42 protein-coding genes are annotated in these 42647 nt (G+C 70.1%); 30 read left to right on the forward strand and 12 right to left on the reverse strand.

What is annotated here, in order from left to right; all coding sequences use genetic code 11:
• On the reverse strand, positions 1-1458 hold a 1458-nt coding region (locus ACP2AH_RS09335; RefSeq protein ID WP_425105550.1), incomplete at its 3' end, for a transglycosylase domain-containing protein.
• Between the two features lie 170 nt (positions 1459-1628).
• Between ACP2AH_RS09335 and ACP2AH_RS09340 the strand changes: the two genes are divergently transcribed.
• On the forward strand, positions 1629-2138 hold the full coding sequence (locus tag ACP2AH_RS09340; protein ID WP_421696853.1) for a YcgN family cysteine cluster protein: 510 nt from the start codon (positions 1629-1631) through the stop codon (positions 2136-2138).
• 9 nt (positions 2139-2147) lie between these two features.
• Here the strand turns inward: ACP2AH_RS09340 and ACP2AH_RS09345 are convergent, their stop codons facing one another.
• The 3 genes from ACP2AH_RS09345 to ACP2AH_RS09355 all read right to left on the reverse strand — a co-directional run bounded on the left by ACP2AH_RS09345 (position 2148) and on the right by ACP2AH_RS09355 (position 5686).
• The gene (locus ACP2AH_RS09345; protein WP_425105551.1) at positions 2148-2723 is read right to left on the reverse strand and encodes a LysE family translocator; all 576 of its coding nucleotides are present in this window, start codon (positions 2721-2723) and stop codon (positions 2148-2150) included.
• A gap of 74 nt (positions 2724-2797) precedes the next feature.
• The gene (locus tag ACP2AH_RS09350) at positions 2798-3934 is read right to left on the reverse strand and encodes an alpha-hydroxy acid oxidase (RefSeq protein WP_425105552.1); all 1137 of its coding nucleotides are present in this window, start codon (positions 3932-3934) and stop codon (positions 2798-2800) included.
• 66 nt (positions 3935-4000) lie between these two features.
• Positions 4001-5686 (reverse strand): L-lactate permease, encoded by a 1686-nt coding sequence (locus ACP2AH_RS09355; protein ID WP_425105553.1) that lies wholly within the window; start codon positions 5684-5686, stop codon positions 4001-4003.
• Positions 5687-5888: 202 nt separating this feature from the next.
• Here ACP2AH_RS09355 and ACP2AH_RS09360 point away from each other — a divergent pair, with 202 nt between their 5' ends.
• From ACP2AH_RS09360 to ACP2AH_RS09370, 3 genes are all read left to right on the forward strand, one after another.
• Positions 5889-6668, forward strand: a complete 780-nt coding sequence (locus ACP2AH_RS09360; RefSeq protein ID WP_425105554.1) for an FCD domain-containing protein — start codon at positions 5889-5891, stop codon at positions 6666-6668.
• 242 nt (positions 6669-6910) lie between these two features.
• The gene (locus ACP2AH_RS09365) at positions 6911-7075 is read left to right on the forward strand and encodes a superoxide dismutase family protein (RefSeq protein ID WP_425105555.1); all 165 of its coding nucleotides are present in this window, start codon (positions 6911-6913) and stop codon (positions 7073-7075) included.
• A gap of 353 nt (positions 7076-7428) precedes the next feature.
• Positions 7429-16401 carry an autotransporter-associated beta strand repeat-containing protein gene (locus ACP2AH_RS09370; RefSeq protein WP_425105556.1) on the forward strand — a complete coding sequence of 2991 codons (8973 nt, stop codon included), beginning with the start codon at positions 7429-7431 and terminating at the stop codon, positions 16399-16401.
• Positions 16402-16425: 24 nt separating this feature from the next.
• Here the strand turns inward: ACP2AH_RS09370 and ACP2AH_RS09375 are convergent, their stop codons facing one another.
• Entirely contained in the window at positions 16426-17325 is a 900-nt protein-coding gene (locus ACP2AH_RS09375) for a DMT family transporter (protein WP_425105557.1), read from the reverse strand.
• 112 nt (positions 17326-17437) lie between these two features.
• Here ACP2AH_RS09375 and ACP2AH_RS09380 point away from each other — a divergent pair, with 112 nt between their 5' ends.
• The gene (locus ACP2AH_RS09380; RefSeq protein ID WP_425105558.1) at positions 17438-17818 is read left to right on the forward strand and encodes a DUF6481 family protein; all 381 of its coding nucleotides are present in this window, start codon (positions 17438-17440) and stop codon (positions 17816-17818) included.
• A gap of 6 nt (positions 17819-17824) precedes the next feature.
• Here the strand turns inward: ACP2AH_RS09380 and dcd are convergent, their stop codons facing one another.
• Positions 17825-18382, reverse strand: coding sequence for a dCTP deaminase (gene dcd / locus ACP2AH_RS09385; RefSeq protein ID WP_425105559.1), 558 nt, complete (start codon positions 18380-18382; stop codon positions 17825-17827).
• Between the two features lie 255 nt (positions 18383-18637).
• Here dcd and ACP2AH_RS09390 point away from each other — a divergent pair, with 255 nt between their 5' ends.
• A complete protein-coding gene (locus tag ACP2AH_RS09390; RefSeq protein ID WP_371345264.1) occupies positions 18638-19207 on the forward strand; it encodes an NADPH-dependent FMN reductase in 570 nt (189 codons plus the stop codon).
• Positions 19208-19637: 430 nt separating this feature from the next.
• On the opposite strand, the gene ACP2AH_RS09395 is transcribed toward ACP2AH_RS09390, so the two are convergent.
• Both ACP2AH_RS09395 and ACP2AH_RS09400 read right to left on the reverse strand, forming a co-directional pair.
• Entirely contained in the window at positions 19638-19847 is a 210-nt protein-coding gene (locus tag ACP2AH_RS09395) for a TOBE domain-containing protein (protein WP_244377882.1), read from the reverse strand.
• On the reverse strand, positions 19844-20374 hold the full coding sequence (locus ACP2AH_RS09400) for a hypothetical protein (protein ID WP_425105560.1): 531 nt from the start codon (positions 20372-20374) through the stop codon (positions 19844-19846). The genes ACP2AH_RS09395 and ACP2AH_RS09400 overlap by 4 nt, the downstream gene beginning before the upstream one ends.
• A gap of 648 nt (positions 20375-21022) precedes the next feature.
• Here ACP2AH_RS09400 and ACP2AH_RS09405 point away from each other — a divergent pair.
• The 7 genes from ACP2AH_RS09405 (at position 21023) to ACP2AH_RS09435 (ending at position 27264) form a co-directional block, all read left to right on the forward strand.
• Entirely contained in the window at positions 21023-21652 is a 630-nt protein-coding gene (locus ACP2AH_RS09405) for a hypothetical protein (RefSeq protein WP_425105561.1), read from the forward strand.
• The gene (locus tag ACP2AH_RS09410; RefSeq protein ID WP_425105562.1) at positions 21618-22940 is read left to right on the forward strand and encodes a DNA-packaging protein; all 1323 of its coding nucleotides are present in this window, start codon (positions 21618-21620) and stop codon (positions 22938-22940) included. The genes ACP2AH_RS09405 and ACP2AH_RS09410 overlap by 35 nt, the downstream gene beginning before the upstream one ends.
• A 52-nt stretch (positions 22941-22992) precedes the next feature.
• Positions 22993-24153, forward strand: a complete 1161-nt coding sequence (locus ACP2AH_RS09415) for a phage portal protein (protein WP_425105563.1) — start codon at positions 22993-22995, stop codon at positions 24151-24153.
• Positions 24154-24478: 325 nt separating this feature from the next.
• On the forward strand, positions 24479-24667 hold the full coding sequence (locus ACP2AH_RS09420) for a hypothetical protein (RefSeq protein ID WP_425105564.1): 189 nt from the start codon (positions 24479-24481) through the stop codon (positions 24665-24667).
• The gene (locus ACP2AH_RS09425; RefSeq protein WP_425105565.1) at positions 24664-24846 is read left to right on the forward strand and encodes a hypothetical protein; all 183 of its coding nucleotides are present in this window, start codon (positions 24664-24666) and stop codon (positions 24844-24846) included. Before ACP2AH_RS09420 ends, ACP2AH_RS09425 begins: the two co-directional genes overlap by 4 nt.
• A complete protein-coding gene (locus ACP2AH_RS09430; RefSeq protein ID WP_425105566.1) occupies positions 24843-25436 on the forward strand; it encodes an HK97 family phage prohead protease in 594 nt (197 codons plus the stop codon). The genes ACP2AH_RS09425 and ACP2AH_RS09430 overlap by 4 nt, the downstream gene beginning before the upstream one ends.
• A 583-nt stretch (positions 25437-26019) precedes the next feature.
• Positions 26020-27264: a phage major capsid protein gene (locus ACP2AH_RS09435; RefSeq protein WP_425105567.1), complete on the forward strand. Its 1245-nt coding sequence runs from the start codon at positions 26020-26022 to the stop codon at positions 27262-27264.
• A 117-nt stretch (positions 27265-27381) separates the two neighbouring features.
• Here the strand turns inward: ACP2AH_RS09435 and ACP2AH_RS09440 are convergent, their stop codons facing one another.
• Both ACP2AH_RS09440 and ACP2AH_RS09445 read right to left on the reverse strand, forming a co-directional pair.
• Positions 27382-27609 (reverse strand): hypothetical protein, encoded by a 228-nt coding sequence (locus tag ACP2AH_RS09440; RefSeq protein WP_425105568.1) that lies wholly within the window; start codon positions 27607-27609, stop codon positions 27382-27384.
• A gap of 71 nt (positions 27610-27680) precedes the next feature.
• A complete protein-coding gene (locus ACP2AH_RS09445) occupies positions 27681-27905 on the reverse strand; it encodes a hypothetical protein (RefSeq protein ID WP_421696963.1) in 225 nt (74 codons plus the stop codon).
• Between the two features lie 297 nt (positions 27906-28202).
• Here ACP2AH_RS09445 and ACP2AH_RS09450 point away from each other — a divergent pair, with 297 nt between their 5' ends.
• Positions 28203-28526: a low molecular weight protein tyrosine phosphatase family protein gene (locus ACP2AH_RS09450; RefSeq protein ID WP_425105569.1), complete on the forward strand. Its 324-nt coding sequence runs from the start codon at positions 28203-28205 to the stop codon at positions 28524-28526.
• 12 nt (positions 28527-28538) lie between these two features.
• Here the strand turns inward: ACP2AH_RS09450 and ACP2AH_RS09455 are convergent, their stop codons facing one another.
• The gene (locus ACP2AH_RS09455; protein WP_425105570.1) at positions 28539-29258 is read right to left on the reverse strand and encodes a S1 family peptidase; all 720 of its coding nucleotides are present in this window, start codon (positions 29256-29258) and stop codon (positions 28539-28541) included.
• Positions 29259-29342: 84 nt separating this feature from the next.
• On the opposite strand from ACP2AH_RS09455, the gene ACP2AH_RS09460 reads away from it, so the two are divergent.
• The 15 genes from ACP2AH_RS09460 to ACP2AH_RS09530 all read left to right on the forward strand — a co-directional run bounded on the left by ACP2AH_RS09460 (position 29343) and on the right by ACP2AH_RS09530 (position 41629).
• Positions 29343-29909 (forward strand): head-tail connector protein, encoded by a 567-nt coding sequence (locus tag ACP2AH_RS09460; protein WP_425105571.1) that lies wholly within the window; start codon positions 29343-29345, stop codon positions 29907-29909.
• On the forward strand, positions 29906-30226 hold the full coding sequence (locus ACP2AH_RS09465; RefSeq protein ID WP_425105572.1) for a head-tail adaptor protein: 321 nt from the start codon (positions 29906-29908) through the stop codon (positions 30224-30226). The genes ACP2AH_RS09460 and ACP2AH_RS09465 overlap by 4 nt, the downstream gene beginning before the upstream one ends.
• 85 nt (positions 30227-30311) lie before the next feature.
• Positions 30312-30728, forward strand: a complete 417-nt coding sequence (locus ACP2AH_RS09470; protein WP_425105573.1) for a DUF3168 domain-containing protein — start codon at positions 30312-30314, stop codon at positions 30726-30728.
• Positions 30729-31087: 359 nt separating this feature from the next.
• Positions 31088-31495 carry a phage major tail protein, TP901-1 family gene (locus ACP2AH_RS09475; protein WP_421696969.1) on the forward strand — a complete coding sequence of 136 codons (408 nt, stop codon included), beginning with the start codon at positions 31088-31090 and terminating at the stop codon, positions 31493-31495.
• Between the two features lie 500 nt (positions 31496-31995).
• Positions 31996-32361: a gene transfer agent family protein gene (locus ACP2AH_RS09480; protein ID WP_425105574.1), complete on the forward strand. Its 366-nt coding sequence runs from the start codon at positions 31996-31998 to the stop codon at positions 32359-32361.
• Positions 32358-32600: a rcc01693 family protein gene (locus ACP2AH_RS09485; protein WP_425105586.1), complete on the forward strand. Its 243-nt coding sequence runs from the start codon at positions 32358-32360 to the stop codon at positions 32598-32600. Before ACP2AH_RS09480 ends, ACP2AH_RS09485 begins: the two co-directional genes overlap by 4 nt.
• Positions 32601-32715: 115 nt before the next feature.
• Positions 32716-33327 carry a phage tail tape measure protein gene (locus ACP2AH_RS09490; protein WP_425105575.1) on the forward strand — a complete coding sequence of 204 codons (612 nt, stop codon included), beginning with the start codon at positions 32716-32718 and terminating at the stop codon, positions 33325-33327.
• Complete coding sequence (locus tag ACP2AH_RS09495; protein ID WP_425105576.1) at positions 33328-33969, forward strand: phage distal tail protein, Rcc01695 family; 642 nt, start codon at positions 33328-33330, stop codon at positions 33967-33969.
• The gene (locus ACP2AH_RS09500) at positions 33966-34832 is read left to right on the forward strand and encodes a DUF2163 domain-containing protein (RefSeq protein ID WP_425105577.1); all 867 of its coding nucleotides are present in this window, start codon (positions 33966-33968) and stop codon (positions 34830-34832) included. Before ACP2AH_RS09495 ends, ACP2AH_RS09500 begins: the two co-directional genes overlap by 4 nt.
• On the forward strand, positions 34832-35269 hold the full coding sequence (locus ACP2AH_RS09505; protein ID WP_425105578.1) for an NlpC/P60 family protein: 438 nt from the start codon (positions 34832-34834) through the stop codon (positions 35267-35269). Before ACP2AH_RS09500 ends, ACP2AH_RS09505 begins: the two co-directional genes overlap by 1 nt.
• A 263-nt stretch (positions 35270-35532) precedes the next feature.
• Positions 35533-39432, forward strand: a complete 3900-nt coding sequence (locus ACP2AH_RS09510) for a baseplate multidomain protein megatron (RefSeq protein ID WP_425105579.1) — start codon at positions 35533-35535, stop codon at positions 39430-39432.
• Positions 39433-39458: 26 nt separating this feature from the next.
• Positions 39459-40148 (forward strand): DUF2793 domain-containing protein, encoded by a 690-nt coding sequence (locus tag ACP2AH_RS09515; protein ID WP_425105580.1) that lies wholly within the window; start codon positions 39459-39461, stop codon positions 40146-40148.
• Between the two features lie 17 nt (positions 40149-40165).
• Positions 40166-40471, forward strand: a complete 306-nt coding sequence (locus tag ACP2AH_RS09520) for a spike base protein, RCAP_Rcc01079 family (RefSeq protein ID WP_425105581.1) — start codon at positions 40166-40168, stop codon at positions 40469-40471.
• Between the two features lies 1 nt (position 40472).
• Entirely contained in the window at positions 40473-41357 is an 885-nt protein-coding gene (locus ACP2AH_RS09525; protein WP_425105582.1) for an arabinofuranosidase catalytic domain-containing protein, read from the forward strand.
• The gene (locus tag ACP2AH_RS09530; RefSeq protein WP_425105583.1) at positions 41354-41629 is read left to right on the forward strand and encodes a hypothetical protein; all 276 of its coding nucleotides are present in this window, start codon (positions 41354-41356) and stop codon (positions 41627-41629) included. Before ACP2AH_RS09525 ends, ACP2AH_RS09530 begins: the two co-directional genes overlap by 4 nt.
• A gap of 3 nt (positions 41630-41632) precedes the next feature.
• On the opposite strand, the gene ACP2AH_RS09535 is transcribed toward ACP2AH_RS09530, so the two are convergent.
• Positions 41633-42106, reverse strand: coding sequence for a hypothetical protein (locus ACP2AH_RS09535; RefSeq protein ID WP_425105584.1), 474 nt, complete (start codon positions 42104-42106; stop codon positions 41633-41635).
• A gap of 149 nt (positions 42107-42255) precedes the next feature.
• Here ACP2AH_RS09535 and ACP2AH_RS09540 point away from each other — a divergent pair.
• Positions 42256-42647: glycoside hydrolase family 108 protein (locus ACP2AH_RS09540; protein ID WP_425105585.1), on the forward strand; the 392-nt coding region annotated here is incomplete at its 3' end.

Raw genomic sequence — 42647 nt, forward strand, 5'->3', positions numbered from 1 at the left:
CACCGCCACCGTGTTCAGCGAGCGGGTGAGGGCGTTGATGAGGGTAATGGAGCCGGCATAGGAGCGGCCGTAATTCTGCGGGCACCAATTACCGATGCAGATCGGCCCGTCGACGACGATGGTGCTGGGCTTGTACTTGCCCGTCATCAGCGCCGCCGTGTAGACGAAGGGCTTGAAGGACGAGCCGGGCTGGCGCAGCGCGTCGGTGGCGCGGTTGAACTGGCTTTCGCCATAATCCCGCCCGCCGACCATCGCCCGCACCGCCCCGTTCGGCTCCATCACCACCATGGCCGACTGCTTCGCACCATAGTCCTTGCCGAACTGGCGCAGGCTGTCGCGGATGGCGGTGTCGGCGGCCTTCTGGATGTTGGGATCGAGCGCCGTGCGGACGATGAAGGACCGCTCGGCATAGGTCTTGGGCAGCGTCTCGACGATCTGCTTCACCTGGTCGAAGGCGTAGTCGAGGTAATATTCCGGCAGGTCGTCCTGCTTGCGGTCGACGGGCGTCGCCGGGTTGCGGCGGGCGCCGAACACCTGGCCCTCGGTCATGAAGCCGGCATCGACGAGATTGTCGAGCACCACGCTGGCGCGCCCGCGCGCCGCCGGCAGATTGATGTGGGGGGCGAATTTGGACGGCGCCTTGAACAGGCCGGCGAGCATCGCCGCCTCCGCCATGTTCACGTCGCGCGCCGACTTGCCGAAGTAATACTGCGCTGCCGCGTCCACGCCGAAGGCGCCGCCGCCCATATAGGCGCGGTCGAGATAGAGCTTGAGGATCTGGTTCTTGGTGAGGTGGAACTCCAGCCACAGCGCCAGGAAGGCTTCCTTGATCTTGCGCTCCAGCGTGCGCTCATTCGACAGGAACAGGTTCTTGGCCAGTTGCTGGGTCAGCGAGGAGCCGCCCTGCACCACGCCGCCGGCGCGCGCATTGGAGAGCACGGCGCGGAAGGTGCCGGGAATGTCGATGCCGAAATGCTCGTAGAAGCGTCGGTCCTCGGTGGCGAGCACCGCCTTGATGAGGTGATCGGGGAACTCTTCCAGCGGCACGGTGTCGTTGTGGCGGATGCCGCGTTCGCCGATCGTGTTGCCGTAGCGGTCGAGGAAGGTGACGGACAGCTCGGCGCGCTTCAGCCAGTCGTCCGAGGTTTCCTGGAAGGCCGGCACCGCCAGCGCCAGCATCAGCACCGCGCCCACCGCGCCCCAGGTCATCGCCTCGGAGCCGAGCGAGATGGCGTAGCGGGCGGGGCCCTGCACATTGAAGCGTTCGGTGAAGGCGACGAAGCTGTCCCAGCCCGAGCGCAGATTCACGCCGCCGGAATAGATCGACGAATCGATCCACGAATCGATGGCCAGCAGCACATGGCGCAGCCGCCGGCGGAACGCCGAGGGCGGGCGCTGGCCGGAGGCGGGCTCCCGGGGCGTTTCCGGCGGGGAATGGTCGGACGGCGTGTCGTTCAAGCCCATGCTCCAGGGGGCTTGCGAGCCCCGCCTGCTCTTATAACCGACCCCTTGCCGCGCGACGAGGGCAGCATCAAGGCTCGCCACGGCGCGGCCGCGAGGATATCTAAGGAGTGATTGCCGGTTCGTGAAGTGTGCCGGCGCCCGAGGCTGCGGGACTTTTCCGACCGATGCACGACGATCCGACCACCCTCGCGGCGGCCCCGTTCTGGCGCCGCAAGACGCTTGAGGAAATGACCGCCGAGGAGTGGGAAAGCCTGTGCGACGGCTGCGGCCGCTGCTGCCTCGTCAAGCTGCAGGACGAGGATACCGAGGCGATCGCCTATACCGATATTGGCTGCCAGCTGCTCGACGACTTCAACTGCCGCTGCCGCAATTATCCCGAACGTCAGAAGCATGTGCCGGACTGCGTGCGGCTGACGCCGGAAACGGTGCGCGCGCTCGACTGGCTGCCGCCTTCCTGCGGCTATCGGCTGGTGGAGGAGGGGCGCGATCTCTACTGGTGGCACCATCTCGTCTCCGGCGACCGCGAGACGGTTCATGCGGCCGGCGTTTCCGTGCGCGGCAAGGTGGCGGCGCTGGAGGACGAATTACCGCTGGAAGACTATGTCGACCACATGGTGCGCTGGCCGCTGCGCCTGCCGCGCGGCGCGGTGCGGCGCAAGGCGAAGGACGCGTAGGCCGCTGCGTCAGCGCAGCAGCGGCGCGCTCACCAGCAGCACGGCGAAGGCGCTGACAATGGCCGCGCCGAGGCGGGGCACCAGCGCGCCGCGCCCCTTGGCCTGTGCCGCGCGGCCGAGCAGCGCGCCGACGCTGATCCAGCCGAGGGCGACGCTGGCGCAGAGCATGGCGAAGGCCGCGAGATAGAGCGGCGCCTCCTCGCTCTGTAGCGGCACGATGCCGAGGGCGAAGACGATGGCCTTGGGGTTGAGCAGCGTGGTGACGAAGACGCGCGCGGGCGTGATCGCCCCGCCGGTCGCCGGGCGATCCGCCCCGCGCCAGAGCTTCCACGCGACCTGCAGCAGATAGGCGCCGACGATGAGCCGCAGTACCAGCGCAAAGGCGGGCGCCCCGGCCACGACCGGGCCCAGCACGGTGCCGATGAGCAGGATGGCGAGGAGATAGCCGGCGGTTTCCGCCGGCAGCAGCGGCAGCGCACGCCGCAGCCCGACCGACGCGCCGGCCGTGGCCAGCAGCGTGTTGGTCGGCCCGGGGGTGGCAAGCAAAGCGAGCACCGCCAGCGCAAACAGAAGCGGATCGGTCATGCGACCTGTCTAGCCGAGCCGCGCCAGGCGCGGCATCGGGGGCAGTGCTTACGCGCCCTGCAGCGGCGCGCCGCTCACAGCGCCAGCACGCTCCGGTCGACCTGCTCGATGTCCTTGACGCCGGTCAGCGCCATCGACACGTCGAGTTCCTTGCGGATGATCTCGATCGCCTTGGCCACGCCCGCCTGGCCGCCGGCCGCCAGCGACCACAAGAACGCCTTGCCCATCATGCAGCCCTGCGCGCCGAGCGCCCGGGCCTTGAGAACGTCCTGGCCGGACTGCACGCCGCCGTCGAACCAGATTTCGCTCCGGCCGCCGCCAATGGCGTCGACGATCTTCGGCAGCGCCTTGATCGAGGAGACCGCGCCGTCGAGCTGGCGCCCGCCATGGTTCGACACCACGATGGCGTCGGCCCCCGTGGCGGCGGCGATCTTGGCGTCCTCGACATCGAGCACGCCCTTGAGGATGAGCTTGCCCGGCCAGATGGAGCGCACCCATTCGACATCCTTCCACGACAGGGAGGGGTCGAACTGACCGGCGATCCACTGCGAGAGGGTGGAAAGGCTGTCGCTTTCCTGCCGCACAGCCAGATTGCCGAAGGAGTGGCGCTTGCCCATCAGCACGCTGGCGATCCAGCGCGGCTTGGTGGCGATGTCGAGTGCATTGGCCAGCGTCAGCTTCGGAGGAACGGCGAGGCCGTTCTTGATGTCCATGTGGCGCTGGCCCTGAATCTGCAAATCGAGCGTCAGCACCAGCGCCGAGCATTTCGCCGCCTTGGCGCGCTCGATCAGCGATTCCGAAAATTTGCGGTCGCGCATCACATAGAGCTGGAACCAGAACGGCTTGTCGACCGCGCCGGCCACATCCTCGATCGAGCAGATCGACATGGTGGAGAGGGTGAAGGGAATGCCCGCCGCCTGCGCCGCGCGGCAGCCATGGATTTCGCCATCGCCATGGAACAGGCCGGTGAGGCCGGTGGGAGCGATGGCGAGCGGCAGCGCCACCTTCTCGCCGATCATGGTGGTGGCGGTGGAGCGGTCGGACACGTCGATCATCACCCGCTGCCGCAGCGGGATGGCGGCGAGGTCCGCCTTGTTGGCGCGCAGCGTCGTCTCGTCATAGGAGCCGCGGTCGGCATAGTGGAAGATGGCGCGGGGCACCTTGCGCATCGCGATGGCGCGCAGGTCCTGGATGTTGGTCACGGTCGCCATGCGCGCGCTCCTTCTGCCCTTAGGTCATGATGTGAGGGGAGGCTGATACGCCTCCCCCCGCCGGCGTCAATGGTGAATGACGAGGTTGCTGAACGGCCAGACATAGGCCTGCAACGTCACCAGCATGCCCACCAGCACCGCCAGCGCGATGGAATGGAAGAACACATAGCGCAGGATCACGCCTTCCTTGTTCACCCAGCCGGTGGCGGTGGAGGCGACGACGATGGACTGCGCGTCGATCATCTTGCCCATGACGCCGCCCGAGGAATTCGCCGCCGCCATCAGGGTCGGCGACAGGCCGAGCTGCTCGGAGGTGATCTTCTGCAGGCCGCCGAACAGCACGTTCGAGGCGGTGTCCGATCCCGTCAGCGCGACGCCCAGCCAGCCGAGCAGCGTGCCGAACAGCGGGTAGAACGGCCCTGTCGTGGCGAAGGCGAGGCCGAGCGTGGCGTCGAGGCCGGAGTAGCGGGTGAGGAAGCCCAGCGCCAGCATGATGGCGATGGTGGCGAGCGAGAAGCGCACCTTCCACAGCGTGCGGCCATAGATGCGCACCAGCCCCAGCGGCGAGAAGCCCATCAGCAGGCCGGCGATCACCGCAGACACGAAGATGCCGGAGCCCGTCATCGACAGGATGTTGAAGGTGAACACCGCCGCTTCGGGATGCGCGGTCGCCACTACCGGCGGCACCTTGAAGACGAGGTTGTGCAGGCCCTCGAACGGAATCTTCTGGATGAAGAACCCGTCGAGCCAGCCCTTCATCTGCGGGACACCCCAGGCGAAGACGAACACGGTGAGGATGGCCCAGGGCAGCCAGGCCTTCACGAGATCGCCGGTCGAGGGGCGTTGGTTGAGGGACGGGTCGATCTTGGCTTTGGCCGCCACATCTTCCGAGCCGTCATTGCCCTGCCGGCCCTTCAGCGCCGTCGAGGTCCAGATCGTCTTCGGCCGCCAGACGCGCAGGAACAGCACCAGGCTGACCATGGAGACGATGGCGGCGACCACATCCACCAGCCACGGCCCGTGGAAGTTGGAGACCAGGAACTGCGGCACGGCGAAGGTGATGCCGCAGACCAGGATCGCCGGCCAGATTTCCAGCATGCCGCGCCAGCCCGCGAACGCCCAGATCAGCCAGAACGGCACGATGAGCGAGAAGAAGGGCAGCTGGCGACCGATCATCGCCGAGAGGTCGAGCAGGTCGAGCCCCGTCACCGCCGCCAGCGCGATGACCGGCGTTCCGAGCGCGCCATAGGCGACCGGCGCGGTGTTGGCGATGAGCGAGAGGCCGGAAGCGGCGAGCGGCGAGAAGCCGAGCCCGATCAGCAGCGCCGCCGTCACCGCCACCGGCGTGCCGAAGCCTGCCGCGCCCTCGAAAAAGGCGCCGAAGGAAAAGGCGATGAGCAACAGCTGGAGGCGACGGTCGCCGGTGATGCCGGCAATGGAATGCTGCAGCGTGGTGAAGGAGCCGTTGGCTTCGGTCAGCTGGTGCAGGAAGATGATGTTGAGCACGATCCAGCCGATCGGCATCAGCCCATAGGCTGCGCCGTAACCGGCGGCGAGACCCGCCTTCTCCGCGGGCATGCCGAAGAAGAACACGGCGATGACGAAGGCGGCGACCAGCCCTGCAAAGGCAGCGACATGCGCCTTCATATGCAGGAAGCCGAGGCCGACGAGCATGACGACGATCGGGACAGCGGCGAACAGCGTCGACAGCGCCATGCTGCCGAACGGATCATAGACTTGATTCCAGGTCACGGGCGTTTCTCCGGGGATGGATGTGTGCGGTTGGGTCCGCTTTTTCCGGATTGGGCCCGGTCTTTGCCGCGCCAGCCTCCTTTGGTAAGGAGATCGTTATGAAGTGTTGTTTGGTAAGTTTTATTTACCGAGCAAGTCAATTGGACAACGATTCGACTTTCGTGGCATTTACCGAAGGTCAAGCCGAAGGATCTTCGGCGACATGAGGGGAGACGCGCGCGTGGAGCGCCTGCACACACCGAAGCTGGCGGAGGCGATCGCCGAGCATATCGAGCGGCTGATCCTCGAAGGCGTGCTGCGCCCCGGCGAGAAGCTGGCCAGCGAGCGCGACCTCGCCGAGCGGCTGGAAGTCTCCCGTCCGTCCTTGCGTGATGCGCTCGCGCTGCTGGAACAGCGCGGCCTGCTGGCGACCAGCCGTGAGGGCACCCGCGTGACCGAGTTTCTTTCCGGCCTGACCGATCCGCTGGCGGGGTTGCTGCAATCCAACGAGCAGGTGACGGCGGATTACTTTGAATACCGCACGGCGGTGGAGCGCATGGCGGCCGGATTGGCGGCGGTGCGTGCCACCGCGCCCGAGCGGCAGGCGATCCGCGAGTGTCTTGCCGAAATGCAGGCCGCGCACGCCGCCGGCGATCCCGACCGCGAGGCGGAGGCGGACATCGTGCTGCACCGGCTGATCTATGCGGCCTCGCACAACCTCGTGATCCTGCACGTCATGCGCGCCTTCTCGGAGATGCTGCGCCGGGACATTTTCTTCAACCGCACGAGCCTGTTCGCCGAGGCAACCTTCCGCGAGGCGCTGCTCGCCCAGCACAAGGCGATCGGCGAGGCGGTGGTGGCCGCCGACCCGGAGGCGGCAGAGAAGGCGATCCACCACCATCTCACCTTCACCGGCGATGCCGTCGCCCGCACACGGCGCGACGCGGCGCGGGTCGACCTCGCCGTGCGCCGGCTCAATCGGTCGACGCTGCTGTCCGGCTGAGCGCGGGGGAAAGCGCGGGTGGGGAGGAACGGCTCTGTTTCCGTAACGTCAGCCTCCGACAAGAGGCGACGGCGCGCGGGCCCTCCAGCGCCGGCCGCCGGCGGGATGCGCCAAGTGGGGGCATACTCGCTGGCGCGCCCCGCAACTTCGGTTCTCGCGCAGACGGCGGGCTCGGATGCCGCGCGGGGAAACACGGCGTCCGCCAGTCTCATCGATGCCAAAGGCGAACAACTCGGCGTAGCGTGCAGGTGCTCAACACCTTCGTAACGCTGGAGCCCGGCCCGGACTCGCGGTTCGACGCCGATGGCTCGGCGCTCATGATCCATTCCGGCCCGGACGACTACACGAGCCAGCCCGGCGGAAAGGCCGGCGACCGCATCGCCTGCGGGGTGATCGAACGTCCCTGACGTGGTCGTGTGAGCCGTCGCCGCGACGGTGCCGTGGCCGGCCGGTCACGCCCGAGGACAACATAACGTCGAGTGGTATGTCCGTGTTGAAGCGTTTCCGCACGTGTCTATGGTGTGTCTAAACTGCGACGAAGTTGCGTTCCGAATGTCGGGGCGCGGCCCGTCGCAGGATGTTCTTCCCGAGCGCAACGGCGTGCGCGCCATGTCCGGGAGGGCGCGGCATTATCTGACCCGGCGGGCGCGTTTCCATGAATTTTCGGCCTTTGCGATCTTCGCATTCGGTGGCGTCGCTGCGCACCGCGCTCCTCGCCTCCGCGGCCCTCCTCGTCGCCTCGCCGGCACTGGGTCAATCCATGAACGGCGCGACCAACCCCACCGGGCCGGGCGGCAACGGCACGCCTTATCTTGAAGTGCCGCCCGGCGGTGGCGGTGGCGGCGGTGGCGGCGGCGTGACTGGCGGATTCGGCGCGCCGGGCAATATGCCGGAGTTCGTTACGATCAATGGCGATGGCGGGGTCGGCGGGTTCGTGCCGGGCATGCCGGGCCTCGATGGCGGGGATGGCGATCTCGGCGGCAGCGGTGGCGGTGGCGGTGGCGGGGCGCACGGCTATTTCGGTACCGAGGCGCCGAGCGGGGACGCGATCGGCGGCCAAGGCGGCGATGGCGGCGATGGCGGCGAGTTCAACGCCAAAGATATTCAAGGTATCGCCGGCGGTGGCGGCGGCCCGGGTGCTGGCGGTTATGGCGCCTCAATTCAAATCCAAGGGACCGGAACGACGCTGAACCTGCCGAACGCGATGATGGGCGGCGATGGCGGCGACGGTGGCAGTGGCGCTTCCATCATTTGGGAAAATGACGGCTTTTTCTATCCGCTCCAGGGTGGCGCCGGCAATGGCGGCGACGGCGGCACGGGCCTTTACCTCTATGGCTCCGGCGGCGGCGCCAGCATTCTGGGTGAAGCCAAGGGCGGCGACGGCGGCATTGGCGGGCATGGATATCTCCCGACCTTCGGGGGCATCGGCGGCAGCGGTCTCGAAGTCGCCGGCACGGCCGCCAATGTGATCATCGAGGCCGGTGCGCAGGTCACCGGTGGTGATGGCGGCATATCGCTGTCTGGCACCGGCGGAGCCGGCGGGGCCGGTATCCTCATTTCCGGCGATAACAACGTCGTCACACTCGCCGGCAGCGCCACCGGCGGCACGCAGGGCGGCAATCCTTCGGGCCAGGCGCTGGCGGTCTACATCACCGGGCAGGGCAACTGGCTCGTCCTGACCTCGACCTACAACCAGAGCGGCGGTATTTACGCACAGGGTGGCGGCGCGCTTGCGCTTGGCGGCTCCTCGCCGGGAATCTTCGACGTCAGCGCGATCGGCTCTGCGATCACCAATTTCTCCTTCTACACCGTCATCGATGGGGGCTCCTGGACGCTGATCAATGAGCCAGAAAGCTTGGTCAGCTGGGACATCCAGGACGGCGCCCTGTCGATCGCCGACCCGCTGTCGCTCGGCGGCTATGGCACGCTGACCATCAGCAATTCCGGCCAGCTGACCACGACCGCCAGCATGTCGATCAACCAGCCGATCGCGTTGAGCGGCGGCGCCGGTCCGGGCGCGACCTTCGACGTCGCAAGTGGCACGGTGCTGATCCTTGGGGAGGAGATTCAGGGTCCCGGGAACCTAATCGTCACGGGTGGCGGGATGCTCGCCCTCGGCGCCAACAACCAGTACACCGGCACGACAACCGTCCAGCAGGGCACGCTCGCTGTCGGTGGCACCTCCCCGTTGGGCGAGGCACCGGCCACGCTGAGCCTCGAAGATGGCACCACGCTCGAATTCGCCGTTGACGGGGATGGGCCGGCAACCAATCTCACGGGCGCTGTCACCCTCGCGGGCAATGTGACCCTTTTGTCCCCTTATGGGGTTACCGGGACGATCAGCGGCAACATTAGCGATGGCAGCAGCAGTGGCGGCCTCACCCTTAGCGGGCAGGGCAGCGTGCTGCTGAGCGGAACCAACAGCTTCACCGGCCCGGTGACGGTGGCGGCCGGTACGCTTGTCGCCGGCTCCGCCACGGCGCTGGGCTCGAACGGCACCGTGACGGTGGACGAGGGCGCGACCCTTCAGCTCAACACCTCCATCGCCACAGGCGGGCTAGCGGGTGCGGGCGCGATCATCATCGGCACCAATACGCTTACCATCGGCGCCAACAACGCCTCCTCCAGCTTCGCCGGTAGCTTCTCCGGCACGGGCAACCTCACCAAGACCGGCTCGGGCACCTTGACCCTGCAAGGTGTCAATGCCGATGTGAGCGCGCTGACCATTGAGGGCGGCACCTTGGCCCTCGATTCCCAGTCGGTTCTCGGTTCCGGCACCATCGTCGCCGTCTCCGGCGGTGCGGGCTCCACTTTGCAACTCGGTGCGAACCAGACCGTGGCGGGCCTCAGCGGCGATGGCACTCTGGTCCTCGGCAGTGCGTCCTTTACGCTCAATTCGGCCAGTGACTTCACCTTTTCCGGCGGTATCTCCGGCGTCGGCGGCAGCCTGGTGAAGGCGGGAGCCGGCACGCTAACGCTCTCCGGTAGCAACAGCTTCACCGGGCCGACTCTGATCAGCGGTGGGACGCTGGTTCTGGCTGGCGGCGCGGCGCTCGGCGATCAGACGACGGTGACGGTGGCCGGCGGCGCGCAGGTGCAGCTGCAGGCCAGCGAGACCGTTGGCGGGCTTGCCGGCAGCGGCGCTGTCTTGCTCGGCGGCAACACGCTCAGCTTCGGTGGCAATGGCGCCAATACAGGATTTCGCGGTTCGATCAGCAATGGCAGCCTCGTCAAGCAGGGCGCGGGCACGACCGTGCTCACCGGCAGCTACAACCTCTCGGCCCTCACCATCGCTGCCGGGACGCTGCAGATCGGCGACGGCGCCTCCGCCACCACCTTCCAGGCCGCGCCCATCGAGAACAACGGCACGCTGGTTCTGAAGCCGGCGCAGAATCTGCTGATGTCGGAGGTGATCTCCGGCGCGGGCGGGGTGACGGTGAATGCCGGCAACGCGCCGGTCACCTTCACCGCCGCCAACACCTATACCGGCGCCACCACCATCACGGCGGGCACGCTGAACCTCGGCAGCGGGGTTCTCGTGGGCTCGGTGGCCGGCAATGTGGTCACTAACGGCACGCTCGCCTTCAATTCCAGCACGTCGCAGAGCTTCGGCGGAGCGATCTCGGGCACGGGCGGCGTGAGCGCCGTGGGCGGCGCCACAGTCACGCTGACCGGCGCCAACGCCTATGCCGGGGGCACCGCGATCAGCAATGGCTCGACGGTGTTGGTCGGTAGCGACGGCAATCTCGGCGCGGGGAGTGGCGGCATCAGCCTAGCGAATGGCACGCTGGCCGTCACGGGCTCCTTCAGCAGTGGGCGCCAGGTCATGCTCGGCGGCACCGGCGGCATTGCGGTCGCGACCGGCCAGACGCTGACTTTGACGGGCGCGATCAGCGAGAGTTCGCCCTCGCAACTGGTGAAGTCCGGCGATGGTGTGCTCGTTCTCAGCGGCTCGAACAGCTACACCGGCGGCACGCTGGTGGCCGCCGGCACGCTGGTGGTGTCGAACGACGACAATCTCGGCGCGATCTTTGGCGGATTGACCCTTGATGGCGGCACACTGGTGGCCAGTAGCAGCTTGTGGTCCTCGCGCTCGGTAACCCTGGGCGCGGGCAACGGCACCATTGATATCGCCGCCGGAAACATGTGGCTCCTGCAAGGCGCTATTGGCGGCAGCGGCAACCTGACGAAAACCGGCGACGGCGAACTTACATTGATGGTCGACAGCAGCTTTACTGGCAGCACGACCATCGAGGGCGGCAAGCTGGCGATCTATGGCGCCACATTGGCGACCGGTTCGGTCAGTGTCGCCAGTGGCGCGACGCTGAAAGGCTTCGGAACTATTGCTGGCACCGTAACGGTGCTGGACGGCGGCAAGCTGGCCGGCGGGGATGCGGGTACGCCCAACCCGGAGAATGTCGCGCTCGTCACCGGCTCGCTCACCTTGGCCAATACGGCCAATGTGGCTCTGCTGCTGGGCGCCGGCGGCAATACCGGCGCTGCCGAGGTGACCGGCGATCTCGTGCTTGGCGGCACGCTGAGCGTTTCCGGCGAGGCGGTGCACGGCGCCGGCATCTACCGCGTCTTCACCTATACCGGCAGCAATAGCGGCAGCTTCGCTTCGGTCGATCTCTCGGGCCTTGTCGATTCTGGCTCCTATACCGGCACGATCGAGACCGGCAATCCCGGCCATGTGAACCTGCTGCTGCGCGATACCAGCCCGCTGCAGCTCTGGACCACGGACAGTGGGACGAGCTTCGGCGGCTCCGGCACCTGGTCCTCGACCGGGGACACCTGGTATCTCGCTTCCTCCGGCCAGACCATTCCGTGGGGTGGAGAGACCGGCGTCTTCACCGGCACCGCCGGCACCGTCACCATTCGTGGCGAGCAGACCTTCCAGAAGCTCGAATTCGTCACCGACGGCTATGTTCTGAAGGCCGATGGCACCGAGCCGACGTCGAGCCTGCACGTGAATGGCGGCGGCGTGCTGTGGGTGGAGGGGCATGATGTCACCGCGACGATCAGCGCGCCCATCACCGGCACGGGCGGGATCGAGAAAGTCGGCACCGGCACGCTCATCCTCTCCGGCGCCAACAGCTATGTCGGCGGCACCAAGATTTCCGGCGGCTTCCTCAGCGTCGCCAGCGCGGCGTCCCTCGGCGATGCCGGCAATGTTCTGACCCTCTCCAGCGGCGGGCTGGAAACCACCGGCTCCTTCACCCTTGCCAGCGCGGTGGTGCTGGAGGGCTTCGGCAGCCTGAAGCCGGGCGCGGGCGAAACGCTCGGCCTTTCCGGCACCATCAGCGGCACGGGTGGCCTGCGCAAGGAAGGGCTCGGCACGGTGGTGCTGAGCGGCACCAACACCTATGCCGGGGAGACGGTGATCGCCGAGGGTACGCTGCAAGTGCAGGGCGGCGCCGCGATTTCCAACGCCTCCGCCGTGCGGATCGAGGCGGCGGGCACGCTGCAGCTGGGCGCCAATGAGGGCGTCGGCTCGCTCGCCGGCAGCGGTACGGTCGACCTGCAGAGCTACACGCTGCAACTGAACTACAGCGGCGCCGACACCGTGTTTTCCGGAAGCATCAGCGGAACCGGTGGCGTGGTGATGCAGGGGCTGGGCACGCTGGTCCTCACCGGCGCCAACAGCTATTCCGGTGGCACCACTCTTTCCGGTGGCGGGCTCATCCTCGGCAATGGTGGCACCTCGGGCAGCCTTGCCGGCAATGTCGTCAATAACGGCTTGCTCGCCTTCCATCGCTCGGACGCCATCACCTTTGCGGGCACCATCAGCGGCACGGGCGGGGTCACGCAGATCGGCAGCGGCACGCTCATTCTCACCGGCACCAACAGCTATGCCGGCGGCACGCTGGTCTCGGCCGGCACGGTGCAGGTGAGCGCCGATGCCAATCTGGGCCAGGTTGGCGGGGCGCTGACCCTGGAGGCGGGCACGCTGTCCACCACGGGCAGCATCACCACCGCGCGCAGCCTCGTTCTGATCGGCGGCGGCACGCTGAATGTGGCCACCGGCACCACGCTCGGGCTCACCTCGGCGGTCGCCGGCACCGGCGGACTGACGAAGCAAGGCGACGGCACGCTCATCCTCGCCACCGACAACGGCTTCACCGGCACGACGACCATCCGCGCCGGCGTGCTGCAACTGGGCAATGGCGGCACCACGGGCTCGGTTACCGGCGCTATCGTCAATGACGCGACGCTGGTTCTCAACCGCAGCGACAGCTTCATCTTCGCCAACAACGTCTCCGGCCAGGGAACCGTGGTGCAGGCCGGCACCGGCGCGCTAATCGTCACCGGCGACATTGACAGCCTGGGCGGCCTGCAAATCCAGCAGGGTGCGGTGCAGATCGGCAATGGCGGGACCATGGGGCAGGTGGCCGGCCCCATCGTCAATAACGGCATCCTCGCCTTTGCGCGCTCGGATCAGACGGTGGTCGGAAACACCATTTCCGGCAGCGGCACCGTCGTACAAATCGGCGCCGGGGACCTGTTCCTGACAGGAAGCAACAGCTATTCCGGCGGCACCGGCATCGGTCCCGGCAGCACGCTGCATGTGACGGCCGACGCCGCTCTCGGCGCGTCGACCGGGGGGCTCATCTTCGGCGGCGGCACGCTCTCCGCCGATCTCGGCTTCGCCAGCGCGCGCACGGTGACATTGATCGGCGGCGGCACGATCAGCGTCGCCAATGCGGCGGTGCTCACCTTGTCCGGTGCGATCAGCGGGGCGGGGAGCTTCACCAAGAGCGGCCTTGGCACGCTGGTGCTGACGGGCAGCAACAGCTACACCGGCAACACCGTGGTGGCAGCCGGCACGTTGCAGATCGGCGATGGCGGCACCTCGGGAACGCTCGCCGGCAATGTCGCGACCTCTGGGACGCTGGTCTTCAACCGCTCCGACAACATCCTCTATGCCGGTGCCATTTCCGGCACGGGTTCGCTGGTGCAGGCGGGGGCGGGCGCGCTGGTGCTGACCGGGACGAGCAGCTACAGCGGCGGCACGCGCATCACCGCCGGCACGCTGGTGCTTGGCAATGGCGGCACCTCGGGCGCCATCACGGGCAATGTCGCCAATGACGGAACGCTTGTCTTCAATCGCAGCGACGCCGTGACCTTTGCCGGCGTCATCTCCGGCAGCGGCGCGGTGGCGCAGATTGGTACAGGCACGCTGACCCTCAGCGGCGCCAATAGCTATGCCGGCGGCACGACCATCGGGGCCGGCGGCAGCTTGCAGGTGGCCTCCGATGGCAATCTCGGCGCCGCTACCGGTTCGCTGACGCTGAGCGGCGGCATTCTGGCGCCGACCGCCTCCTTCACGAGCGCGCGCGCGGTGACGCTCAACACCAGCGGCGGGTTTAGCGTCGGCACGGGCGTCACGCTGACGCTCACGGGCACGGTCGGGGGCAATGGCGCCCTATACGTCGCCGGTGGTGGAGCGCTCGAACTGGCCGGGATCAACAGCTATGCCGGCGGCACCTCCGTCTCCGGCGCGACGCTGGCGGTGCACGCGGATCAGAGCCTGGGCAAGGCGGGCACCGCGCTGGCGCTGAATGGTGCCACGCTTCAGGTGCTGCACAGTTTTTCTTCCACACGCAATGTGGTCGTGAGCAGCGCCGGTGCGTCGATCGACGTGGGCACGGACCGCTTCCTCACTCTTTCCGGCACCGTTTCGGGACCGGGCGTGCTGGCCAAGACCGGCGCGGGGCGCCTGACCCTGACCGGCGACAACAGCTATGGCGCACTGGCCATCCTCGGCGGGACGGTGGTGGGCAATACCGTTTCGCTCGAGGGCAACATCCTCAACAATGGCGCCCTCGTCTTCGACCAGGCGTCCACGGGGACCTTCACCAATATCATCGGCGGCACGGGCACTCTCACGGTCAAGGGGGAGGGAGCGCTGATTCTGACCGGCACCGCCGCGCCGGGGGGCGGGACCACCATCGATGGTGGGACGCTGAGGATTGGCGATGGCGGCACGGCTGGCTGGCTGACCGGCTCGATCGTCAACAAGGGCACGCTGATCTACGATCTTGCCGGGCGCTACACCTTCCCGGTCGCGCTCAGCGGCACCGGCCGGGTCAAACTGGAAGGCGGCGGCACGGTCGATTTCACCGGCTCGGATTACAAGGGCGTCGTCGAGACCGACGATGCGCGTGTGCTGGTGCAGCGCGGAACCGACTCGCAGGTGAGCTTCCGCGTCGGCGCGCACGGCGTTCTCGGTGGCGTCGGCACGATCGGCTCGGTGGATGTGCTCGACGGCGGTATCATCTCGCCTGGCTTCTCCCCGGGCACCCTCAACATCAATGGCACGCTGACGCTGGCGGCGGGGACCACCTATAGGGTGGATATCTCGCCGGGCCGGGGCAGCGATCTGCTCGCCGTCACCGGCGCCGTCGGCATCAACCTCGACAGCACCCTGGAGCTGCATGCCGAGCGCGGCACTTATGCCAACTACAAGACCTATACCGTGCTGACCGGCAGCGACGGCGTGCATGGCCTCTTCGGAACGGTGACGAGCAATTTCGCCTTCCTCGACCCGCTGGTGTCCTACACCGACACCGAGGTCATCCTGAACCTCGTGCGCCGGGACATTCCGTTCTGGCGCGAGGCGCGGACGTGGAACCAGGTTGCCACCGCCAATGGCGTCGAGTCGCTCGAGGCGGGCAACGAGATTTACGACGCGGTGGCCTCTCAGCTGAAATCCGAGGCCTACATCGCCTTCGATGCCCTCTCCGGGGAGATCTACGCCTCCACCGCATCGGTGATCCAGCAGCAATCCGTATTCACCCGCGACGCGGTGGGCGCGCGGCTGCGGCAGGCCTCTTTCGAGGGCGCCGGCGCACCGCTGGCCTATGCCGGAGACGGGCCGCAGACGGCGCGGCTCGGAGCCGACGGCGCGACGGTCATGTGGATGCAGGGCTTCGGCGCGCAGGGCTCCCTCGGCTCCGACGGCAATGCGGCAGCGGTTTCGGATTCGATCGGCGGCTTTGTCGGCGGCTTCGACGCGGCCTTTGCCGCTGACTGGCGGCTTGGCGCCTATGGCGGCTACAGCCGCTCCTGGCTCGACGTGTCCGGCCGCGCCTCTTCCGGCTCCATGGACAATTACGAGCTCGGCCTCTACGGCGCGACGCAGCAGGGTCCGTGGGCGCTGCGGCTCGGCGGCGGCTATGCCTGGCACGACATGTCGTTCTCCCGCAGCGTGGCCTTCCCCGGCTATCAGGCGTCCAACAGCAGCGACGCCAATGCCGGCTCGGCCCAGCTGTTCGGCGAACTCGGCTATGACCTGCCGCTGGGGCCGGTCGATCTGGAGCCCTTCCTCGGCCTCGCCTATCTGCACGTCGAAGGCTGGAACATGGTCGAGCGCGGTTCCAACTCGGCGCTGAATGTGGATGCCGATGCCATGGACACGTTCTATTCGACGCTGGGTCTGCGCGGCGGGCAGGAGATCGACGTGCACGGCGTGCCCATCGTCGCCAGCTTCACGCTGGGCTGGCAGCATGCCTTCGGCGATACCGTGCCGGCGGCGGTGATGAGCTTCGCCACCGGCTCGGCGCCGTTCAGCATCGAGGGGGCGCCCATCGCCACGGACACTTTGATCTTCGGCGGCGGGCTGGCCTATGAGATCAACCCGAACACGCGGCTCAGCCTGCGCTATGACGGGCAGATCGCCACCAGCGCCCAGCAGAACGCCGTGAGCGGGGCGCTGCAGATCCGCTTCTGATCGGCGCTGTGCTGCGTCCGGGGCTCAGGCGCCGGGATGTTCCACCACCGCCTCGGCCCGACCGAGGCGGATGACGCCGAGCACCAGCGCGCAGCCAATGCCGATCACCACGCCGCCGGCGACCTGCGGCAGGGTGAGCGGTTCGTCGAGCAGCAGCGTGCCGATGGTCACGGCGACCCCGGTGACGCCGAACTCCACGCTGATGGCGCGGGTGGGGCCGATGGAGGCGATCAGCTGGTAGAAGATCACATAGGTGATGGCGCTCATCAGCACGCCGGCGACGAGCAGCGAGGCGACATCCAGCAGCCCCGGCATGCCCGGCAGCGGCACAAAGGCGATCAGCGGCAGGATGAGCACCCCGCCGAAGAAGAACGCGCCGATGGTGATCTCCCATGAGCCGGTCTTCGCCAGCCGCCGTCCGGCATAGACGCTGCCAAAGGCGGCGGAGAGGGTGGAGCCGAGCGTCGCGGCGCAGCCGATGATGAACGATGTCGTCACCGGCTGGGCGGGAAAGCCCACCAGCAGCACAATTCCCGCGGCGCCGAGCCCGATGCCGACCAGCCCGCTGAGCCGAAACCGCTCGACCCCCCACGCCGCCGCGATCAGCATGGTGAACAGCGGGATGGTGGCGACGAGGATCGCCGACATGGCGGTGCCGATCCGTGGCAGGCCATAGGATATCAGCCCGAGCTGCAGGGCGACGGTGGCGAGGCCCACCACGAACAGCGGAAACGGGCCGCAGGAGAAATCCAGCTTCCGCCCGGAGGCGCGGGCGGCGAGGTAGAGCGTGCCGGCCGCGAAGAAGGAGCGGAACGCCACCGAGCCGGCCCAGCCGAAGGCGTGGATATTGTGGTCCATGACCACGAAGGACGATCCCCAGACGAGCGCCAGGAACAGGTAGGAAGCCAGGTCTCTCGGACTCATTACGCGCACACCGCTCGCCAAGCGAGGCGGCTCGCATGGCCGGATCGCGCGCGGAAACTAGTTGCTCGCAGGCGGCTGTCAATTGGCGCAAAAAAGAGATAAGGGAAGCGGCATGAAATCAGTCGATTCCTTCAAAGACCGCCAGAAGAATGCCGCCGAAGCCCGCGCCCGGCTGGTGTCCCGCCTTGCCGAACGCCCGAGCCCGGACGACCCGGCGATGATTGCCCGCGCGGCCGAGCGCAAGGCCGCTGCCGAGGCGCGGCAGGCGGCGCAGGTGGCGAAGGCCGCGGAGAAGGCCGCCCGCAAGGAGGCCGAGGCCGAAGCCGCGCGCCTCGCCGCCGAGGCTGCCGCTGCTGACGCGGCCGCTGCCGCGGAAGCCGAGATCGCGGCCAAGGCGGCCGCCATCGAGGAGGCCGCCGCTGCCGCCGCCGCCGCCAAGGCCCGCCGCGACGAGCGCTACGCCGCCCGCAAGCAGCGCGTCGGCCGCCGCTGAGGCCGTTCAGCCGGCCGCACGCTGGCCGGCGAACTGCCCGCCATAGCCGCGCTGGGGCACACCCAGCGTCTGCTCCAATATCAGCTGGCACACCTTCATCCCCGCCCGCAGGCGGATGGGGCGCGGCCCGAGATTGATGATCTCGAGCTGGATCTGCCCGGTCGAGCCGGCGTGGATGGTCGGTGCGGTGAGGTGGACGATGAGGCCGATGCGGGCGAGCGAGCTCTTGCCCTCCACCCGCGCCGCCAGCCGCGCCCCCGGGCGCAGGTCCACCCGCTCCAGCGTCCAGCCCAGCACCAGCCGGCCGGGATCGAGCACGAAGCCTTCCGTGCCGATGTCGATGTCGCCCGCCATGCGGGTGATCGCCTCGCGGAAGCTGTAGCCCGGCCCGGCGGGGTCGATGACCGGGTCTTCCCCCGGCGCAGGGTCGCGATACAGGGTGAGCCGGGCGTCGAGCCGCAGGTCGACGCCGTTCGGCGCGTAGAATTCCGGCGGCGGCGGCGGCTCGATCAGCACCGAGCCTTCGGCCATGGCGTCGAGAATGTCGCGGTCGGTCAGGATCACGGGCAAAGCTCTCGAAAAGAGGTCTCTCGAAAAGAGGTCTCGCAAGACGGGCGGCTTCCCGCAGTGCGGGAGTGCTAACATGGCCTCACCCCCCGGCAAATGCCATGCCCGATGCGGCTCCCCGGCCGCCGCTCGGCCGATTGCGTGGCGGCACAAGGCGATTTGCACCGCATCGCAATAAAGAGCTTGAGCGCGGGCGCGCGCCGCCACAAGTTGGGCGCCCCGATCCAACCCCTGCTGTGGAGTTACCCACTAATGACCGACCGCCCGAAGCTTCTCGGCATTTCCGGCAGCCTGCGCTCCGGCGCCTATTCCACCGCCGTGCTGGAAGCGCTGAAAGCCGCGCTCGCCCCGACGGCGGACCTCACCGTGCTGACGCTGAACGACGTGCCGCTCTACAATCAGGACGAGGACGGCGCCACCCAGCCGGCCGGCGCTGCGGCGCTGCGGGCGGCGATCGCGGCGGCGGACGGGGTGATCTTCGCCTCGCCGGAATATAATTACGGCCCCTCGGGCGCGATGAAGAACGCGGTGGACTGGGGTTCGCGCCCCTATGCCAAGGGCGCGCTGCTCGGCAAGCCGGTGCTGGTGCTCACCTCCTCGCCCGGCTCCACCGGCGGCATCCGCGCCCAGGCCTCGCTGCGCGAATCGCTGAGCGCGGCGGGCGCGCGCATCGTCGCCTATCCGCACCTCGCCATTCCCAATGTCGGCGACAAGATTGCCGACGGCGCCTTCACCGACGAGAAGACGGTGAAGTTCCTCACCGGTGGCGTCGAGGCGCTGATCAAGGAAATCCACCTGCTGGCGGCGCACGCCAAGGGCTGAGGCGGAGCGGCTCTGCCGCTTGCACGCCCTCAGGACCGGGCTTGACCCGGCCACCCAGGCTTTCCGCCATGTGCCGTTGCAAAGGCTGGGTCCCCGGGTCAAGCCCGGGGATGAGGGGGCGTAGAGCCGGGTTTCGGCCGAACGGTTTTCGCTGGGTCCCGGATCGGGGCGGCGCGGTGCGCCGCTCCGGGACACGAAGGTCCCTTCATCCAAGGCGCCTGCGTGCTTCGAGGCCGGCGCAAGCGCCGGCACCTGAGCATGACGGGGGCGGCTTGTGAGCGTCCTCATCCTGAGGTGCGAGCAAAGCGAGCCTCGAAGGATGATGCCCTTGGGGTCGCGCTGTGGCGCGACCGGATGTGGCCGAAGAGCCTCCCCAGGGTCCCGGATCGACGCGGCGCGCTGTGCCGCTGGTCCGGAATCCCGACTGTGCTCAGTCCACCGCGATCATCACGTCGGAGGCCTTGACCACGGCATAGGCCTTGCCGCCCTCCTTCAGCCCCAGCTCGTCCACCGCCTCATTGGTGATGGAGGAGGTGAGTACCTGCCCGCCGCCAATGTCGATGCGCACATGCGAGGTGGTGGCGCCCTTGGTGACCTTGACCACGGTGCCGGGGACGACGTTGCGTGCGCTGAGCTTCATGGGGTGTTCTCCTGGATCGAAGCGGGTGGGGAAGGGGGCGCGTCGAGCACGCGGACCTCGATCCGCGCGACATCGAACATCTGCCGCGCGCCGCGCCGGTCTCCCGGCACGACGAGGCGCGGCGCACGGGTGGTGGCGAGCGGCTCGCCCTCACGCGTATGGGCGAGAAGAATGGGCGCATCGCCGAGATCGGGCGCCAGATCCGCCGCTGCCAGCACCAGCCTGTAGCCATCGCCCGCCGTGATGACGATGACGCTGCGCAGCAGGGCGCGGTGGGAATCGGTATCGACCATGCCCCGCGCGGCGAGCAGGTCCCACAGGCGCGGGCCGGTGAAGCGCGCCCGCTCCGGCCCCTTGGCGGTGGCGTAGGTGACGGTGAGCGTTTCCGCCGGCAGCGCGCGCAGGGCCGCGAGCGATAGCGTCTCCTCCTTGCCGGCGCCGGCCAGCGCCACCGGATCGGCCGCGTTGGCGGGCGAGGCGCCGAGCAGCAGCAGAACAAGGCCGAGACGGAGGGGGCGTGGGAACATGGCGGAACCGGATATGATATATTCGTATGGATATAGCAGGGTGCGGGCGGACGCAATCGCGGGTGGGCTTGACCCGGCCAGCCAGACGTTCCGCGGGTGGCGTTGGGAAAGGCTGGGTCCCCTGGTCAAGCCCGGGGATGAGGGGGCGTGGAGCCTGGTTTCGGCCGAAGAGCTTTCTCTTGCGCCCGGAACGGCGCGCCGCTGGTCCGGGACACGAAGGTCCCTTCATCCAAGGCGCCTGCGTGCTTCGAGGCCGGCGCAAGCGCCGGCACCTCAGCATGACGGGGCCTGTGGATGACGAGCCACGTCATCCTGAGGTGCGAGCGAAGCGAGCCTCGAAGGATGTTGAGCCCGGGGGGCGCGCGTGCGCCGCTGGTCCGGACTTTAGCCAGAAAGCCTTCGCTGGGACCCGGAACGGCGCGGCGCGGCACGCTGTGCCGCTGGTCCCAGATACAGCCATGGATATCGTAATTCCTAAACTAGGAAATTAATCCTTGACAGCGTCGCGCTGGCGGGGTAGCTTTCCCTCATGCTCCACAACTGCGTCGGAAGCGGCGGGGGTGAAACCTCAAGGCCCCGCGCAGTGTGCAGTTTCAGCCGGCCTTCGGGCCGGCTTTTTCGTTTCCGTTCCCGAGCGGCGGAGGTGGCATGTCGGTTCCCGGGCGGTCCGTTTCGCCGGAAGCGCTGGAAGAGGCGCGCCGGCTCTATGAACGCACGAATGTGCCGGTGCAGCAGGTGGCGGATCTGCTCGGCATCTCCAAATCCACCTTCAATCTCCGCCGCCAGCGCTGGGGCTGGACGCCGCGCATGGCGCGCATTCCCGGCGGGCCCGCGCCGCTCGCCGAGCTGACCCCGCAAGACCCGCGCTCGCAAGACCCGCGCTCGCAAGACCCGCTTGCCGACGACCCGCCAGCCGCCGGCCCGCCTCCTGTCACCGGGGCGGCGGGCGCTGCGGCGTCGGCGGAAGCCGCGCCGGCCTCGCGCGGCGAACTGATCAACCGGCTGGTGCGGCGGATCGAGCGCGAGATCGCCGCGCTGGAGCGGCTGGTCGCGCTGGCCGGCCTCGCCGTCGCGGCGCGGCCGGAGGCGAGCCAGGCCGACAGCGAACGCGCCGCGCGCACGCTGGCCATTCTCGTGCGCTCGCTGCGCGAACTCGCGGCACTGGACAGAGAACAGCCCGACGGGAGCGACGATGACGCCGACCGCGACGCCGACGCCTTCCGACGCGAGCTTGGCCGCACGCTTGAGCGCGTGCTGGCGAGCGGGGAAGCTGCCTGAGGCGCTGGAAGCGCTCGACGCGCCGACCCTCGACTGGCTGCGCCATCACTGGCCGCTGATCGGCCGGCCCTCGCAGCGCCCGCCCGACACGGCGCAGGGCGGCGGCGATTGGCTGACCTGGCTGATGCTGGGCGGGCGCGGCGCCGGCAAGACACGGGCGGGCGCGGAATGGGTGCGCGCCCTCGTGCATGGCGGGGCCGGGCCGAAGGCGGGGCGGCTCGCTCTGGTGGCGGAAAGCCATGCCGATCTGCGCGATGTGATGGTGGAGGGTGTCTCCGGCCTCCTCGCCATCCATCCGCGCCAGGAGCGCCCGAGCTGGGAGCCGACGCGCCGGCGCCTCGTCTGGCCGAACGGGGCGGTGGCGCAGGGCTTTTCCGCCGACGATCCCGAGAGTTTGCGCGGGCCGCAATTCGACGCCGCCTGGTGCGACGAGCTGGCGAAATGGCGCTACGCCCAGGCCGCGTTCGACATGCTGCAATTCGGCCTGCGGTTGGGAGAGCGGCCGCGCCAGATGGTGACGACCACCCCGCGCCCCACCGCGCTGATCCGCGCCCTGCTCGCCGATCCGCGCACGGCGGTGACGCGCATGGGGACAGCGGAAAACGCCGCGCATCTGGCGCCGCGCTTTCTCGACACCGTGGTCGGCCGCTATGCCGGCACGCGGCTCGGCCGGCAGGAACTCGGCGGCGAACTGATCGAGGACCGGCCGGACGCGCTGTGGAACCGCGCAGGCCTGGAGGCGGGACGGCTGGAGGCGGCGCCGGCGCTGGCCCGTCCGATGGAGCGCATCGTGGTGGCGGTGGACCCGCCCGCCTCCTCGGGCAAGCGGGCGGATGCCTGCGGCATTCTCGCGGCGGGGATCGACGCGGCGGGTGTCGTGCATGTGCTGGCGGATGAGAGCGCGCAGGGCCTCTCGCCCAATGGCTGGGGCGGGCGCGCCATCGGCCTGTTCCACAGGCTGGAGGCCGACCGGGTGGTGGTGGAGGTGAACCAGGGCGGGGAGATGGTGAAGACCATCCTCGCCGGCATCGACCCCACCGTGCCGGTCGCCGAGGTGCGGGCGACGCGGGGAAAATGGCTGCGCGCCGAGCCGGTGGCCGCGCTCTACGAGCAGGGACGGGTGCGCCATGTCGGCCCGTTCCCGGCGCTGGAAGACGAGATGTGCGATTTCGGCCCGGACGGCCTCTCGAACGGCCGCTCGCCCGACCGGCTCGACGCGCTGGTCTGGGCGATCACCGCGCTGGCGCTCGGCCCGCGCGCCACGGCGCCGCGGGTGCGGCGGGTGTGAGCGGTCGGCGTGCCGGCCTGCGCGAAACTGAACCGATGACCGGAGCCCTTTGATGAAGCTCTTTCCCTTCCCGCTCGGCCGCCGGGCGGCGGCGCCCGAGGCGAAAGCCTCGCGCACCCAGGCGCTGGTGGCGCTGCTCGCCGGCCACCGGCCGCAATGGACGCCGCGCGACTATGGCGCGCTCGCCCGCGAGGGCTATCAGCGTAACGCCATCGCCTATCGCTGCGTGCGGCTGATCGCGCAGGGGGTGGGCGAGCTGCGCCCGCTATTGAGCGAGGACGGGCGCGAGAGCGCGAGCCATCCGCTGCTCGACCTGCTGGCGCAGCCGAATGCGCGCCTTGCCGGGCCGGGGCTGATGGAGGCGCTCGCTGCGCATCTGCTGCTGGCCGGCAATGCCTATGTCGAGGCGGTGAGCCTCGGCGGCGCGCCGCGCGAACTCCATGTGCTGCGCCCGGACCGCATGCGCGTGGTGCCCGGTCCGGATGGCTGGGCGCAGGCCTATGACTATACGGCCGGCGGGCGCTCCGTGCGCTTCGTGCAGGAGGGCGTGCCGCCGCCGATCCTGCATGTGGCGCTGTTCAACCCGCTCGACGACCATTACGGCGCCCCGCCGCTGGAGGCGGCGCAGATGGCGCTCGACCTGCACAACGCCGCCGGCGCCTGGAACAAGGCGCTGCTCGACAATGCCGCGCGCCCCTCCGGCGCGCTGATCTATGGCGGGGCGGGCAATCTCTCCGACGAGCAGTTCGACCGGCTGAAGGAGGAGCTGGAGGCGAATTTCGCCGGCAGCGGCAATGCCGGGCGGCCGCTGCTGCTGGAAGGCGGGCTCGACTGGCGCCCGCTCTCGCTCTCGCCGCACGACATGGATTTCCTGGAGGCGAAGAACGCCGCCGCGCGCGAGATCGCGCTCGCCTTCGGCGTGCCGCCCATGCTGCTCGGCGTTCCCGGCGATGCCACCTATGCCAATTACGCCGAGGCCAGCCGGGTGCTGTGGCGCCAGACCATCCTGCCGCTCGGCCGCCGTCTGCTGCACGAGCTCAGCCTCTGGCTCGGCCCCGCCTATGGGCCGGGCCGGCTGGTGCTGGAGCCGGACCTCGATGCCATCGAGGTGCTGCATGGCGAGCGCGAGGCGCTGTGGCGCCGAGTGAACGAGGCGAGCTTCCTCACCGACGACGAAAAGCGCCAGGCGGTCGGCTACGGGGTGCGGGAGTGAGGGGCCTGCGTGGCTCAATGCCGGCGCGGCGCGCCGGCACCTCAGCATGACGGGCCTTGGAACGGGACAACGTCATGCTGAGGTGCGCGCGAAGCGCGCCTCGAAGGATGGACCGCCTCGCACGACGCTGTCCCTCAGGACCCGGCTGATCCGACCATCCAGGCTTTCAGCCTCGCCGTGACGCAAACGCTGGGTCCCCGGGTCAAGCCCGGGGATGAGGGGGCGCGCGGGGTCGATTTCCGATGGCGCGCGGCGTTTTAGCGCGCGAGCCCGGCCCTCTGGCCGCAGACCCGCGCGGGGCGCACACGTCACGAGGAGCCCGCCCATGCAGCCGCTCATCACCGCTTTCGCCGCCAAGGCCGACATCGCCCATCTCGCTTTGCTGATGTGGGCGCTGGGGGCTTCGGCGCTGGCCGCCATCGCGCTGCGCGAATTGAGCCGCGCGGTGCGCCGGTTCGATGATTTCGTGCGCGAGATCGCGCGCTTCAACGCCCAGTTCGGAGACGAGACATGAGTTCGACCCCGCGCATCCGGGCCTTCCTGCCCGGCCGCTTCACCGGGCTCGGCCCGCTTCTGCCGGCGCCGGACCGGGCCGGGCAGGCGCCACAGGTGTTTCGCCAGTTCGGCCGCACGCTCGGCCGACTGGAACGCACGGCCACGACCCGCCGGCCGGGCACGGGGGAGGGGGCATGAGCCTCGACGCCTGCGCCTTCCCCCCGCGCGAGACCAAGGCCGGGGCCGCGCCCTTTGCCGGCGCGCTCGCCGGCATCGCGCCCGATGGCCGCTTCGAGGGCTATGCGGCGCTGTTCGGCCGGGTCGATCTCGGCCGCGACCTGATCCTGCCCGGCGCCTTTGCCCACTCGCTGGCCGAGCGCGGCGCCGGCGGGGTGCGGCTGCTTTTCCAGCACGATCCGGCCGAGCCCATCGGCACCTGGCTCGGTCTCCACGAGGATTCGGTCGGGCTTTATGTGAAAGGCCAGCTCACCCTCGATGTTGCCCGCGCCCGCGAGGTGCTGGCGCTGATGCGCGCCGGGGCCATTGACGGGCTGTCCATCGGCTTCCGCGCGGTGGAGGGCCGCACCGACCCGCGCACAAGGGTCCGCCGGCTCTCGCGCATCGATCTGTGGGAGGTGTCGGTCGTCACCTTTCCGATGCAGCCGGATGCGCGCATCGCGGCGGTGAAGTGGGCCGGCGACACGCGGGCCGGAGCTTGTCTTGCGAGCGCGATCCGCCGCGGCGCCCGCCGCCTGCGCGCCTTGCCCGGACTACGGCCGGCGGTTTGAGGCCCTGCGCGGCTCAATGCCGGCGCGGCGCGCCGGCATCTCAGCAGGACGGGCGGTGGCATCACGAGCGCCGTCATCCTGAGGTGCGCGCGAAGCGCGCCTCGAAGGATGTCGCCCGCAGAGTGTCTCCCCCTCAGGGCCAGGCCTGACCCGGCCACCCAGACTTTTGGCCGCCGCGCCGAAGGGACAGCTGGGTCCCCGGGTCAAGCCCGGGGATGAGGAAGGGGGAGGGCCCCTGGATTGGCGCTGCGCGAGGCGGCGGCACCTCAGCATGACGGCGCCGCTCAAAGACCCTCATGGCCGGGCTTGACCCGGCCACCCAGACTTTGGTCGCCGTGCCGCCGGGACAGCTGGGTCCCCGGGTCAAGCCCGGGGATGAGGAAGGGGGAGGGCCCCCCGGATCGGCGCCGCGCATGACGCGGCTTGTCCGGTGCACGGGGTTGTGGCGCCACGTTCCTCCGCCGTCATCCCGGACGGTCCGCAGCACCGATCCGGCATCGCGCATTCCGTCTCACCATCCCGGCTTTCCGGCGGCGCCGGCGGCCGGGATGACCTCACTTCTTGCAAACAGGACATCAACCCCATGCAGCCGAGTGCCATCGCCCCCGAATGCAAGTCCGCCGGCCCGGAAGTCTCGGCCGCCTTCGAGGAGTTCATGAGCGCGTTCGAGGCGTTCAAGGATGCCAACGACCAGCGGCTCGGCGCGCTGGAGCGGCGCGGCGGCGATGTCGTCGCCGACGACAAGGTGGCGCGCATCAATGCCGCGCTCGACGCGCAGAAGGCGCTGATCGACGAACTGGTGCTGAAAGCCCGCCGGCCCCTGCTGGGTGGCGGCGATCCCGTCAGCGACCTCGCCGCACGCGAGCACAAGGCGGCGTTCGACGCCTATGTCCGCACCGGCGAGGCGGCGGGGCTGAAGCGGCTGGAGGCCAAGGCGCTCTCGGCCGGGGTGGGGGCGGATGGCGGCTACACCGTGCCGAACGAGACCGAGCGCGAGATCGGCCGCCGGCTCACGGCGCTCTCGCCGATCCGCGCCCTTGCCGATGTGCGGGTGATCTCGGCCGGCACCTACAAGAAGCCGTTCATGACCTCCGGCCCGGCGGTGGGCTGGGTGGCGGAAACCGGCGCGCGCGGCCAGACCGCCAGCCCGGTGCTGGACGAGATCGCCTTTCCCGCCATGGAGCTCTACGCCATGCCGGCGGCGACGCAGACGCTGCTCGACGATTCGGCGGTGAATATCGACGAATGGCTCGCCATCGAGGTGGAGGCCGCTTTCGCGAGCCAGGAAGGCACGGCCTTTGTGACCGGCGATGGGGTGGGCAAGCCGAAGGGCTTCCTCGCCTATGACACGGTGGCGGAAAGCGCCTGGGCGTGGGGCAAGCTCGGCTTCCTCGCCACCGGCGCCGCCGGCGATTTCCCCGCCGCCAGCCCCTCCGACCCGCTGGTCGATCTCGTCTATGCCGTGAAGGCCGGCTACCGGCAGAATGGCAGCTTCCTGATGAGCCGGCGCACGCAGGGCGCGGTGCGCAAGCTCAAAGACGAGAACGGCCAGTATCTGTGGGCGCCGCCCAGCGCGCCGGGCACCCCGCCGAGCCTGATGGGCTTTCCCGTCCACGAGGCGGAGGAGATGCCGGGCATCGGGGCGAACAGCCTCTCCATCGCCTTCGGTGATTTCCGTCGCGGCTATCTCGTGGTCGACCGCGCCGGGGTGCGGGTGCTGCGCGACCCCTATTCCGCCAAGCCCTATGTGCTGTTCTACACCACCAAGCGTGTCGGCGGCGGGGTGCAGGATTTCGACGCCATCAAGCTCTTGAAATTCGCCGCCTGAGGCGCCGGCCCCCGTGACGCAAAAAAGAGGCGCCCCGGTGAGGGGCGCCCCAGAAGACGGTCAGGTCTCGAAAGGTCCGTTCGGCTCACTTGGTCGAGCGGTCACTTGGTCGAGCGGTCACTTGGTCGAGCGGGCATTCGCCTCGACGGCCTGGTTGATATAGGCGTCGGAGGTGCCGGGCACGGTCACGGTGGCGTTGCGGCCTTCCACGACCGGCTGCGCGGTCTGGCTCTGCACCTGCGGGGCCGGGTGGGTGCCATAGATGGTGGCGTCACGGCCGGCGGCCTGGGCGCCCACGGCGCCGAGGGTGGCGAAGGCAACAGCGGCGATGAGGATCTTGTTCATGGTCGATACTCCTTGAAAGGCGGCCGGCGCGCGCTCACCTGGGGGCGCCGGCCTTGGGGGGAAGCGGGAGATCAGTTGGTCGAGCGGGCGTTCGCCTCGACCGCCTGCTTGATGTAGGCGTCGGAGGTGGCGGGCACCGCGACCGCGGCGTTGCGGCCCTCGACGACCGGGGCGGCGGCTTCCGCCTGCACCGAAGCGGCGCGCTCATAGGTGGTGGCGTCGCGGCCATCGGCAGCCTGGGCGGCAACCGAACCGAAGGTGGCGAGGGCGACGGCGGCGATGAGGATCTTGTTCATTTTGGTCTTCTCCGAAGTGTGGGTGGGCGGCCCGTGTCGGCCGCGCCGTTCATGAGGAGAAGCTAGTTCCGGCATCGGCGCATGGCCAGTTGCGATAAGGCGCCGATAGGATTGCGCCAATGCAATAACAACTGCGTGTTTGGCTCTGGCGGAGGCGCGCGGGCGTGCCTAAGAGCGCAATCGATAAGATCGCGCGCGCTTTAAAAGCGGGCTGAGAGCGGCACTGCACGCGCGCCCGTCACGATTGCACGCGCCGCTTCTGGCCGCTACAGGGCAGGACCACTTGCGGAGCCGCCTTTGACACGTCTTCTGTTCGTGTGCAGCCGCAACAGGCTGCGCAGCCCGACCGCCGAGCAGGTCTTCGCCGGGCGGGAGGGCCTTGAGGTCGCGTCCGCCGGCACCAATCGCGATGCCGACACCCCCGTGACGGCCGACCTCGTCGCCTGGGCCGACATCGTCTTCGTGATGGAGAAGGCGCAGCGGGAAAAACTGCAGGCGCGCTACCGCGCCGCGCTCAAGGACAAGCGTCTGGTGTGCCTCGACATACCGGACCGCTTCGCCTTCATGGACCCGGCGCTGGTGGCGCTGCTGGAGCGCAAGGTGAGGCCGTTCCTGCGCTGAGCTGTCGTCGCCCTAGCGCCCTATCCCCCGCAGCGTGGCCTCGATCCAGGCGCGCTGCGGGCCGATGAGCGTGGCGCCGGTGACGCCGCCGCAGCCGCGCGCCCCGCCCGCCGCCGTCGACCAGCCGATGATGCCGGCGACCACGCCGTCGATCAGCACCGGGCCGCCGCTGTCGCCGGTGCAGCCGCCCTTGGCGGCGCCATCGGACAGGCGGACCATAATGCCGCCGGTCGTGCCGATGCTCGGCAGGGTGACGGCGCGCAGCGTGCCGGCACTCTTGCCGTCGCCGTCCTTGGTCACGCCATAGCCAGCGACGGTGAAGGCGGTGCGCTTGGGCGGCAGCGCCACCTCGCTGGTGAGCGCGGCGGGGCGGAAGGTGGCGGGGAGCGTCTCGGCCAGCCGCACCAGAGCCAGGTCCGGTGTCGGGCGGCGCGTTTCGAACGAGTTCGGATCGAAGGACGGATGCACCGCCTTGCGGTCGATCGGGATGAGGCGCGGCGTGCCGGCCTCGAACACCACCACCGCATAGTCCGCCGCCGGCTCGACGCAATGGGCGGCGGTGAGCAGCACATTTGGCCCCAGCACCACACCGGTGCAGGTGGCGCCGCGCGTCGACACGATCATCGCCGTCTCCGCCGCCAGCGCCGGTTCCGCCGGCCCGCCGCCGACAATGGCGCGGGCGGGGGTGGCGAGCGCGAGGGTGGCGAGGACGGCGGAGAGGAGGAGGCGCATCGGCTCGTTCCAGACAAGGGCGCGCCGTTGTGGCGGTGCCCGGCCGCAACGTCAATCGGGAACCCCTTCACACAGAGAGGCACCATGCCCGCGATCCTTCTCGCCGGGCCCACCGTCGAGCCGCTGACGCTCGCCGAGGCCAAGACCTATCTGCGCGTCGACCATGGCGCCGAGGACGCGCTGATCGCCTCGCTCATCACCGCCGCGCGGGCGACCGTCGAGGCGCTGACGCGCCGCGTGCTGATCGAGCAGAGCTGGCGGATCGTGCGCGATGCCTGGCCCGCTTCCGGCCTCATCCCGGTGCCGGCGAACCCGCTGCGGACGCTCACCGCCGCCCGCCTCGCCGCCGCCGATGGCGCGGAGACCGCGCTGCCGCTCGACGCCTTCACCCTCGACACGGCGCGGTTGCCGGGGCTGATCCGGGTTGCGCGGGGGGGCGTGCCCAACCCGATGCGTCCGCTCGCCGGCATCGCGCTCGACATCACCGCCGGCCATGGGCCGAACGCGGACCATGTGCCCTCGCCGCTGGTGGAGGCGGTGCGGGTGGTTCTTGCCCATTTCTACGAGCACCGCGATGTCGCGGGGGCCGGCGCGGCCTTTCCCGCCCGGCTCGACGCGCTGGTGGCGCCGTTCCGGGTGGCGCGGCTATGAGCGGCATGGGGGCTTTGAGGCACCGGCTGGTGCAGGAAACGCCGGTGGAGATGCCGGACGGCATGGGCGGCGTCACCCGCAGCTTCCTCGCGGTCGACAGCCTGTGGGGGGCGATCGCGACACGGGGCGCGGCGGCGGACATTGCCGACCGGCCCGGCGCGGTCCTTGCCCACACCATCACCCTGCGCGCGCCCGCCACCGTGCAGCCGGGCGATCGGCTGCGGCTCGGCGCCCGGCGCTTCCTCGTCGAGGCGGTGAGCGACCCGGATGGGCGCGGGCGCTTTCTCATCTGCGACTGCCGGGAGGAGACGCCATGAAATTCGCAACCCGCCTGCGCGGGCTGGAGGCGCTGCGCCGTCGGCTGGCGCAGCTGGCGCCGCGCCGGTTTGACGGGAGGCGGCGATGAGCGCCACCAGCGCGCCGGCGGTGGCGCTGCGCCGGGCAATCCACGCCGCGCTCGCCACCGACGCGGCGCTGACCGCCGCGCTCGGCGAAGGGCGCATCCACGACCTGCCGCCGGCGAGCCCGGCCTTTCCCTATGTGACGCTGGGCGAGGCGCAGGTGAGCGACTGGTCCACCGCCACCGAGGCGGGGGCCGAGCACCGGCTGAGCCTCATATGCTGGTCGCGCCAGGGCGGACATGCCGAGGCGCACCAGCTGGCGCATCTGGTGCAGCAGGCGCTGCACGACGGGCCGCTCGGCCTCGACGGGCACCGGCTCGTCAATCTGCGGTTCACCTCGGCGGAAATCCGCCGCGAGCCGGGCGGGCGCACCTATCGCGCCCTGCTGCGCTTCCGCGCAGTGACCGAGCCAGCGTGACGGACGGCGCCGGCAGCATTTGTATGCAAGTGATTCTGCCGACTCAGGAATCCGCGTGGGGTTGAATCGGAATGTGAGAGGGCGGGCGATCCGGGCGCCGGCCCAGCCGCGCGCGATGCCTGAAGCCGATTGTCGTTTTCGCAAAGCCGCGAAGAAAACCGCGCAAGCGATTCCGCCGACTCAGGAATCCGCCTGAAGTTGATTCAGAACATGAAGCCACTTGGCGGCGTTTGCGGATTCGACGTGTGAAGTCGTCGCGACCTCATCCGGTGTCCCGCGTGGGAGTGACTGTAATTCCCAAGGGTTAACCATCTCTGAATACCGTCAAGCACACGGTATCGCAAGCAAAGGAGCGGCCGATGGCGGCACAGAAGGGCAAGGACCTTCTTCTGAAGATCCATGACGGCACGGCCTTCGTCACCGTGGCGGGGCTGCGGTCGCGGCAGATCGCCTTCAATGCCGAGGCGGTGGACGTCACCCATGCCGAGAGCGCCGGGCGCTGGCGCGAGCTGCTCGCCGGGGCCGGGGTGAAGCGGGCCTCGGTGGCGGGCTCCGGCGTGTTCAAGGACGGCGCGTCGGATGCGCTGATCCGCCAGAGCTTCTTCGACGGCACGTTGCGCAACGCGCAGATCGTGGTGCCGGATTTCGGCACGCTGGCCGGGCCGTTCCAGATCACCAGCCTGGAATTCGCCGGCGAGCACGACCGCGAGGTGACGTTCGACATCGCGCTGGAAAGCGCGGGGGAGATCACCTTCGCCGCGCTGTGAGGGGGCGCGGTGAGGCGCACGCGCGGTGAGGAACATGCCGCGCCCTCAGGACCGGGCTTGACCCGGCCACCCAGACCTCGACCGACGCCGGGGCGGCCGGCTGGGTCCCCGGGTCAAGCCCGGGGATGAGGGGTTTCGAGGCGCTTTCAGAAACAGGCGGCCAGAAGCGCGGCGGCCACGAGCAGGCGGCGCTGTGAGAGGCGTTCCCCATCTCCCTCAGGACCGGGCTTGACCCGGCCACCCAGTATATCGCCGGGCGAGCGGCGGGGAGGCTGGTCCCCGGGTCAAGCCCGGGGATGAGGGGTTTCGAGGCGCTTTCAGAAACAGGCGGCCAGAAGCGCGGCGGGGCGCTCATTTTTTTTCAGACCGTCATCCTGAGGTGCCCGGCCGTGGCCGGGCCTCGAAGGATGGTTGCCCCGGCGCGTCTATGAACCATCCGTCAAAGCGTGCTGCGCGCGCCCCTCAGGATGACGGCGATCTCATGTGGGAGGAAGCAGGCCATGGCCAATCGCCACCGCGGCGAGATTTCCGCCGAACTCGACGGGCGCCGGCGCACGCTGGTGCTGACCCTGGGCGCGCTGGCGGAGCTTGAGGACGCGTTCGGCGCCGAGGATCTGGTGGCGCTCACCGGGCGCTTCGCACAGGGGCGGCTCGCGGCGCGCGACGCCATCCGCCTCATCGCCGCCGGGCTGCGCGGGGCAGGGGAGACCGTCACCGAGGCGGAGGTGGCGCGCATGACCACGCCGGGCGGGGCGGCCGGCTTCGCGCGGCTCGTCGGCGCGCTGATCGCCGCCACGTTCGGCGGGGAAGAGGTGGGCGAGGGCGCGGCCCACCCTTTGCCCGATCCTCCGGAGGCGGCGGGATAGGCGGGCCGGCGCAGCTTGGCGGGGAGGGTGTCCCGCCCTTTCCCGGGGAGGGCGCTCCGCCCTTCCCCTGGGAGGAGGCGATGGCCTTCGGCTTTGGCCGGCTGCGCCTGTCGTCACATGCCTTCTGGCGCCTCACCCCGCGCGAACTCGCCGCCGCGCTGCGCGCTTTTGCCGGGCCGGGGCGGGCGCCGCTCGACCGCGCCGGCCTCGCCGCGCTGATGGCACGGTTCCCGGACTGAGGGGCGCCGTCTCGCCGCGCGGACCCTCATCCCCGGGCTTGAGGGAGCGAGGAGGCGCTTGGCGCCGCGCCTCCGCTGATCCGGGACACGGAACCATTTCATTCAGGAGGGCAGGATGGCTGCGGAGGATAGCGAGGCGTTCGACGAGGGGCTGACGATCGATATCCGCGCCGACACCAGCGCCTTCCAGCGCGAGATTGCCGAAGCGGAGCGGCTGGCGCGCGGCTTCGGCCGGGCGGTGGGCGATGCGCTCACCGGCGCCACCTTGAAGGGCCGCGAGGCCGACGACGTGCTGCGCACGCTGGCGGGGCGGCTGTCTTCGTTGGCGCTGGATATCGCGTTCAAGCCGCTGGAGCAGGGCGTTTCCGGCCTGCTGCAAGGGGCGCTCGGCGGCGCGCTCGGTGGGCTGTCCGGCTTCGCAAAGGGCGCGGCGTTCGACAAGGGCCGCGTCACCCCCTTCGCCCGTGGCGGGGTGGTGGCGGCGCCGACCTATTTCCCCATGGCCGGCAACCAGCTCGGCCTGATGGGCGAGCGCGGGGCGGAGGCGATCCTGCCACTGGCGCGCGGGGCCGATGGCCGGCTCGGCGTCGCCGCGCAGGGCGGGGGACGCGCCACGCAGGTGACGGTGAATGTCGCCACGCCCGACGCGAGCGCCTTCCGCCGCTCCGACGCCTATCTCGCCGGCCTCATCGCCCGCGCCGTGGCGCGCGGGGAAAGGAGCCTGTAGATGCCCGGCTTTCACGAGACGCTGTTTCCGCTCGACATCGCGCTCGGCGCGGCGGGCGGGCCGGAGCGGGCGACGGAGATCGTCACCACCCTCACCGGCCGCGAGGAGCGGAACACGCGGCTCGCCCATTCCCGCCGGCGCTGGGATGCCGGCTATGGCGTCACCTCGCTGGCGCAGCTTTCAAGCGTCGTGGCCTTCTTCGAGGAGCGGCGCGGGCGGCTGTTCGGCTTTCGCTGGCGCGACCGGCTCGACCATGCCTCCGGCGCGCCGGGGGCGGCGGTGACGCCGCTCGACCAGGTGCTGGGCAGCGGCACCGGGGCGCGGGCGCAGTTTCCGCTCGTGAAGACCTATGGCGGCGCGCACGCGCCCTACCAGCGCCCCATCGCCAAGCCGGTGGCGGCCTCGGTCCGGGTGGCGGTGAACGGGGCGGAGCGGGTGGCGGGCACGCATTTCAGCCTCGACGCGGCGACCGGGCTCGTCAGCTTCCTGCCCGGCCATGTGCCGGCGCTGGGGGCCAATGTCACCGCCGGCTTCCTGTTCGACGTGCCGGTGCGCTTCGACACCGACTTTCTCGAAGTGAACCTCTCCGCCTTCGAGGCGGGGGCGATCCCGCGCATTCCCATTCTGGAGATACGGCCGTGAGGGACCTCCCAGAAGGCCTCGCCGCGTCGCTCGCGGGCGGGGTGACGACGCTGGCGCGCTGCTGGCGCATCACCCGCCGCGACGGCGTGGTGATCGCGCTCACCGAGCATGACGCGGACCTTGCCGTCGACGGCACGCTGTTCCACGCCGCCGCCGGCGTTTCCGGCAGCGAGGACGCGGCGGCGCAGGGCTTCGCGGTGGGCGGCGGCGAGATGGCGGCGGCGCTGACCTCGGAACTGATCGACGACGCCGATCTCGACGCCGGGCGCTATGACGGGGCGGGGATCGAGCTGATCCTCGCCGACTGGTCGGCGCCGGCGAACTTTCTGCTGCTGCGCCGGGCGCATCTGGGCGAAGTGCGGCGCAGCGAGGGAAGCTTCACCGCCGAGTTGCGCGGCCTCTCATCCGCGCTGAATGTGGTGGGCGGACGGCTGTTCACCGCCGGCTGCGACGCCGATCTCGGCGATGGCCGCTGCCGGATCGCGCTGGCCGCGCCGGCGTTCACCGGCCATGGCACGGTGGGCGCGGCGGAGGCGCCGGGGCTGATCGTTGCGGAAGGTCTCGGCGCCTATGCGGCGGGCTGGTTCACGCAGGGGCGGCTCATTGTGATCAGCGGCGCCAACGAAGGCTTCGCCACCGAGGTGAAGGCGCACACGGTGAGTGCCGGCGCGGTGCGGCTGGAACTGTGGCAGCGCCCGCCGGCCATGCTGGCGCCCGGGGATGCGTTCACCGTCACCGCCGGCTGCGACAAGAGCTTCGCCACCTGCCGCGACCGCTTCGCCAACACGCTGAATTTCCGTGGCTTTCCGCACATGCCGGGCAATGACGCGGTGCTGCGCGTCGCCACGCCGGGGAGGCCGTGATGGACGAGGGGGATGTGCGCGCGCAGGTGATTGCCGAGGCGCGGGAATGGATCGGCACGCCCTATCTGCACCGCGCCTCGCTGAAAGGTGAGGGCGCGGACTGCCTCGGCCTCATTCGCGGCGTGTGGCGGGCCGTGCTGGGGCCGGAGCCGCAGGACCTGCCGGCCTATGCCCCGGACTGGGCCGAGGCGACCAAGGTGGAACAGATGGCGCAGGCGGCGGGCCGCCACATGCGGGCCGTGGAAGTGGAGGCGATCGCCCCCGGCGATGTGCTGCTGTTCCGCTGGCGCGACGGTTTTCCCGCCAAGCACGCGGCGCTGCTGGTGACGCCCGAGCGCATGGTGCACGCCCATGACGGCGCGGCGGTGGCGGAAGTGTTCCTCGCCCCCTGGTGGCGCCGCCGCCTCGCCTTCGCCTTCGCCTTTCCCGGCGCGTGAGGGCTGGGGCCTGCATCTCGTGGCCGGGATTGACCCCGGCCACCCAGACGTTCCCGGCCTAGCAGCGGAAACACTGGGTCCCCGGGTCAAGCCCGGGGATGAGGGCGCGCGAAGGGGGCTGCGTCATCCCGGACGGTCGCAGGCCGATCCGGGATCGTGGTCCGGTCTCGCTCTCGCCCTTCGCGGCGATCCCGGCGCTCGCTGCGCTCGGCCGGGATGACGACTTCCACGGGTAATGCGCCATTCCAGCCATCGGAGCACACATGGCCACACTCATTCTCGGCGCGCTGGGCGGGACGATTGGCGGGGCGCTGTTCGGGCCGGTGGGGGCGCTGGCGGGGCGGGCGCTGGGCGCGCTTGGCGGCTCCGCCATCGACAGCCTGGTGCTGAACCCCGGCCAGCGCACGGAAGGCCCGCGCCTCGCCGAGTTCGGCACCATGACCTCCACCGAAGGCGCGGCGCTGCCCCGGCTCTACGGACGGGCGCGGCTGTCCGGTCAGGTGATCTGGGCGGCGCCGGTGCAGGAGGTGGTGTCCACCCAGACGCAGGCTTCCGGCGGCAAGGGCGGGATCACGGGTGGCGCCAGCACCACGACCTACAGCTATTTCGGCAGCTTCGCTGTCGGCCTGTGCGAGGGCCCGGTGACGCGGATCGGCCGCATCTGGGCCGATGGAAGGCTGCTCGACACCCGCGCGCTGAATGTGCGGCTGCATCGCGGCGGCGAGGACCAGCTGCCCGATCCGCTGATCGAGGCGCGCGTGCCGGCGGCGCCGGCCTATCGCGGCCTCGCCTATCTCGTCTTCGAGCGCCTGCCGCTCGCCCGCTTCGGCAACCGGCTGCCGCAGATCTCCGTCGAGGTGGAACGGGCGGTGGGGGCGCTGGAGAATGCGGTGCGGGCGGTGACGCTGATCCCCGGCGCCACCGAGTTCGGCTATGAGCCGCGCGAGGTGCTGCGGGTGGACAGGCCGGGCGTCTACCAGCTGGAAAACCGGCATGTGAGCACCCATGCCAGCGATATTGCCGCGAGCCTCGACCAGCTGCTCGCCGCCTGCCCGAATCTCGAACGGGTGGCGCTGGTCGTCACCTGGTTCGGCACCGATCTGCGCGCCGGCCAGTGCCAGATCCGCCCGGCGGTGGAGCGGCGCAACAAGCCGACGCAGATCGGGATCTTCCCCCTCAGCTGGCAGGTGGCGGGGCAGACGCGCAGCACGGCGGCGCTGGTGAGCCCGTTTGACGGCAAGCCGGCCTATGGCGGCACGCCCTCCGATTCCAGCGTGATCGCCGCGCTTCAGGCGCTGAAGGCGCGCGGGCTCAAGGTGACGCTGAACCCGTTTGTGATGATGGACATTCCCGCCGGCAACACATTGCCCGACCCCTATGCGCCGGGCGCGATGCAGCCGGCGCATCCCTGGCGCGGGCGCCTCACCTGCCACCCCGCGCCCGGTGTGGCCGGCTCGCCCGATGGCACGGCGGCGGCGGGGGCGCAGGTGGCGGCGCTGTTCGGCACCGCCATCGCCGGGCATTTCGGCGCTACCTCCGGCCAGGTCACCTATGCCGGCCCGGCGGAATGGACGCTGCGCCGCATGGTGCTGCACTACGCCAAGCTGGCGCAGATCGCCGGCGGGGTGGAGGCGATCCTCATCGGTTCGGAAATGGCGGCGCTGACCCGCGTGCGCGCCGCGCCGGGCGTCTACCCCGCCGCGGGCGCCTTCGCCGCGCTGGCCGGCGAGGTGCGGGCGATGCTGGGGCCGGGCACGCAGATCGGTTACGCCGCCGACTGGACGGAATATGGCGCGCATGTGCGCGACGGCGGGGCGGAGGTGCGCTTTCCCCTCGATCCGCTCTGGGCCTCCCCTGCGCTCGATTTCATCGGCATCGACTGGTATCCGCCGCTGGCCGACTGGCGCGAGGGCGACGCCCATCTCGACGCCGAGGCGTATGAGAGCGGGCATGACCGCGCCTATCTCGCCGGCAACCTCACGGGCGGCGAAGCCTTCGACTGGTATTACCCGGATGAGGCCGCCCGCGCCGCGCAGGCGCGCGCCCCGATCACCGATGGCGCCTATGGCGAGGCGTGGGTGTTTCGCCAGAAGGACCTCGCCGGCTGGTGGAGCCACGCGCATCACGAGCGCGTCGGCGGCGTGCGGCAGGCGAGCCCGACGGCATGGCTGCCGGGTTCGAAACCCGTGCGCCTGACCGAGATCGGTTGCCCGGCGGTGGACAAGGGCGCCAACCGGCCAAGCGCCTTTCCCGATCCGAAATCGACCGAGGGCGGGCTGCCGCCCTTTTCCACCGGCGCGCGTGACGACCTGATCCAGCGCCGACATCTGGAGGTGAGTCTTGCCGGCTTTTCCGGCTCCACGGCGCTGAACCCGCCGGCCCCGGCGCTGCCGGGCGGGCGGATGATCCACCCGGCGGCGATCCATCTCTGGACCTGGGACGCGCGGCCCTTTCCGATGTTTCCCAACGCCACAAGCGTGTGGGCGGACGGTGCCAACTGGCAGACCGGGCATTGGCTCACCGGCCGGCTCGGCGCCGCGCCGCTGGCCGAACTGACGCAGGTGCTGGCGGCGGATTTCGGCGTGCCGGACCTTACGACCGGCGAGCTGCGCGGCATCATTGATGGCTATGTCGTCGACCGGCCGATGACGGCGCGGGCGGCGCTGGAGCCGCTGGCCCGGGCCTTCGCCTTCGACCTCGTCGAGCGCGGCGGCGCCCTCGCGCTTGCCCCGCGCGGCGGGCGGGTGCGCGCGGTGCTGACCGATGACGACATCGCTACCGGCGAGGGCATCGCCGCCCCGTCGCTGGTGCGGGCGGCGGAGGGCGAATTGCCGCTCTCGGCCACGCTCGGCTTCATCGACGGCACGAATGACTACCGCCGCGCCACCGCCGTCTCGCGCCGTCTGGCCGGCGCGGCCCGGGCGGAAACCGGCATGGACATCGCCATGGTGGCCGATTCCGGCCTTGCCGCCAGCCTCGCCGACCAATGGCTGCAGGATGCGTGGGCGGGGCGCGACACGGCGAGCCTGACGCTGCCGCCCTCGCAGCTCGCGCTGGAACCGGGCGACCTGCTGCGGCTGGAACGTGACGGGCGGGCGCGGCTGTTGGAGATCGTCTCCATCGAGGACCGGGGCACCCGTCTCGTCGAGGCGCGCAGCATCGACCCCGCCGTGTTCGCCCTCGCGGTGCGCGAGGGGCGGGCGGGGGAGGTCGACCTGCCGGGCGGCGAGGGGCCGGCATTGGTGCATCTCATCAGCGTGCCACTGACGGGTAGCGAGGGTGCGCCGGTGCTGGCCTGGCTCGGCGCCTTCGTCACGCCGTGGCCGGGCAGCCTCACCGTCTGGCGGGCGGTGGATGGCGGCAGCTTCGCGCCGGTGGCGACACTTTCGGCGGCGGCGGTGACTGGGGAAACGCTGGAAGCGCTGCCCGCCGGCCCGCTCTGGCGCTGGCAGCGGGCAAGCCTCGAGGTCGAGCTCGATGGCGGGCTGGTGGCGGGGGCGAGCGCGGAAGCCGTGCTCGGCGGGGCCAATGCGCTGGCGCTGATCGACCCCGCGGGCGCGGTGGAGGTGATCCAGTTCACCGAGGCCGAGCTGATCGGTGCCTCCCGCTGGCGGCTTTCCGGCCTGCTGCGCGGCCAGCTCGGCACCGAGGCGCGGGCGGTCGAGGACTGGCCGGCGGGAACGCGGCTGATGAAGATCGACGCCAATCTGGTGCCGGTCGCGAGCGGGCTCGACATGATCGGCCGCGCCGTCACCTACCGCATCGGCGGGGCCGACCGCGACCATGGCGACGACGCCGTGACGGAGATCGCCGCCACGCTCGGGCCGGAGGCGCTGCGCCCCTTCGCGCCGGTGCAGGCCCGTGCCCGTCGTGGCCCCGCCGGGGTGACGCTGAGCTGGACACGGCGCACGCGGGCGGGCGGCGATTCCTGGGATCTGGTCGAGGTGCCGCTCGGCGAGGCCAGCGAGGCCTATGCGGTGGAGATTCTGAGCGGCGACACGGTGAAGCGCCGCTTCACCGTTTCCGCGCCGGCCGTTCTCTATGCGAGCGCCGACGAGATCGCCGATTTCGGCGCGGCCCAGCCCTTTCTCGATGTCCGCATCGCCCAGCTCTCGGCCGAGGTCGGCGCGGGCGCGGCGCTGACCGCGCGGCTGCGCAGCTGATTTCGTTCTCCCGACAGGAGCCCTTCATGAGCGAGACGACGCCGCTCCTCGCCCTGCCGCTGCTGGCGGCGGCGCAGGCGCAGAAGCATGTGACCCACAACGAGGCGCTGATGCTGCTCGACGCGGCGACGCAGCTCGCCGTGCTCGACCGCACCCGCACCGCCCCGCCGGCCAGCCCGCTGCCCGGCGACCGGCATCTGGTGGCGCCCGGTGCCAGTGGCGCTTTCGCCGGCCATGAGGGTGAGATCGCGCTCTACGATTCCGCCTGGCGCTTCCTCGCCCCGCGTGCGGGCTGGCGCGCCTATGTGGCGGCCGAGGCGCGCAGCCTGCTGTTCGACGGCACCGCCTGGCGCGAGGCGCTGGCGTTCACGGCTTCCGGCGCCACCGCCACCCTGCGCATGGCGGAGGAGGAACTGAACCTCACCGGCGCCTTCGTCGCCTCGACCCTCCTCATTCCCAGCCGCGCGATCGTCCTTGCCGTGGCCAGCCGCACCGTGGCGGCGGTGACGGGGGTCACCGCCTATGAGGTCGGCATAGCGGGCGAAACCGCGAAATTCGGCGGGCTTCTGAGCATCGCCAGCGGGGCCAGCAATATCGGCGTGATCGGCCCGCAGGCCGTCTATGCCGACACGCCGCTGCGCATCACCGCTCTGGGCGGCAGCTTCACCGGCGGGCGGGTGCGCCTCGTCCTGTCCTATCTCGCCTTCACCCTCTGATCTCCGGGAGCGAACCCATGCCCTATGATTCCGCCAAGGACCCCTGGCATCGCCGCGCGCTTTCGCCCGGCGGGCTCGGCCGCGCCGGCGCGCTGGTGGTGCCGAACGATGCCACCGACCTGCCGCGCTATGCCCGGCTGCGGGTGTTCGTGCCGGCCACGCTGGCGAGCGCGGAGATCCGCATTCTCCCCGTCGATGCGGCCGACGACGCGCCGCTGACCCTGCCGCTGCCGCCCGGCCAGGTGAGCGTGCTGGAATTCCTGGTGCGGCGTGTGCTGGCCACAGGCAGCACGGCCGGCCTCGTCATTCACCGGGTCGATTGAGATGGCGGCCTTCGGCTTCGCCCTCGATCTCGCGCGCCGCGCCAGCAGCCCGCCGGCGCGGCCCTCGCTCGACGCCTTCGCCGGCACGCTCTATGCCGCCTACGGGCTGGCGCGGCTGGTGTCTTCCTATTCCGGGCCCGGCGCGCGGGTGCGGCGTTCCAGCGATGGCGCAGAGGCGGATATCGGCTTCACCTTCCCTGGGGCGCTGGATGTCGCCGGGCTGCTCGCCTTTGTCGGGAGTGCCAGTGCGTTCATCGTCACCTGGTACGATCAGAGCGGCAATGGCCGACACGCGACGCAAAGCGTGACGGCCTCCCAGCCGCGACTGGTCAATGCCGGCGCCGTCGACATCGGTCCCAATGGGCACCCTATCCTCGTCTTCTCCGGAGCGCAGAGCCTCGGCATTGCCGGCGCGGCGGGCTTCGCGCGCAATGCCAGCAATCTCACGGTCGGCGTGGTGGGGATGTCGTCGGCGCCCTCGCTGACCACGGCGTTCTTCACCGCGTCCAGAGGGGGGAACCTCTCCTGGTATCGCGTGGGCCTGCTGCATACGCCGACCCTCAGCGCCGTGAGGCTGGCCGCGTCCGCCAATGACGCCGACAACCCGCCTCTCGCGTCGCGGGCCTACACGACGGGTGCCTGGGCGCGCCTCATCGGCCGGGCACGCTTCCTCGATGGCGCGCTCGACATCGGCGTCAATGGCGGCTCGACCTCCGCAACGCTCGGGACGTCGGTGGCGTCGGCCGACAGCGACAGCCTGGTGCGGATCGGCATCTCGCCCAATTCCGGCGCCCCGCTGGCCGGCCAGATGTCGACATTGGTGCTGTCCCGCAGCGCGCTCGATATCGCGGCCCTCGACGCCGCCCTGCAGGGGATCATGCCATGAGCTATCTGATCTTCGCCTCGGCCACTGAGGCGGCCTCCCGCAGCGCGGCGGCGTGGCACGCGCTCGGTACCCCCGCCGGGGCGACGCAGTTCCTCTGGGCCTGGCAGGAGCACCCGAGCGACGGGCGGGCGGCGCTGATCATTCCGCCGACGCCGCAGGGTGCGCAGATCGACCTGCCGCCGGCGAGCTATGAGGCGCTGCTGACTCCCGAAGAGCACGCGGCGAAAGTGGAGGCGCTGCCCGGCGAGGGCTGGCCTGCCGCGGAAGTGTGAACGCTACTCGGCCGCAGGCGTGAAGCGGTGGCCCAGCGCCTTGGGCGTGGCTGCCGGGGCGGGGGCCGGTGGGCCGAAAAGCGCACCCGCAGGGACGGGACCGGCCTCACCATGCGCCGAGGCACCGGCGGCGGCTTTCACGGCGGCCGTCGCCGTGGGCTTGGTGACGATGGTCGGCCGCGCGGTGATTCGGCGCTTGGCGCTTTCGACCACGCCGGCGATTTTCTCGAATCGCTTCAGCCGGTCGATCTCGGCATTGAGTCGGTCCAGCTCGTCGCCAATGGCGCGGCAGATGGCCCGGTAGCTCTCGGGCGCCAGCCGGTCGCGCATATAGGCCACGCCGCGCTCGGACTCATTGGCCTTCAGCACCACCGGCGCGACCGCCAGCAACGCTTCCGCCTGCACCTGGCCGGAGCTGCGGCGGGCTTCATCGAAAATGCCCCGTAGGTCTTCAACGAGTCGATCTTCTGTTGCCATGCCGTGCGGTGCCCCTTGCCGGTAGCCAGCCATTCTCAAAAAAGGGTCTTGGAATCCGGGTATTTTTGCAACCGTGCCCTGGTAGTGAGATGGTTAACATAGCGTTAATCCCCAGAAATCACCCCTAAAATTTTGCAGTGGAGTCATGCATGACCGCGTCGGGCTTCGACGGGGCGCTGAAACGCGTGCTCGTTCATGAGGATGGCTATGCCGACCACCCCGCCGATCCCGGCGGGGCCACCATGCAGGGCATCACCCAGCGCGTCTATGATGGCTGGCGTCGCCGCCATGACCTGCCCGTGCGCCCCGTGCGGCGCATCGCGCCGGACGAGGTGGCGGCGATCTACCGCAGCCAATATTGGGACGCGGTGCGCGCCGACGACCTGCCGGACGGGCTCGACTATGCGCTGTTCGATGCGGCGGTGAATTCCGGGCCGGCGCAGGCGGCGAAATGGCTGCAGCGCACGCTTGGTGTCACGGCGGACGGTCAGGTGGGTGAGGCGACGCTGGCGGCGCTGGACGGGCGGGCGTCCGCCACGCT

This window comes from Ancylobacter sp. (genome assembly GCF_965249975.1).
Taxonomy (GTDB): domain Bacteria; phylum Pseudomonadota; class Alphaproteobacteria; order Rhizobiales; family Xanthobacteraceae; genus Ancylobacter.

Bases quoted from the DNA above. Each gene is read 5' to 3' on its own strand.
- ACP2AH_RS09390 (WP_371345264.1), top strand. From the start codon at position 18,638: ATGACCGACCGCCCGAAGCTTCTCGGCATTTCCGGCAGCCTGCGCTCC.
- ACP2AH_RS09530 (WP_425105583.1), top strand. From the start codon at position 41,354: ATGAGCTATCTGATCTTCGCCTCGGCCACTGAGGCGGCCTCCCGCAGC.
- ACP2AH_RS09370 (WP_425105556.1), top strand. From the start codon at position 7,429: ATGAACGGCGCGACCAACCCCACCGGGCCGGGCGGCAACGGCACGCCT.
- ACP2AH_RS09375 (WP_425105557.1), bottom strand. From the start codon at position 17,325: ATGAGTCCGAGAGACCTGGCTTCCTACCTGTTCCTGGCGCTCGTCTGG.
- ACP2AH_RS09350 (WP_425105552.1), bottom strand. From the start codon at position 3,934: ATGGCGACCGTGACCAACATCCAGGACCTGCGCGCCATCGCGATGCGC.
- ACP2AH_RS09400 (WP_425105560.1), bottom strand. From the start codon at position 20,374: ATGTTCCCACGCCCCCTCCGTCTCGGCCTTGTTCTGCTGCTGCTCGGC.
- ACP2AH_RS09525 (WP_425105582.1), top strand. From the start codon at position 40,473: ATGGCGGCCTTCGGCTTCGCCCTCGATCTCGCGCGCCGCGCCAGCAGC.
- ACP2AH_RS09520 (WP_425105581.1), top strand. From the start codon at position 40,166: ATGCCCTATGATTCCGCCAAGGACCCCTGGCATCGCCGCGCGCTTTCG.
- ACP2AH_RS09515 (WP_425105580.1), top strand. From the start codon at position 39,459: ATGAGCGAGACGACGCCGCTCCTCGCCCTGCCGCTGCTGGCGGCGGCG.
- ACP2AH_RS09380 (WP_425105558.1), top strand. From the start codon at position 17,438: ATGAAATCAGTCGATTCCTTCAAAGACCGCCAGAAGAATGCCGCCGAA.
- ACP2AH_RS09415 (WP_425105563.1), top strand. From the start codon at position 22,993: ATGAAGCTCTTTCCCTTCCCGCTCGGCCGCCGGGCGGCGGCGCCCGAG.
- ACP2AH_RS09425 (WP_425105565.1), top strand. From the start codon at position 24,664: ATGAGTTCGACCCCGCGCATCCGGGCCTTCCTGCCCGGCCGCTTCACC.
- ACP2AH_RS09395 (WP_244377882.1), bottom strand. From the start codon at position 19,847: ATGAAGCTCAGCGCACGCAACGTCGTCCCCGGCACCGTGGTCAAGGTC.
- ACP2AH_RS09480 (WP_425105574.1), top strand. From the start codon at position 31,996: ATGGCCAATCGCCACCGCGGCGAGATTTCCGCCGAACTCGACGGGCGC.
- ACP2AH_RS09505 (WP_425105578.1), top strand. From the start codon at position 34,832: ATGGACGAGGGGGATGTGCGCGCGCAGGTGATTGCCGAGGCGCGGGAA.
- ACP2AH_RS09360 (WP_425105554.1), top strand. From the start codon at position 5,889: ATGAGGGGAGACGCGCGCGTGGAGCGCCTGCACACACCGAAGCTGGCG.
- ACP2AH_RS09420 (WP_425105564.1), top strand. From the start codon at position 24,479: ATGCAGCCGCTCATCACCGCTTTCGCCGCCAAGGCCGACATCGCCCAT.
- ACP2AH_RS09510 (WP_425105579.1), top strand. From the start codon at position 35,533: ATGGCCACACTCATTCTCGGCGCGCTGGGCGGGACGATTGGCGGGGCG.
- ACP2AH_RS09435 (WP_425105567.1), top strand. From the start codon at position 26,020: ATGCAGCCGAGTGCCATCGCCCCCGAATGCAAGTCCGCCGGCCCGGAA.
- ACP2AH_RS09405 (WP_425105561.1), top strand. From the start codon at position 21,023: ATGTCGGTTCCCGGGCGGTCCGTTTCGCCGGAAGCGCTGGAAGAGGCG.
- ACP2AH_RS09465 (WP_425105572.1), top strand. From the start codon at position 29,906: ATGAGCGGCATGGGGGCTTTGAGGCACCGGCTGGTGCAGGAAACGCCG.
- ACP2AH_RS09445 (WP_421696963.1), bottom strand. From the start codon at position 27,905: ATGAACAAGATCCTCATCGCCGCCGTCGCCCTCGCCACCTTCGGTTCG.
- ACP2AH_RS09455 (WP_425105570.1), bottom strand. From the start codon at position 29,258: ATGCGCCTCCTCCTCTCCGCCGTCCTCGCCACCCTCGCGCTCGCCACC.
- ACP2AH_RS09340 (WP_421696853.1), top strand. From the start codon at position 1,629: ATGCACGACGATCCGACCACCCTCGCGGCGGCCCCGTTCTGGCGCCGC.
- ACP2AH_RS09470 (WP_425105573.1), top strand. From the start codon at position 30,312: ATGAGCGCCACCAGCGCGCCGGCGGTGGCGCTGCGCCGGGCAATCCAC.
- ACP2AH_RS09475 (WP_421696969.1), top strand. From the start codon at position 31,088: ATGGCGGCACAGAAGGGCAAGGACCTTCTTCTGAAGATCCATGACGGC.
- ACP2AH_RS09490 (WP_425105575.1), top strand. From the start codon at position 32,716: ATGGCTGCGGAGGATAGCGAGGCGTTCGACGAGGGGCTGACGATCGAT.
- ACP2AH_RS09460 (WP_425105571.1), top strand. From the start codon at position 29,343: ATGCCCGCGATCCTTCTCGCCGGGCCCACCGTCGAGCCGCTGACGCTC.
- ACP2AH_RS09440 (WP_425105568.1), bottom strand. From the start codon at position 27,609: ATGAACAAGATCCTCATCGCCGCTGTTGCCTTCGCCACCCTCGGCGCC.
- ACP2AH_RS09345 (WP_425105551.1), bottom strand. From the start codon at position 2,723: ATGACCGATCCGCTTCTGTTTGCGCTGGCGGTGCTCGCTTTGCTTGCC.
- ACP2AH_RS09495 (WP_425105576.1), top strand. From the start codon at position 33,328: ATGCCCGGCTTTCACGAGACGCTGTTTCCGCTCGACATCGCGCTCGGC.
- ACP2AH_RS09430 (WP_425105566.1), top strand. From the start codon at position 24,843: ATGAGCCTCGACGCCTGCGCCTTCCCCCCGCGCGAGACCAAGGCCGGG.
- ACP2AH_RS09535 (WP_425105584.1), bottom strand. From the start codon at position 42,106: ATGGCAACAGAAGATCGACTCGTTGAAGACCTACGGGGCATTTTCGAT.